The organism is Mesoflavibacter zeaxanthinifaciens DSM 18436 (assembly GCF_000422365.1).
Lineage (GTDB): Bacteria > Bacteroidota > Bacteroidia > Flavobacteriales > Flavobacteriaceae > Mesoflavibacter > Mesoflavibacter zeaxanthinifaciens.
Genome location: NZ_AULQ01000001.1, coordinates 115,344 through 173,014, shown reverse-complemented (window position 1 = coordinate 173,014; position 57,671 = coordinate 115,344). Strand labels below are relative to the sequence as shown.

General features: G+C 31.1%; 58 protein-coding genes and 1 tRNA gene (2 of these 59 cut by a window edge). 29 read left to right on the top strand and 30 right to left on the bottom strand.

The features are described from left to right. The 11 genes from H574_RS0100825 to H574_RS0100775 form a co-directional block, all read left to right on the top strand. On the top strand, positions 1 to 306 hold the final stretch of the coding sequence (locus tag H574_RS0100825) for a cryptochrome/deoxyribodipyrimidine photo-lyase family protein (protein WP_027878714.1). The gene continues 1,179 nt to the left of window position 1, outside the view; only the last 306 of its 1,485 coding nucleotides appear in the window; its start codon lies off the left edge, out of view; the stop codon is at positions 304 to 306. Between the two features lie 106 nt (positions 307 to 412). After that, complete coding sequence (locus H574_RS0100820; protein WP_027878713.1) at positions 413 to 847, top strand: hypothetical protein; 435 nt, start codon at positions 413 to 415, stop codon at positions 845 to 847. After that, positions 840 to 1,118: a TIGR03643 family protein gene (locus H574_RS0100815; RefSeq protein ID WP_027878712.1), complete on the top strand. Its 279-nt coding sequence runs from the start codon at positions 840 to 842 to the stop codon at positions 1,116 to 1,118. The genes H574_RS0100820 and H574_RS0100815 overlap by 8 nt, the downstream gene beginning before the upstream one ends. 58 nt (positions 1,119 to 1,176) lie before the next feature. Continuing rightward, complete coding sequence (gene folE / locus H574_RS0100810) at positions 1,177 to 1,872, top strand: GTP cyclohydrolase I FolE (protein ID WP_027878711.1); 696 nt, start codon at positions 1,177 to 1,179, stop codon at positions 1,870 to 1,872. Between the two features lie 3 nt (positions 1,873 to 1,875). Next, entirely contained in the window at positions 1,876 to 2,097 is a 222-nt protein-coding gene (locus H574_RS0100805) for a hypothetical protein (RefSeq protein WP_027878710.1), read from the top strand. Between the two features lie 2 nt (positions 2,098 to 2,099). Continuing rightward, the gene (locus tag H574_RS0100800) at positions 2,100 to 2,783 is read left to right on the top strand and encodes an SDR family NAD(P)-dependent oxidoreductase (RefSeq protein WP_027878709.1); all 684 of its coding nucleotides are present in this window, start codon (positions 2,100 to 2,102) and stop codon (positions 2,781 to 2,783) included. A gap of 5 nt (positions 2,784 to 2,788) precedes the next feature. Continuing rightward, a complete protein-coding gene (locus tag H574_RS0100795) occupies positions 2,789 to 3,328 on the top strand; it encodes a glutathione peroxidase (protein ID WP_027878708.1) in 540 nt (179 codons plus the stop codon). Between the two features lie 4 nt (positions 3,329 to 3,332). Then, a complete protein-coding gene (locus tag H574_RS14615; protein ID WP_036226876.1) occupies positions 3,333 to 3,503 on the top strand; it encodes a Lacal_2735 family protein in 171 nt (56 codons plus the stop codon). After that, the gene (locus tag H574_RS0100785) at positions 3,496 to 3,957 is read left to right on the top strand and encodes a TspO/MBR family protein (RefSeq protein ID WP_027878707.1); all 462 of its coding nucleotides are present in this window, start codon (positions 3,496 to 3,498) and stop codon (positions 3,955 to 3,957) included. The genes H574_RS14615 and H574_RS0100785 overlap by 8 nt, the downstream gene beginning before the upstream one ends. A 31-nt stretch (positions 3,958 to 3,988) precedes the next feature. Next, positions 3,989 to 4,450: an SRPBCC family protein gene (locus H574_RS0100780; protein ID WP_027878706.1), complete on the top strand. Its 462-nt coding sequence runs from the start codon at positions 3,989 to 3,991 to the stop codon at positions 4,448 to 4,450. A 71-nt stretch (positions 4,451 to 4,521) separates the two neighbouring features. Then, on the top strand, positions 4,522 to 5,826 hold the full coding sequence (locus H574_RS0100775) for a cryptochrome/photolyase family protein (protein ID WP_027878705.1): 1,305 nt from the start codon (positions 4,522 to 4,524) through the stop codon (positions 5,824 to 5,826). Positions 5,827 to 5,897: 71 nt separating this feature from the next. Here H574_RS0100775 and murA read toward each other — a convergent pair whose 3' ends face one another. From murA to H574_RS0100760, 3 genes are all read right to left on the bottom strand, one after another. Continuing rightward, positions 5,898 to 7,214 (bottom strand): UDP-N-acetylglucosamine 1-carboxyvinyltransferase, encoded by a 1,317-nt coding sequence (gene murA / locus H574_RS0100770; RefSeq protein WP_027878704.1) that lies wholly within the window; start codon positions 7,212 to 7,214, stop codon positions 5,898 to 5,900. 8 nt (positions 7,215 to 7,222) lie between these two features. Next, positions 7,223 to 7,864 carry a DUF4290 domain-containing protein gene (locus H574_RS0100765; protein WP_027878703.1) on the bottom strand — a complete coding sequence of 214 codons (642 nt, stop codon included), beginning with the start codon at positions 7,862 to 7,864 and terminating at the stop codon, positions 7,223 to 7,225. Between the two features lie 74 nt (positions 7,865 to 7,938). Then, positions 7,939 to 8,232 (bottom strand): DUF493 family protein, encoded by a 294-nt coding sequence (locus H574_RS0100760; protein ID WP_027878702.1) that lies wholly within the window; start codon positions 8,230 to 8,232, stop codon positions 7,939 to 7,941. 89 nt (positions 8,233 to 8,321) lie between these two features. On the opposite strand from H574_RS0100760, the gene H574_RS0100755 reads away from it, so the two are divergent. The 5 genes from H574_RS0100755 to H574_RS0100735 all read left to right on the top strand — a co-directional run bounded on the left by H574_RS0100755 (position 8,322) and on the right by H574_RS0100735 (position 12,867). Continuing rightward, entirely contained in the window at positions 8,322 to 8,864 is a 543-nt protein-coding gene (locus tag H574_RS0100755) for an AAA family ATPase (protein WP_027878701.1), read from the top strand. Beyond that, positions 8,864 to 10,768, top strand: a complete 1,905-nt coding sequence (locus H574_RS0100750) for a RecQ family ATP-dependent DNA helicase (RefSeq protein ID WP_027878700.1) — start codon at positions 8,864 to 8,866, stop codon at positions 10,766 to 10,768. Before H574_RS0100755 ends, H574_RS0100750 begins: the two co-directional genes overlap by 1 nt. 1 nt (position 10,769) lies before the next feature. Beyond that, entirely contained in the window at positions 10,770 to 11,717 is a 948-nt protein-coding gene (gene fmt, locus H574_RS0100745; RefSeq protein WP_027878699.1) for a methionyl-tRNA formyltransferase, read from the top strand. A gap of 194 nt (positions 11,718 to 11,911) precedes the next feature. Continuing rightward, positions 11,912 to 12,184 (top strand): HU family DNA-binding protein, encoded by a 273-nt coding sequence (locus tag H574_RS0100740; protein WP_027878698.1) that lies wholly within the window; start codon positions 11,912 to 11,914, stop codon positions 12,182 to 12,184. A 122-nt stretch (positions 12,185 to 12,306) separates the two neighbouring features. Continuing rightward, positions 12,307 to 12,867 carry a YqgE/AlgH family protein gene (locus tag H574_RS0100735; protein WP_027878697.1) on the top strand — a complete coding sequence of 187 codons (561 nt, stop codon included), beginning with the start codon at positions 12,307 to 12,309 and terminating at the stop codon, positions 12,865 to 12,867. Here H574_RS0100735 and H574_RS0100730 read toward each other — a convergent pair. Then, positions 12,864 to 13,706 carry an aminotransferase class IV gene (locus tag H574_RS0100730; protein WP_027878696.1) on the bottom strand — a complete coding sequence of 281 codons (843 nt, stop codon included), beginning with the start codon at positions 13,704 to 13,706 and terminating at the stop codon, positions 12,864 to 12,866. The two genes, H574_RS0100735 and H574_RS0100730, sit on opposite strands and share 4 nt — an antisense overlap. Positions 13,707 to 13,758: 52 nt before the next feature. Beyond that, complete coding sequence (locus H574_RS0100725) at positions 13,759 to 14,145, bottom strand: START-like domain-containing protein (protein WP_027878695.1); 387 nt, start codon at positions 14,143 to 14,145, stop codon at positions 13,759 to 13,761. A 137-nt stretch (positions 14,146 to 14,282) separates the two neighbouring features. Between H574_RS0100725 and H574_RS0100720 the strand changes: the two genes are divergently transcribed. From H574_RS0100720 to H574_RS13835, 3 genes are all read left to right on the top strand, one after another. After that, positions 14,283 to 14,356: transfer RNA gene (locus tag H574_RS0100720), tRNA-Met, on the top strand. A 448-nt stretch (positions 14,357 to 14,804) separates the two neighbouring features. Further along, positions 14,805 to 18,308 (top strand): M14 family zinc carboxypeptidase, encoded by a 3,504-nt coding sequence (locus H574_RS0100715; RefSeq protein WP_027878694.1) that lies wholly within the window; start codon positions 14,805 to 14,807, stop codon positions 18,306 to 18,308. A gap of 81 nt (positions 18,309 to 18,389) precedes the next feature. After that, positions 18,390 to 23,828 (top strand): DUF8202 domain-containing protein, encoded by a 5,439-nt coding sequence (locus tag H574_RS13835; RefSeq protein ID WP_051169801.1) that lies wholly within the window; start codon positions 18,390 to 18,392, stop codon positions 23,826 to 23,828. Between the two features lie 53 nt (positions 23,829 to 23,881). On the opposite strand, the gene H574_RS0100705 is transcribed toward H574_RS13835, so the two are convergent. From H574_RS0100705 to rpsF, 8 genes are all read right to left on the bottom strand, one after another. Next, a complete protein-coding gene (locus tag H574_RS0100705; RefSeq protein WP_027878693.1) occupies positions 23,882 to 26,200 on the bottom strand; it encodes a T9SS type B sorting domain-containing protein in 2,319 nt (772 codons plus the stop codon). A 30-nt stretch (positions 26,201 to 26,230) separates the two neighbouring features. Continuing rightward, positions 26,231 to 27,598 carry a histidine--tRNA ligase gene (gene hisS, locus H574_RS0100700; protein WP_027878692.1) on the bottom strand — a complete coding sequence of 456 codons (1,368 nt, stop codon included), beginning with the start codon at positions 27,596 to 27,598 and terminating at the stop codon, positions 26,231 to 26,233. Between the two features lie 178 nt (positions 27,599 to 27,776). Continuing rightward, entirely contained in the window at positions 27,777 to 28,247 is a 471-nt protein-coding gene (locus tag H574_RS0100695) for a DUF6495 family protein (RefSeq protein WP_027878691.1), read from the bottom strand. Between the two features lie 6 nt (positions 28,248 to 28,253). Beyond that, a complete protein-coding gene (locus H574_RS0100690; RefSeq protein WP_027878690.1) occupies positions 28,254 to 29,162 on the bottom strand; it encodes a glycerophosphodiester phosphodiesterase family protein in 909 nt (302 codons plus the stop codon). Positions 29,163 to 29,229: 67 nt separating this feature from the next. After that, complete coding sequence (locus tag H574_RS0100685) at positions 29,230 to 32,346, bottom strand: TonB-dependent receptor (protein ID WP_027878689.1); 3,117 nt, start codon at positions 32,344 to 32,346, stop codon at positions 29,230 to 29,232. A gap of 140 nt (positions 32,347 to 32,486) precedes the next feature. Next, positions 32,487 to 32,948 (bottom strand): 50S ribosomal protein L9, encoded by a 462-nt coding sequence (gene rplI / locus H574_RS0100680; protein ID WP_027878688.1) that lies wholly within the window; start codon positions 32,946 to 32,948, stop codon positions 32,487 to 32,489. Positions 32,949 to 32,963: 15 nt separating this feature from the next. After that, positions 32,964 to 33,260 (bottom strand): 30S ribosomal protein S18, encoded by a 297-nt coding sequence (rpsR, locus tag H574_RS0100675; protein WP_027878687.1) that lies wholly within the window; start codon positions 33,258 to 33,260, stop codon positions 32,964 to 32,966. Between the two features lie 5 nt (positions 33,261 to 33,265). Further along, positions 33,266 to 33,604 carry a 30S ribosomal protein S6 gene (gene rpsF / locus H574_RS0100670; protein WP_027878686.1) on the bottom strand — a complete coding sequence of 113 codons (339 nt, stop codon included), beginning with the start codon at positions 33,602 to 33,604 and terminating at the stop codon, positions 33,266 to 33,268. 214 nt (positions 33,605 to 33,818) lie between these two features. On the opposite strand from rpsF, the gene H574_RS0100665 reads away from it, so the two are divergent. Then, the gene (locus tag H574_RS0100665) at positions 33,819 to 34,514 is read left to right on the top strand and encodes a LytR/AlgR family response regulator transcription factor (protein ID WP_027878685.1); all 696 of its coding nucleotides are present in this window, start codon (positions 33,819 to 33,821) and stop codon (positions 34,512 to 34,514) included. A gap of 68 nt (positions 34,515 to 34,582) precedes the next feature. On the opposite strand, the gene priA is transcribed toward H574_RS0100665, so the two are convergent. Genes priA through nadC form a run of 4 tightly spaced genes read right to left on the bottom strand, consistent with a single transcriptional unit; the run spans position 34,583 to position 39,279 of the window. Further along, positions 34,583 to 37,036: a replication restart helicase PriA gene (priA, locus tag H574_RS0100660; protein ID WP_036226874.1), complete on the bottom strand. Its 2,454-nt coding sequence runs from the start codon at positions 37,034 to 37,036 to the stop codon at positions 34,583 to 34,585. Positions 37,037 to 37,055: 19 nt separating this feature from the next. After that, on the bottom strand, positions 37,056 to 37,469 hold the full coding sequence (locus tag H574_RS0100655) for a DUF2147 domain-containing protein (RefSeq protein WP_036226872.1): 414 nt from the start codon (positions 37,467 to 37,469) through the stop codon (positions 37,056 to 37,058). Further along, positions 37,466 to 38,389 (bottom strand): YihY/virulence factor BrkB family protein, encoded by a 924-nt coding sequence (locus tag H574_RS0100650; RefSeq protein WP_027878682.1) that lies wholly within the window; start codon positions 38,387 to 38,389, stop codon positions 37,466 to 37,468. The genes H574_RS0100655 and H574_RS0100650 overlap by 4 nt, the downstream gene beginning before the upstream one ends. Positions 38,390 to 38,418: 29 nt before the next feature. Then, entirely contained in the window at positions 38,419 to 39,279 is an 861-nt protein-coding gene (gene nadC, locus H574_RS0100645) for a carboxylating nicotinate-nucleotide diphosphorylase (RefSeq protein ID WP_027878681.1), read from the bottom strand. Between the two features lie 113 nt (positions 39,280 to 39,392). Here nadC and rlmH point away from each other — a divergent pair, with 113 nt between their 5' ends. After that, complete coding sequence (rlmH, locus tag H574_RS0100640; RefSeq protein ID WP_027878680.1) at positions 39,393 to 39,866, top strand: 23S rRNA (pseudouridine(1915)-N(3))-methyltransferase RlmH; 474 nt, start codon at positions 39,393 to 39,395, stop codon at positions 39,864 to 39,866. On the opposite strand, the gene H574_RS0100635 is transcribed toward rlmH, so the two are convergent. Both H574_RS0100635 and hpf read right to left on the bottom strand, forming a co-directional pair. Continuing rightward, positions 39,867 to 40,049: a hypothetical protein gene (locus H574_RS0100635; protein ID WP_027878679.1), complete on the bottom strand. Its 183-nt coding sequence runs from the start codon at positions 40,047 to 40,049 to the stop codon at positions 39,867 to 39,869. It lies immediately after the preceding gene. A 93-nt stretch (positions 40,050 to 40,142) separates the two neighbouring features. Next, complete coding sequence (hpf, locus tag H574_RS0100630; protein ID WP_027878678.1) at positions 40,143 to 40,442, bottom strand: ribosome hibernation-promoting factor, HPF/YfiA family; 300 nt, start codon at positions 40,440 to 40,442, stop codon at positions 40,143 to 40,145. 131 nt (positions 40,443 to 40,573) lie between these two features. Between hpf and H574_RS0100625 the strand changes: the two genes are divergently transcribed. The 4 genes from H574_RS0100625 to H574_RS0100610 all read left to right on the top strand — a co-directional run bounded on the left by H574_RS0100625 (position 40,574) and on the right by H574_RS0100610 (position 44,361). Then, positions 40,574 to 41,149 (top strand): non-canonical purine NTP diphosphatase, encoded by a 576-nt coding sequence (locus tag H574_RS0100625; protein WP_027878677.1) that lies wholly within the window; start codon positions 40,574 to 40,576, stop codon positions 41,147 to 41,149. A gap of 204 nt (positions 41,150 to 41,353) precedes the next feature. Further along, positions 41,354 to 43,153 carry a DEAD/DEAH box helicase gene (locus tag H574_RS0100620; RefSeq protein ID WP_027878676.1) on the top strand — a complete coding sequence of 600 codons (1,800 nt, stop codon included), beginning with the start codon at positions 41,354 to 41,356 and terminating at the stop codon, positions 43,151 to 43,153. An 87-nt stretch (positions 43,154 to 43,240) separates the two neighbouring features. Further along, positions 43,241 to 44,086 carry a carboxypeptidase-like regulatory domain-containing protein gene (locus H574_RS0100615; protein WP_027878675.1) on the top strand — a complete coding sequence of 282 codons (846 nt, stop codon included), beginning with the start codon at positions 43,241 to 43,243 and terminating at the stop codon, positions 44,084 to 44,086. A gap of 23 nt (positions 44,087 to 44,109) precedes the next feature. Continuing rightward, positions 44,110 to 44,361, top strand: coding sequence for a hypothetical protein (locus H574_RS0100610; protein WP_027878674.1), 252 nt, complete (start codon positions 44,110 to 44,112; stop codon positions 44,359 to 44,361). A 9-nt stretch (positions 44,362 to 44,370) separates the two neighbouring features. On the opposite strand, the gene H574_RS0100605 is transcribed toward H574_RS0100610, so the two are convergent. Beyond that, the gene (locus tag H574_RS0100605; RefSeq protein WP_027878673.1) at positions 44,371 to 45,021 is read right to left on the bottom strand and encodes a TrmH family RNA methyltransferase; all 651 of its coding nucleotides are present in this window, start codon (positions 45,019 to 45,021) and stop codon (positions 44,371 to 44,373) included. A gap of 67 nt (positions 45,022 to 45,088) precedes the next feature. Further along, the gene (locus H574_RS0100600) at positions 45,089 to 45,910 is read right to left on the bottom strand and encodes a hypothetical protein (protein ID WP_027878672.1); all 822 of its coding nucleotides are present in this window, start codon (positions 45,908 to 45,910) and stop codon (positions 45,089 to 45,091) included. A gap of 94 nt (positions 45,911 to 46,004) precedes the next feature. Between H574_RS0100600 and H574_RS0100595 the strand changes: the two genes are divergently transcribed. Beyond that, positions 46,005 to 46,679 (top strand): SIR2 family NAD-dependent protein deacylase, encoded by a 675-nt coding sequence (locus tag H574_RS0100595; RefSeq protein WP_027878671.1) that lies wholly within the window; start codon positions 46,005 to 46,007, stop codon positions 46,677 to 46,679. Between the two features lie 3 nt (positions 46,680 to 46,682). Here H574_RS0100595 and H574_RS0100590 read toward each other — a convergent pair whose 3' ends face one another. The 3 genes from H574_RS0100590 to H574_RS0100580 all read right to left on the bottom strand — a co-directional run bounded on the left by H574_RS0100590 (position 46,683) and on the right by H574_RS0100580 (position 50,098). Next, complete coding sequence (locus tag H574_RS0100590) at positions 46,683 to 48,320, bottom strand: ABC-F family ATP-binding cassette domain-containing protein (RefSeq protein ID WP_027878670.1); 1,638 nt, start codon at positions 48,318 to 48,320, stop codon at positions 46,683 to 46,685. Between the two features lie 62 nt (positions 48,321 to 48,382). After that, positions 48,383 to 49,618, bottom strand: coding sequence for a glycosyltransferase (locus H574_RS0100585; protein WP_027878669.1), 1,236 nt, complete (start codon positions 49,616 to 49,618; stop codon positions 48,383 to 48,385). Positions 49,619 to 49,621: 3 nt separating this feature from the next. Continuing rightward, on the bottom strand, positions 49,622 to 50,098 hold the full coding sequence (locus H574_RS0100580; RefSeq protein ID WP_027878668.1) for a heme-binding domain-containing protein: 477 nt from the start codon (positions 50,096 to 50,098) through the stop codon (positions 49,622 to 49,624). A 34-nt stretch (positions 50,099 to 50,132) separates the two neighbouring features. Between H574_RS0100580 and H574_RS0100575 the strand changes: the two genes are divergently transcribed. Further along, the gene (locus tag H574_RS0100575) at positions 50,133 to 50,696 is read left to right on the top strand and encodes a hypothetical protein (RefSeq protein ID WP_027878667.1); all 564 of its coding nucleotides are present in this window, start codon (positions 50,133 to 50,135) and stop codon (positions 50,694 to 50,696) included. Positions 50,697 to 50,781: 85 nt separating this feature from the next. Continuing rightward, positions 50,782 to 52,125 (top strand): adenylosuccinate lyase, encoded by a 1,344-nt coding sequence (gene purB, locus H574_RS0100570; protein ID WP_027878666.1) that lies wholly within the window; start codon positions 50,782 to 50,784, stop codon positions 52,123 to 52,125. Between the two features lie 240 nt (positions 52,126 to 52,365). Here the strand turns inward: purB and H574_RS0100560 are convergent, their stop codons facing one another. Genes H574_RS0100560 through H574_RS0100545 form a run of 4 tightly spaced genes read right to left on the bottom strand, consistent with a single transcriptional unit; the run spans position 52,366 to position 54,463 of the window. Then, complete coding sequence (locus H574_RS0100560) at positions 52,366 to 52,908, bottom strand: DUF4252 domain-containing protein (protein WP_027878665.1); 543 nt, start codon at positions 52,906 to 52,908, stop codon at positions 52,366 to 52,368. Positions 52,909 to 52,913: 5 nt separating this feature from the next. Beyond that, entirely contained in the window at positions 52,914 to 53,480 is a 567-nt protein-coding gene (locus tag H574_RS0100555; RefSeq protein WP_027878664.1) for a DUF4252 domain-containing protein, read from the bottom strand. Positions 53,481 to 53,511: 31 nt separating this feature from the next. Further along, a complete protein-coding gene (locus H574_RS0100550; RefSeq protein WP_027878663.1) occupies positions 53,512 to 53,967 on the bottom strand; it encodes a hypothetical protein in 456 nt (151 codons plus the stop codon). After that, positions 53,954 to 54,463 (bottom strand): RNA polymerase sigma factor, encoded by a 510-nt coding sequence (locus H574_RS0100545; RefSeq protein WP_027878662.1) that lies wholly within the window; start codon positions 54,461 to 54,463, stop codon positions 53,954 to 53,956. Before H574_RS0100545 ends, H574_RS0100550 begins: the two co-directional genes overlap by 14 nt. A 110-nt stretch (positions 54,464 to 54,573) precedes the next feature. On the opposite strand from H574_RS0100545, the gene H574_RS0100540 reads away from it, so the two are divergent. After that, positions 54,574 to 56,022, top strand: a complete 1,449-nt coding sequence (locus H574_RS0100540; protein WP_027878661.1) for a S41 family peptidase — start codon at positions 54,574 to 54,576, stop codon at positions 56,020 to 56,022. A gap of 61 nt (positions 56,023 to 56,083) precedes the next feature. Here H574_RS0100540 and H574_RS0100535 read toward each other — a convergent pair whose 3' ends face one another. Continuing rightward, positions 56,084 to 57,127 carry a YncE family protein gene (locus tag H574_RS0100535; RefSeq protein ID WP_027878660.1) on the bottom strand — a complete coding sequence of 348 codons (1,044 nt, stop codon included), beginning with the start codon at positions 57,125 to 57,127 and terminating at the stop codon, positions 56,084 to 56,086. A 9-nt stretch (positions 57,128 to 57,136) separates the two neighbouring features. Continuing rightward, a protein-coding gene (locus tag H574_RS0100530) for a TonB-dependent receptor plug domain-containing protein (protein WP_027878659.1) crosses the window boundary here: on the bottom strand, positions 57,137 to 57,671 show its end. The gene runs 1,316 nt beyond the window's last position; the window shows 535 of its 1,851 coding nt (coding positions 1,317-1,851); its start codon lies beyond the right edge, outside the window; the stop codon is at positions 57,137 to 57,139.

Here is a 57,671-nt window from a genome sequence, read left to right as displayed (position 1 = left end):
TTAAAAAATAGTTTAGAACACGATCCTGAAGGTAAATTTATAAAACAATGGGTTCCTGAATTGGCAAATTTAGAAACTCCGTTTATACATAATCCCAGTGAAATAACCTATTTTGATCAACAACTAACAGGCTTCATTTTAGGCAAACACTATCCTTTTCCTATAGTAAATGAAAAAGAAACACGAAAAAAAGCTAGTGATATATTATGGGGACTTAAAGATGATTTTTTAGTGAAACAAGAAAGCTATCGCATTTTAAAACGACATACTTTAAATGACCGTACAAAAATGCTTAATAACCCATAGATTTTAATTATTATGCATCAAAAAATAATATGTTAAATATTGTTTAACTTATTTTTTAAAAGATTAAACATTTTGTAAATTTGATTAGAATCTTAAAGTTTAACTATTGCTTTTTAACACTTCTTATACCGATAAAGAAATTACTAAACAAATTAATAATTTGGTGGGTAAGCCTTTTTCCTTTATTAAAGCTATAAAATTAAAAGGTATCGGTTCTAAACGTATGATAATTGACGAGGTTAGTCCTAACCTACATACCATAGTTAATTTAGTTAACGATATAAATTACGGTAGTATTGAATTAAGACCAAAAGGAATTTTGATTCATATTGGTAAAGGATTACAACGCTTTGCTTGGGTTATTCCATATTATAAACTAGTAATTTATAAAACAAATGGCGCAAGTATACATGCAGATGGAAAATTTATTCATTTTAGAAAAAATAAAACCTTTAAAGAAAATAAGCAATTTTTTAAAAAGCTATTAGATCAAAAAATAAATTTTGACAGTCAATTTTCAACAATACCATATAATGAATAAGAATTTTACGATAAGAGAAATTGATAGAATTATTGAAATGGCTTGGGAAGATCGAACTACCTTTGATGCTATTGCCTTTCAGTTTGGATTAAAAGAACAAGAAGTCATAAACCTTATGCGTAGAGAGATGAAACCTAGTAGTTTTAGACTTTGGCGCAAACGTGTACAAGGAAGAGCTACTAAACATCAAAAACTTAGATCTTTTGAAAGTGGAAGATTTAAATGCAGTAGACAAAAACAAATTACACACAATAAAATATCTAAACGTTAGATATTACAACCAATCTGCTTTGTTTCAATTATTGAAAACAGCAATTAAAAAAGATGCTATGAATAAAGAAAAATTAGTAACTCCAACCAACAGACACAAATTAAATGGATTTTCTATTGAAGACATCGGTGATGATCATTTATTTACCAGTCTAGAAACACCAATGAGAAATGATGCATTTAAAATTTCTGATGAAGAAAAAAAAGAACGTATCTCTATTCTTTTTGAAGAAATTATGGATGTTCTTGGTTTAGACCTAACCGACGATTCATTAAAAGGCACACCAAAACGTGTAGCAAAAATGTATGTTGAAGAAATCTTTTCTGGACTTAATCCTGCCAATAAGCCCAAAATAGCTTTGTTTGATAATAAATATCAGTATAACCAAATGCTAGTAGAAAAAGATATAACCTTTTATTCTAACTGCGAGCATCACTTTGTCCCAATTATAGGTAAAGCCCACGTAGCTTACATATCTTCAGGAAAAGTAATTGGTCTTTCTAAACTTAACAGAATTGTACAATATTATGCAAAAAGACCTCAAGTACAAGAACGTTTAACTAATCAAATTGGCGAAGATTTAAAACAAATTTTAAATACAGAAGACGTAGCAGTGATCATAGATGCTAAACATCTTTGTGTATCATCAAGAGGCGTAAAGGATGATACTTCTGCTACGGTTACAACTTTTTATAGTGGACAATTTACCAATCCACAAAAAATCTCAGAATTACAAAACTATTTAAAACAATAAGCTATGAGTACAATTGAAAAAGCATTAGAGTTTGAGCAAACTAGTTTAAGATCTTTATCTACTAGTGATCGTGTAAAATTATCAAGACAGGCAAAGTCATTAATCTTAGAATTAAATCAAATTTATAAGAAAAAGAAAGACGAAAAAATAATGGATTTAATGAAACGTTTAACCGCTATAAAACGTAAAGTAGAAAAACGTTTACCAACAACAGTAACTATATAACCATGGACCATTTAGTTATTATTGGCGGAAGTAAAGGTATAGGAAAAGCTATTACTAAAAGTTTTTTAGACACTCATAAAGTCACTAACATTAGCAGGAATAAGCCTGACTTTTCTCATGAAAATTTAACACACCATTCTTGTGATGTTTTAACTGATGATTTACCTGATATAGAAAACTTAGACCATCTAATTTATTGTCTTGGAAGTATCAATTTAAAACCTATCGGACGCTTAAAATTAGACGATTTTAGAGCCGATTTTGAAATCAACGTCATTGGTGCCGTAAAAGCGTTACAAAAATACACAGATTCTTTAAAGAAAGGGAATAACCCTTCTGTTGTATTATTTAGTACTGTTGCCACAAAGTTAGGTATGCCTTTTCACGCAAGCGTTGCTGCATCAAAAAGTGCTGTTGAAGGTTTAGTAAAATCTGTTGGTGCCGAATTGGCGCCAACTGTTAGAATAAACGCAGTTGCTCCAACTGTGACTAACACAGATTTAGCATCAAAACTTTTGCGTAACGAGAAGCAAGAAGAAAATATGCGAGAGCGTCATCCGTTAAAAAAATACCTACAACCAGAAGATGTTGCAAATATGGCTACATTTTTATGTTCTGATAAAGCGTCTTCTATCTCTGGACAAGTGTTTGATTTAGATTGTGGTATTGTAAGCTTTAAAATTTAGAACATATGAATGTTTTAAAAGCCTTTTTGTTAACATTATGTACTGTTTCAACCAAATCAGATTTGCAAAGCCAAACTTCTATTTACGACATAAACATTAATAGCTTACAGGGACAACCAATAGACTTTAAAGCATTTAAAGGCAAACACATTTTGTTTGTAAATGTTGCATCTAAATGTGGATTTACACCTCAATATGAAGACTTACAAAATCTTCATGATACTTATGGTGATAAAATTATAATAATAGGTGTTCCTTGTAACCAATTTGGAAACCAAGAACCAGGAAATAAAGACCAAATTATGTCTTTTTGCCAAGCTAATTACGGAGTTTCGTTTTTAATGACAGAAAAAATTGAAGTAAAAGGTACAAATAAGCATCCTTTGTATGCTTGGTTAACCCAGAAAGAAAAAAATGGAATAAAGAATTCTAAAGTAAAATGGAATTTCCAAAAATATTTAGTGGGTCCAGACGGACAGTTAATAGATTATTTTCTTTCGGTAACATCCCCAAAAAGCAATAAAATTTTAAAATATTTAAAGTAAAAAAATGTTTGGACTTTTTAAATCAAAATCTGAAGTAGAAAAACTACAAGTAAAATACGAAAAACTAATGCAAAAGTGGCATAAACTTTCAACTACCAATAGATCTAAAAGTGATGAAGTGTATGCAGAAGCTGAAGCTATTATGAATAAAATTGAATCCTTAAAAAATGAATAATCTTAAAAGATTTTTATTCTTCCTTTTTATAAATCTTGGTAGTTTAGGCTTAGGTAGTTTATTGATGAATAACGGACCAACATCAGAATGGTATTTAAATTTAAATAAAGCTCCATGGACGCCACCAGGTTGGCTATTTGGTGTAGCTTGGACGACTATTATGGTGTGTTTTTCTATCTATTTAACATACTTATTTTCTAAATTAAGCTCTAAAAACATTAAAATAGCCTTTAGTATTCAAGTCTTTTTAAACATTATTTGGAATTTCATTTTCTTCAACCAACATTTAATTTTATTAGGGTTAATTACGATAATACTACTAACTATTGTTGTTTTTTACATCTTTTTCAGCTTTAAAAACATAATGAAAACCAAAAGTTTACTCCTATTCCCTTATATGATTTGGTTACTAATTGCTACATCTTTAAATGCTTACATTCTAATAAATAATTAAAAGATTTCACTTTCGTGGAAAAACTTAAGCTATGAAAATATACAGATTACATCAAAAACAAAATTTACCAATCACAAAACAAGAAGCTTGGGATTTTTTGTCAGACCCTAAAAACTTAAAAGTCATCACGCCAGATTATATGGGATTTCATATACTTTCTGGAGCAGATAGACCAATGTTTGCAGGTCAAATCATTCAATATATTGTCACACCAGTTTTAGGGATTAAAACAAAATGGGTAACGGAAATTACTCATGTTATTGATGGTGAATATTTTGTAGATGAACAACGTTTTGGACCATATTCATTGTGGCATCATAAGCATTTTATTAAAGAAATTGATGGTGGCGTAGAAATGGAAGACATTATAGATTACAAAATCCCAATGGGCATATTAGGACAATTAGTGCATCCTATTTTAGTTAAACCAAAGCTTAAAGAAATCTTTGATTATCGTACAAAAAAACTAGAAGAATTATTTGGTAAATTTTAATCAGACAGACAAAAACACTAACTTTAAATACTTACAACTCTAGACACTTTAACTACTTTAAGTACTAACAAATGAAACAACCTTTAAATATATTCTGGTTTAGACGTGACCTAAGATTAGACGATAACGTAGGCTTTTACAATGCTCTAAAAGCAGACAAACCTGTGTTACCAATCTTTATCTTTGATAAAGAAATTTTAAACGAACTACCAGAAGATGACGCAAGAGTAACTTTCATTTTTAATACGTTGCAAAGCATGCGAAATACACTTCAAGATGAACGTGACAGTAGTATTGCAATATATTACAGTACTCCAAAAGAAGTTTTTAAACAGTTAGTTGAAGATTACGAAATAGATACGGTTTACACCAATCACGATTATGAGCCTTACGCCAAGACACGTGATACAGAAATTGAAACCATCTTATCTGAAAATGACATCAATTTTAAAACCTTTAAAGACCAAGTTATCTTTGAAAAAGACGAAGTTGTTAAGCAAGATGGCGATCCATACGTTGTTTACACGCCATATATGCGTACCTGGAAAGAAAAATTTAAAAACCACGACCTCAACATCTATTACACTAACGAGTATTTAGACAATTTGGTAAAAAATACAAGATTGCCAAACTTAACGCTTTCTGATATGGGATTTAAAACGTCTTCACAAAAAATTGCAGATTACACAGTAACACCAACGTTAATCCAAGAATACGAAGACAAAAGAAATTTTCCTGCCAAAGATGCGACTTCAAAACTTGGTCCGCATCTACGATTTGGTACGGTTAGCGTGCGTAAAATGGTTAAAAAAGCAATTGCAGAAAAAAACGAAATCTTTTGGCAAGAGTTAATTTGGCGCGAGTTTTTTATGCAAATTTTATGGCATTATCCAAAAACGCAAACCAATGCGTTTAAATCTAAATACGATAACATAAAATGGCGTAATAATAAAGAAGAATTTGAAGCTTGGAAAACAGGAAATACAGGTTACCCATTAGTAGATGCTGGTATGCGCGAACTAAACGAAACTGGTTTTATGCACAACCGTGTACGTATGTTGGTTGGTAGCTTTTTATGTAAACATTTATTAATAGATTGGCGTTGGGGCGAAGCCTATTTTGCCGAAAAATTACACGATTACGAAATGGCAAGTAACGTTGGCAACTGGCAATGGGTTGCAGGTTCTGGTGTAGATGCAGCGCCTTACTTTAGAATTTTTAATCCAACCACACAAATTGATAAGTTTGATAAAGAACATAAGTATATAAAAAAATGGGTTCCAGAATATCAAGACCAAAAATATACTAAGCCAATTGTAGATCATAAAGAAGCTAGGGAGCGCTGTTTAAAAGTTTACAAAGAAGCGGTATCCTAGAAAAATTATTAAATAAAAAAGCATCTAAATTAAAATTAGATGCTTTTTATTTTTTTAGGAATTAATTAAAATTAATTTCCTTCTAAACGTTCAATTTTTGCTCCAATAGCTTTAAGACGTTCTACTATTTTTTGATAACCTCTATCAATTTGTTCAATATTATGAATTGTACTTGTTCCTTTTGCAGAAAGTGCAGCAATTAACAAACTAATTCCAGCTCTAATATCTGGAGAAACCATGGTTGTTGCTTTTAATTGTGATTTAAAATCATGACCAATAACTGTAGCACGATGCGGATCGCAAAGGATAATTTTTGCACCCATATCTATTAATTTATCTACGAAGAATAAACGACTTTCAAACATCTTTTGGTGTACTAGTACTTCTCCTCTAGCCTGTGTAGCTACAACCAAAACAATACTTAATAAATCTGGAGTAAAACCTGGCCAAGGGGCATCTGCTATAGTTAGAATAGAACCATCTATGTAGTTTTGTATTTCGTAACCATCTGTATGTGCAGGAATATGTATATCGTCTCCTTGTTTTTCAACAGTAATTCCTAGTTTTCTAAATACATTTGGTATTTGTCCTAAATCATCCCAACTTACATTTTTTATAGTAAGCTCAGACTTTGTCATTGCTGCCAAACCAATCCAGCTACCAATTTCAATCATATCTGGTAACATGGTATGCTCTGTCCCACCAAGACTGTCTACACCTTCAATAGTTAATAAATTAGAACCAACGCCAGAGATTTTTGCGCCCATTCTATTAAGCATTTTACATAATTGCTGCAAATAAGGCTCGCAAGCTGCGTTATATATTGTCGTAGTACCTTTTGCTAATACAGCAGCCATTACAATGTTTGCTGTACCTGTTACAGATGCTTCGTCTAAAAGCATATCGGTTCCTACTAATTGATCTGCTTCTACGCCGTAAAAATAATCTTCACGGTTGTATCTAAATTTAGCTCCAAGATTTATAAATCCCTCAAAGTGAGTATCTAAACGACGACGACCAATTTTATCTCCACCTGGTTTTGGGATATATCCTTTACCAAAACGTGCTAATAATGGTCCAACAATCATTATTGAGCCACGTAACCCACGACCTTCTTCTTTAAAAGCTGCAGACTCTAAATATTTTAAATCTACTTGATCGGCTTGAAAACTATAAGTACCTTCAGAAAGTTTTTCTACTTTAACGCCTAAGTTTCCTAATAAAGTAATTAGTTTATTGACGTCTATTATATCGGGTATGTTATTTATGGTGACTTTTTCTGGAGTTAATAATACTGCACATAAGATTTGTAATGCTTCGTTTTTTGCTCCTTGAGGTTGAATGCTTCCTTTTAGTTGGTGTCCACCTTCAATTTTAAATGTTCCCATAAATAAGTTTAGTATCTTTTTCGGTTTCTGTTATTTTTTTTGTGTCCTTTTTTGTTGTTGGAATATTTCTTTCCGCTAGATGCTTTCATTAGACTACTAGAGTCTGTTAAATCTTCTTCTGAATTTTTGATATTTAATTCGCCATTAGATAATTCAAATAAATGATCATAAATTACATCGTCTTCAACTGTATCTTTATTCCAGTTTAAGAAACATTTTTTCATATGGTTTGCAATAGTATACACTAATGCTTCTTTCATTTCGCCTTCTTCCCATGTTCTAGCAACGTCAATCATCGTTTTAATATTGTTTCCATAAAAACGATATTTTGGAAAGTTTTGCGGATATTTTAATGGTACAGGACGTTCTGATAATTCTTCTTTAGAAGGTTTTTCAAATGGTGAATCTACATCCAACTCAAAATTAGACATAATAAATAGTTGATCCCAAAGTTTGTGCTGAAAATCTGGAACATCGCGTAAATGTGGTTGTAAATTACCCATTACTGCAATTATAGATTTGGCTACTTTATTACGTTCTTCTTTTGTTTCGCGTGATTTTGCATAGTTAATCATTTTTTGAATATGTCTACCATACTCTGGAATAATCAAGTGTTCACGCTCTGTGTTATACTCTAAATTGTCTATCAAAATTAAATAAGTGTAGTATTTATATATTTTGCATTTTGAAGTTTCTAAATGCAGTTGCAAAATACAAAAAAAAATTAAAGGCTTATTACGCCTTCAATTTTTTCTCCGACCTCTTTATACTTTTCTATAACGTGGTCTGGATTTTTCATTTTTACGCTAACCGAAACGCTGGTATATTTACCATTGCTAGATTCTTTTGTATTAATTACTGCGCCCATATTATCAAAAATAACCTCTACGTGTTCTATTTTTGATTTTTCGGTTTGCACAATAAATTTATATAAATACTCTGTAGGCCACATTGCAGTATCCTGCAATTGGCTTTTTAACTTAGCGTAAAATTCGTCCTTATTTGGTATATTATCCATAGCGTTATTATAAGTCGCAAATATACCAATTTGTTTACATTTTTTTTTAAAGAATTTAATTCCGATTTTTACACTTTAATTTACAGACTTTGATTACAAAAAAAATAGTTATTACTGGCGGACCAGGAACAGGAAAATCTTCAATTATTAACGAGCTTACAAAACGTGGTTATACCTGCTACGAAGAAATCTCTAGACAAGTTACTCTAGACGCAAGAAAAGATGGTATTGAGCAATTATTTTTAACCAAACCTTTATTGTTTAGCGAGTTATTATTAAAAGGAAGAGAACAACAATATGTAGAAGCAGAAAACAGTAATAATGAGTTTGTATTCTTAGATCGAGGTATACCTGATGTTGTTGCATATATGGATTATGCTAACGAAAGTTATCCTGAAAACTTCATTACATCATGTCAAGAAAACACTTATGATTATGTCTTTATTTTAGCACCTTGGCAAGAAATTTTTAGAAGTGATAACGAACGTTATGAAAACTTTGAACAAGCAAAACAAATACACGAAAGCCTTTTAGAAACCTACAAAAAGTACGATTATCACTTGCAAGACGTACCTTTTGGAAGTATCGAAGAAAGAGCTAACCATATTTTAAACGTTGTAAAAGCCTTGTAATGCAACATCCAATAAATATATTAGAACGTTATTGGAAATTTACATCGTTTAGACCTTTACAAGAAGATATTATAAACGCAGTTTTAAATGGCGAAGACACTTTTGCGTTACTACCAACTGGTGGTGGAAAAAGTATTTGTTTTCAAGTTCCGGCTTTGGCTAAAGAAGGTATTTGCATAGTTATTTCGCCTTTAGCGGCTTTAATGAAAGACCAAGTTAGAGCTTTACAAAATAAAGGTATCAAAGCAATTGCATTAACTAGCGGAATTAAACCTTCTGAAATTGATACTCTTTTAGACAATTGTATCTACGGAAATTACAAATTTTTATACTTATCGCCAGAGCGTTTACAACAAGAACTAGTACAAGATCGTATTAGACAAATGAATGTTAATTTAATTGCTGTAGACGAAGCACATTGTATAAGTCAATGGGGAAACGACTTTAGACCTGCCTATAAAAACATAACCTTATTAAGAGAATTACAACCAAGCGTTAATGTTATTGCGCTAACAGCTAGTGCAACACCTAATGTTATTGACGATATTGTAACCGAGCTTGATTTTTTAGATCCAAAAATCTTTAAGCAATCTTTTTACAGAAAAAATATCGCTTATATGGTTTTTGAAGAAGAAGATAAATTTTTTCGTTTAGAAGCTATTTTAAATAAAAATAAACAATCGTCTATTATTTACGTTAGAAACAGAAGACTGACCATTGAAATCTCTAACTTTTTAGAACAAAAAAACATCAGTAGTACTTTTTATCATGGCGGTTTAAATAATACAGAAAAAGACCAACATCTTAACCAGTGGATAACTAATCAAAAACAAGTTATGGTGGCGACTAATGCATTTGGAATGGGCATAGACAAACCAGATGTAAAAACAGTTATACATTTAAACTTACCAGATAGTATAGAAAACTACTTTCAAGAAGCAGGTCGTGCAGGAAGAGATAATACTAAAGCATACGCAGTTATCTTAAAAAATAAAAATGACGATGCACTTTTGCACAAACAATTTATAAGTGTATTACCTACAGTAGATTTTGTTAAAACTGTATATAGAAAATTAAGTAACTATTTTCAAGTGTCTTATGGTGAAGGCGCTTACCAAACTTTTGAATTTAATTTTAATCACTTTTGTAAAACCTATAGCTTTAACTCAACAAGCGCTTACAATACATTACAAATTTTAGATAGAAATAGCGTAATAACTTTAAGCAAACAATTTAATAACCGTACAGAAGTACAATTTATTATACCTAACAAAGCATTGTTTTCTTATTTAGAAACCAATAAACAACTTGCTACCATCGTCAAATCTATTTTAAGAACCTATGGTGGTATTTTTGAACATCAAACAAAAATAAATAACAATTTAGTTGCTAATAAAGCAAATGTAAGTGAGCAACAACTTTTTATGGCGCTAAAGCATTTAGAAAAAGATGAAGTTATTACACTTAACATTCATAAAACAGATGCTCAAATCACCTTTATAGAACCAAGAGAAGATGATAAAACAATTAACCGTATTGCTAAAACAATAAAACAACAAAACGACTTAAAGCAAAAGCAAGTTAAAGCTGTTTTAGATTATGTAAATAATAATGACGTTTGTAAAAGCATTCAGCTACTATCCTATTTTGGAGAAAAAGAATTAGAGGAATGTGGAATTTGCTCAGTCTGTATTAAAAAGAAAAATGCTCCTGCTAAAACAACTTCAGCAGATGTCAATAAAGAAATCATAAAACAATTAGAATTTGGTCATTTAAGCTCTAAAGACTTATTTAAAGCATTACCTTTTTCTGAAGAACAAATAAACAATACATTAAAACAAATGTTAGAGCGTAACATAATAGAAGTTACAGCAACAAACACTTATAAATTAAAACATTTATAAAATGAAAGATTTACGAATAGTATTTATGGGGACGCCAGATTTTGCTGTGCAAACCTTAAAAACCATATTAGAGCATAATTATAATGTAGTTGGTGTTATTACAGCACCAGATAGACCAGCCGGTCGTGGAAGGAAATTAAACGAAAGCGCTGTAAAAACCTTTGCAAAAGAAAAAGGATTACACATTTTACAACCAACAAACCTTAAAAACGAAGATTTTTTAGACGAATTAAAAGCGCTAAACGCCAATCTACAAATTATAGTAGCATTTAGGATGTTACCAAAAGTAGTTTGGGATATGCCAAAACATGGTACATTTAATCTTCATGCTTCATTATTACCAAACTATCGCGGTGCAGCACCAATAAATTGGGCAATAATAAATGGCGAAACTAAAACAGGCGTATCTACATTTTTTATAGATGAAAAAATTGATACAGGAGAAATGATCCTTCAAAAAGAAATAGAAATTGATCCAACAGAAAATGCCGGTAGTTTACATGACAAATTAATGCATATTGGTAGCGATCTGGTTATAGATACCATAAAACTTATAGAAAAAGGGAATGTAAACACTACGCCTCAACCAGAAGATGCTATTAGTAAAACAGCTTATAAATTAAATAGAGATAATTGTAAAATTAATTGGGAAGCAGATTTAGATCAAATATTTAACCAAATTAGAGGACTTAGTCCATATCCTGCTGCATGGTCTATTTTAAAAAATGAAGATGAAGAATTAGACGTAAAAATCTATAAAGCTGAAAAAGAATCCGAAAATCATAATTTAATAACAGGAACTGTTATTTTTGATAAATCCTCAATTAAGGTAGCAGTAAAAGGTGGTTTTATATCAATACTAGAAATTAAGCTTCCAGGAAAGAGAAATATGGATGTAAAATCACTTTTAAACGGATTTTCTTTAAGTGAAAATGCAAAAATGCTGTAAAGCCTTATTATCACTGATTTCATTAAAAAAGCAAAAAAAACAAGCTTCTTTATTAACAAAAGGGGCAACTTATTAACAAAACACTCTATTTCCCTTACTATTACTTGCATAGTAGCATAATCCGTATAAATTTGTAAGAGGATTTAACAAAAATATGTTTAATCAACTATTTATTAATAATTAAAATTAAAATTATGAACAAAACAGATTTAATCGACGCTATGGCGGAGCACGCAGGAATTACTAAAGCAGCAGCAAAAAAAGCTTTAGAGTGTGCATTAATCGAAATTGAAGGAGCTTTACAAAAAGGAAACAGAGTTTCTTTAGTTGGTTTTGGATCTTGGTCAGTTACTAGAAGAGCTGCAAGAGAAGGAAGAAACCCTCAAACAGGAAAGACTATCAAAATCAAAGCTAAAAACGTTGTTAAGTTTAAAGCTGGATCTGATTTAGCAAACGCTGTAAACTAGTATTTGCTTAAAATAATTACCAAAAAGCCTTCTATTTTAGAAGGCTTTTTTTGTTAATAGAGTATTATAATTGGTATTTAAACAAATTAATGTTACATTTAATGTAATAATCCTTTTAAATTATGACTACAACCAAACCAAAAAAGGGTGATTTATTAATTGCAGAACCTTCTATTATAGGAGATGTTTCTTTTAACAGATCTATAGTATTACTTACAGACCATAATAAAGAAGGTTCTATTGGATTTATACTTAACAAGCCCTTAAACTACACTATTAAAGATTTAATACCAGAACTTGATGCCTCTTTTAGAGTTTACAATGGTGGACCTGTAGAGCAAGACAATCTATATTTTATACATAAAAGACCAGATTTGATCCCAGATAGCATAGAAATTTCTTTAGGAATTTTTTGGGGAGGAGATTTTAATGTAGTTGCTAATCTTATTGCCGAAAAGAAAATTGATCAAAAAGATATAAAATTCTTTTTAGGGTATTCTGGTTGGGAAATAAATCAACTAGAAGACGAATTAAAATCTAATGCATGGGTTGTTACAAAAAACACTTATGAAAAAGATATCATAGAAAAAGATTACGAGACCTTCTGGAAAGAAAAGATGTTAGAATTAGGTGGTGATTATTCTATTTGGTCTAATGCTCCAGAAAACCCAAGTTATAACTAGCTTAGTCTAACTTTTACATTTAACTTTTGCAACAATGCTTTTGCTACATTTGTCGCAAACTGCTTTTTTCTATATTTTGATACTGGTTGTATACCTGTTATTACATTGGTAATAAACATTTCGTCGGCTTTTTGTATTTCAAAAGGAGAAATAGAAGCTTCTTCTAAAGTATATTCTTCCATTAAATTAATAATTTCTATTAATTGTTTTCTAATTATTCCTTTTAAACATCCATCTGATAATGGTGGTGTTTTAATAGTATTCCCTTTAACTAAAAATACATTTCCGTTTAAAGCCTCAACTACACTTTTATTTGTATTAATTAACAAACAGTTGTCAAGGTTATTTTCTTTTGCATAAATACTACCAACAACATTTAAGGCTTTATTATTGGATTTTAATGTTGAAATTAAACTAGGAGACACATAAAAGTCTTTAAATAAATCAACTTCATAATCGCCTTCATTTAATAAATAGAAGTCTTGATCTAAAGCTTTTACAGAAACAATAAACTCTACATCATTACTTTCTGGTTTATATAATCCACCTTCTACTCTATGCACTTGCAATTTTACTCTACAAGTAGCTGTATCTAATTGATTAGCTTTTATGGTTTTTAAAATTTCATCTTGAAGAAACTCTAAAGTAAAACTCATAGGTATCTCCATACGCATAATACGCATAGATGCCATTAATCTAAAGTAATGGTCTTCAAAAAAAAGAAGTTTACCGTGTACTGCTTTTATGGTTTCAAAAAGCCCATCACCATAGGCATATGCACGATTATTGTTTGTAATTACTGTATTATTTTCTTGAAGATTTCCGTTAAAATTTATCATAAAAAAAGTCCCAAATTTCTTTGGGACAAATATACTCTAATTGTTGCGATTTTTAAGCAGAACCTAAGACTTGTTTTAAGTCAGAGATTTGATTAGTCCATAACATTTTTGCTTCTTCTACCTCGTCTTCTTCAGCATAGTCTGTAATCATTAAAGATACATCTTTGGTAATTTCGTCTACTTGAATTCTAATTTCAAAGTAATAAGGATCATCTTCATCATCTAACCATCTAAATTTTACACGTTCTCCAGACTTTTTTGTTAGTAACTTAGCTTGTTCTTCTGCTCCATCCCAGATAAATTTAAATAATTCTCCTCTAGAGTTAACATTATCTGCAAACCATTCTGACAATCCAGAAGGTGTTGATATATACTGGTATATTAATGACGGTGATGCATGGATAGGAAACTCTAACTCATACTTAATTTTTTCTTCCATTTATTTTTACTTGAAAATTATTACTGCCAATATATACATTAATTAACAAGTTTAGAAATCATTTTAAAAAATATTTAATTTTAAAAATAATGTTTGCTTGATATAATAATGTTATTATATTTGCACCTCCAAAATATGGCGAGGTAGCTCAGTTGGTTAGAGCGTTGGATTCATAACCCAGAGGTCACGAGTTCAAATCTCGTCCTCGCTACAAGAAAAAAGCTAAGATGTATGTCTTAGCTTTTTTATTTTTCAATAAAATAGTTTTTTCTTCTACTATTCCCGTACTTATTATTAATTAAGATTACCTTTTTATTAAGATTTAACCTGTTAAAAAACAGATAATTAACATAAAAACGTATGTTTTTTCATAAAATGAATAGTCAATTTGTGAAAAAATTGATATTACAAGTGTACGTATTTTCGCAGCTTCTGATAAAAAAACATGCATTTCATCGAAAAATTATGCGTTTTACAGATGATTTAACTAAAGTAAGTTACATTTGTAGGCAAATACTCATACCTTTTGTCGGATAAATTTGCGTTTAAAAGAAAACTAATGATTCCAATAATTGAAATAGTATTTACGGATTAGGATATTTTAATATTGCTTAACCCAAATTATTAATTAATTAAACCCTTATTTGAATTAAAAAATCATGAAAAAAACTAACCTACTAGTCACTCTTATTTTATTATTGCTATCACAATTAATTATAGCTCAGGATTCTCATAAAAGAATTAGTATAACTAACCCTTCTAAATCAACATTACTAAAAATAGCTACTTCTGGTATAGATTTAAATTGCGGAGCTAACCACTCTCATGATAATCTTGTTTTAGATTTATCAAAAGAAGAAGTTAATGCATTAGTTAATAAAAATGTTTCTTTTAATGTTATTATCGATGATTTAGAAGAATTTTACAGAAAAAGAGCAGTAAAAACTAAAGCTAAAGCAATAGCGCAGTTAAATGCTGAAAAATCTTTATCAGCTACTAACACTAATACAACACAACGCGCATCTATTTCTAATACAGTACAAGACAATATTATACAATACATAAACTGTGATGAAATTAATTGGGTAACACCACAAAACTTTCATCTTGGTTCTATGGGTGGATGTTTAACTGTAGATGAAATGAAAACTGAACTTGATGAAATGAGAAGTTTCTCTATTACTAATGGTTTAGATATAGTTTCTCAAAAATTAGATGCTTCACCTACAGGACAAACCACTTGGGGAAATCCTTCTAATACAATTTTTAATAATGGATTAACTTATAGTGGTATAGGTAACAGTAGATGGAACCCAGAAACTATATATTATGTAAGAATTACTGGTAACGAATCTTCAACTCCAGAAAACACAAAACCACAAATTCTTTTCACTTCAATGATTCACTCAAGAGAAGTAAGCGCCTTAATGAACAATATATTCTTCATGTGGTATTTAATTGAAAACTACAATACCAATGACGCTATTAAAGAATTAGTAGATAATAATGAATTATACTTTGTACCTATAGTTAATCCTGACGGACTAAGATGGAATGAGCATTTAAGTCCAAATGGAGGTGGAATGCAACGTAAAAACACGAGACCTAATACAGGTAGCAATTCAAGTTCGACTTCTATTAGAGGTGTAGACTTAAACAGAAACTTTGATTATTATTGGGGTTACAATAATGTTGGTTCTTCTGGTAGTCAAACAAGTAATACTTACAGAGGTCCATCTCCTTCTTCTGAGCCTGAAACTCAGATTATGGAAGATTTTATTTTAAGTAAAAACTTTCAAACTGCTGTTTGGAATCACTCTTACGCTAATTCTGTACCTCATCCTTATGGAGGTGTACCTTCTTTAAACTCAGGAAGAGAAGATGAGTTTTATAGTTGGCACGAAGAAATGACTCGCTACAACAGATACCTTTATGGTGCTACGATCTTTTATGAGTCTAATGGTATTCCTGACGATTGGATGTTAGGAGGAGCTCCTGATAATAATGGATCTACTGGTTCTGGTCAAGCTATATTAGGTACTACACCAGAGCACGGAAGTGAAGGTTTTTGGCCTCCACAAACATCTATTATTCCTATTGCAAAAAGATCGATGAGAATTTCTTTTGGTACTGCCTATTATGGTGGTAAATACGCAAAACTTCATGACTTAACGCAAAGCAACATAGATGATACAACTGCTAACTTAGATTTTGGAATTGAAAGAATTGGTCAAACTGCAAGTAATTTCACCTTAACTATCACTCCTATTTCATCTAATATAATTAGTATTAATGCTCCTGCCACACAAACTGGTATGAATGTCTTAGAGCAAAGAAATGTATCTGCTCAAATACAACTAGATCCAAGTATTGTTGCTAACGAAAAAATAGAATATAATGTAAAATTATCTAACGATAATGGTGTTATATATGATGTTAACTACGAAAAATATTACCAACCAACAGTACTTTTTGACCATGATCCTGATGTAGATGGCATTACTGGTTGGACACAATCTGGTGGATGGACATTATCTAGTGCAGACACCTATACAGGAACAAATACTTTAAGAACAAATGGTGTTGCTCCGTACTCTAATAATACAACAAGAACATTAACTACTACCAATAGTTATGACTTTTCTAATTCTACATCTGTTGTTGTACAATACTATTCTAAATGGGATATTGAAAGAAATTATGATTTTGTTGAAATCTTAGGTTCAACTGATGGTGGTAATAACTGGCAATCTCTTTGTGGTAAGTATACAAAACCAAATGCAACTAGTAATACTACAACCCATGATAATAAAGGAGGATCTTCTAACTTCCAAGCTAATAGTATGGGACAAGTTTATGATGGAGACAGAAGAGATAATTGGGTGATGGAAGAAATTGCTATAGATGCAGCAAACAATTCTTACTTATTAGGTGCTAATAATGTTAAATTCAGATTTAGATTTAGAACAGATGGTAGTAACGTATCAGAAAATTACACAACTACTTCTGATGGTTTTTTTATTGATGATTTTAAAATTATTAGTATTCAATTACCTTGTACTGAAACAACTCCGACTGGTTTAACTATAGATAATACAACGGTATTTTCAGCTGAAGTTTCATGGGATATAATTCCTTCTGCTACTTATGATATTAGATATAAAGCCTTATCAAGCTCTACTTGGACAGTTGTTAATAATATAAACACTAACTATTACACAATCTCAGGCTTAAATGCTTCTTCAGATTATGAAGTTCAAGTAGCAACTAGATGTAACACAACAACATCTCCTTATTCTTCCTCTGTTTATTTTACTACTAATAATATTGTACCTTGTACAGGAGATTCTATTGCAACATTTCCTTATATAGAAAGTTTTGAAGCAGATTTTGGATTCTGGACACAAGCTGCTAATGGAACTGAAGACGATATAGATTGGACAAGAAATTCAGGATCTACTACATCTACTGCAACAGGACCAAACTTTGCCTCAAACGGGTCTACGTATATTTACACAGAAGCTTCATCAAATGTTACTCCTGCTGGTAACCCAAATAAAGTTACATATCTAATTAGTCCTTGCTTTGACTTAACAAATTACATCAATACAGAACTTACTTTTGATTATCATATGTACGGATCCGATATAGGTACTTTAAAGCTGCAAGTTAGCTTAGATAATGGTGGTAGTTATTCTGATTTATTTAGTATTAGTGATCAACAACAATCTTCTAATGGAGCTAGTTGGAATACAGAAACAGTAGATTTATCTACATATGATGGACAAGTAATTAAATTAAGGTTATTTGGTTTAACTGGTACTAGTTTTAATGGAGATATCGCTGTTGACAACATTAATATTACTGCTCAAGAAAATGAACCTTTATCAACTCAAGATTTTACTAGTCAAAATATTAAAATCTATCCAAATCCATTTAATAACAGTTTTAATATAAGCTTATCCTCAAATTTTATAGGTCATAAAATAGAAGTGTCTGTCTATGATATGAGAGGTAGATTAATAATACAAGAAAATTCTGTTTTTGATCAAAAAGCAATAAGTGTTGATAATTTAAAATCAATCTCTAACGGTACTTATTTTATCAAAATAAAAGACTTAGAAAACCAACAATTAATAACTAAAAAACTTATAAAACAATAAAAAGGAAACACCCTTTTTTAAGTGTAAAAAGTAAATATTCAACAACAAGATTAGCCCCAAACTAATCTAAACCAAACTATTATGAAATCAAAAAACTTAAACAAGTCATGTCTTGCTATTGTCATTTTGTTTAATTTATTTTTAAGCAATTATGCCTTTTCTCAATGTGCATCAAATGGTAATAATACAAATGATGAATACATAGGTCGTGTTCAATTACAAGCAATTGATAACACCTCTGGTGTAGGTACAACAAGTACAGGGTACTCAGATTTTACAGCAATAAGTACAGATCTTACTCAAAATTCTAACTATACGATAACGGTAACACCTATATGGACAGGTCCTATTTATAGCGAAGGATATGCGGTTTGGATTGACTATAATCAAGATAACGATTTTACAGATCCAGGTGAGTTAGTTTTTTCTAACAGCCCAAGCACCGCTTCTCCTGTATCTGGAAGTTTTACTGTACCTGCTACAGCTTTAACTGGTAATACCACAATGAGAGTTAGTATGAAGTTTGGTGGTACACCTACTTCTTGTGAAGTTTTTTCTTACGGAGAAGTTGAAGATTATACAGTAAACATTGTTTCAGCTACCCCATACAATGAAGTTAGTGTTACAGGAAACGCTACAAATATAGATGATGGTGACACAACACCTTCAACTGTTGATGGTACAGATTTTGGTAATGCAGATATCGCAGGAGGAACTGTTAACCAAACCTTCTCTATCATAAATTCTGGAAATATTAATTTAAATCTAACAGGCGCTTCTCCTTACGTAACAATTACAGGTACAAATGCTGCAGATTTTACGTTAATAGCTAATCCTACTACTCCTATAACTCCAGGAGGAAACACTTCATTTACAATCCAATTTGATCCAAGTGCTACGGGAGTAAGAACAGCAACCGTATCGTTTGCTAATGATGATACAGATGAAAACCCTTTCAACTTTAATATACAAGGTACAGGTATAGTTCCACCTCCTTGTGGTACAACCGTATTGCATACTGCAGATTTCGAATCTGGAACTAATGGATGGGTTAAAGGTAATATACTTTCCGGTGATGCATATAGAGCAAATAATGCTGCTTGGTCATACTCTGGGAATAGTTCTTTAGTAGTAAGAGATAACTCAGGAACTAATTCTTCTTTTGACTCTCCTATATTTAATTTTACAGCTTATGACAAAGTAGACTTTAAATTTTTCTTTGCACCTAACAGTATGGATTCTTCATACAGTGGTAGCAATAAAACATACTCAGAAAACTTCTTAATAGAATATAGTAATAATGGCGGTCTATCTTGGACTACTGTAAAATCTTTTGAAAGTGGACAAGTAGCACAAAAAACTGCAGATTTTGAATCAACAAACTCTCCTATTTTTTATGCAAGAACCGTTTCTATATTAGCTACAGATTATACATTTTCAGCTACATCTAGATTTAGAGTTAGATGTGATGCTAGTGATAATGATGATCAAGTATTTATTGATTTAGTAACAATTTCTGGTACTTCTTTTTGTACACCAACAGATGGTCCTGGCGGAGTTAGTGCTGATTTAGATTTATGGTTAAGAGGTGATAAAATTGATGGTTATGGTGTTACTACTGATGGTACTAACGTAACTACTTGGGTTGATAACGGTAAGGGTAATGACGCAACAACAACTGTATCTGGGCAAGAGCCTGTTTATAGAAATAATGAAACAGATAACATAAACTTCAACCCTGTAATTGATTTTGAAAACAATCATAATACTGCAAGTCCTGACATGACATATATTAACGGTAGAGATGAGTTAAGTGGCTCTTCAGGATTTAATAGTAATGACATGTTTTTAGTGGTTGTAGCAGATCCTACAGTAACAGGATCTATGAATCCATTAGACACCTTTACAAGTACTGACCCGCTAGCAGAAAGTTATGCCGAAGACGTAACAGGTGTTGGATTTGGTGGATATACACAAAGATTATCTGGTGAGCGTTTTACCTACTGCATTGGTACTAGTAGTGGTAACGGTCCGTATACTGGATATGGTCGTGGTGACACATCTGGTGCTAACAATTATAATAAATTCAACATTATAAACGTAAGACAAAATTCTACAAACACAGATATGGAAGTTTACCTAAACTCTAATTCTGTTTCTACTACATTAAACGATATTTCTCTTTACGCACCAATTAACAATAGAAAGTATTGGTTAGGTAGAAGTCAGTATTACGAAGGAAGTTTTGATGGTAAAATAGCAGAAGTTATTACTTTTAATTCAAGAAAACTAGACGGTGCTTCAGAAAGAAGAAGAATTGAAAGCTATTTAGCATTAAAATACGGTATCACACTTGGTGTTAACGGTACTGCAATGGATTATATAGATTCAAACGGAAATATCGTTTGGGATGCATCTGCTAATTCTGGATTTAATCATGATATTGCAGGAATATTTAGAGACGACGCTTCTAACCACCAACAAAAACAATCTAAAAGTATTAATACATCTAGCGTTATTACAATTGGACATGGGGACATAGTTACAACAAACTCTAACAACACTAACAATTTTGATAACGATAGAGATTATTTAGTTTGGGGACACAACAATGGAGCATTATCTGGGTCTACTGTTCTATCTGTAAACTTAGGCGCATCTTCAACTTCTGTAACAACTTTATTTGATAGACGTTGGAAAATTGTTGAAAATGGAAATGATGTTAGAGACGTTAAAATATCAATTCCTTCATCTGTGCTACCTTCTAAAGCTGCTGATCAAGAATATGCTTTAGTAGTTTCTAACTCTTCTTCTTTTGGATCTAATGATATTGTTGACGTTATTCCTATGAATGTTAATGGATCAACTTTTGATACTTGGTATGATTTTGAAAATACTAAATACTTCACTTTTGGTATTGCTTCAAGAGTTGAAGGAAAATATAATGTAGAATTTTCTGCTGGTGATTTTTTAGTAGGTGAAAACTTTGTAAACCTTAATAATTCTTTTACAGTATCTGCATGGGTTAGAAATCTAGGAAACGGAGGTGATTATGTCTCTAAAGGAAATGCTTATAATTTCGAAATTATGAGTAACGGAAGAGTTAGAGCCAATATTAATGGTACAAATTATGCACAATCTTCTACTTCAATAACCGATACTAATTGGCATCATATAGCATATACCTATTCTGGTGGTAATTTAAGGCTATATATAGATGGTGTAGAAGACGGTAATAGTCCTATTGGTGGAGTAGCAATTCCTATTGCCACTACAGATTATTTTGCTATTGGTGTAAACTATATAGATAAAAACACTATTAGTAATTCTTTTAATGGAGATATAGATGAAGTAAGAATTTGGGATAGAGTATTAACTCAAAACCAAATCAAATATTTAATGAATCAAGAACTAGAAAACCTTAGTGGTACTGTTAATGGTGCTTACCTTCCACAAACTATCACGCTTAATGAAGCAACAAGTTTACCGTGGAATGAGATGCAAGCTTACCATAACATAAATGAATTTTATGGTACAACAGTTGTTGATGGTTCTGGACACAAAAACTGGGTTAGAATAAAGTACCTAGTAACAGGTAAAAATATTATGGATAATCAAGCTGCTCCATTACCATATACAACAACAAGTAATGGTCTTTGGACTAACAACTCTTCTTGGACTAATGGTACTGAGCAATACATACCTGGTTCTGCTTCTATTGTTGACCCTACCATTACTGTAGATTGGAATATTGTAGAAACGTCTCATAATATTACTATGGACAATGCTAGTTTACCTACTGCTAACAATCTAAACCGTTCTGTTCTTGGTTTATTTGTTACTGCTAACGAACTTGAACTTTCTGGTGATACTGCTACTAATGCGGGTAATGGATTAACTGTAACTCACTACCTTAAAATTGATGGTAAAATTGATTTAGAAGGAGAATCGCAATTAATACAAACAACAGATAGTGATTTAGATCCTACTAGCTCTGGTAGTTTAGAACGTGATCAACAAGGTACGCGCGATTTATATACTTATAATTATTGGGCATCTCCTGTTGGTATGATTAATTCTACTACTAATAACAATAGTTATACTTTACCTAATGTCTTTAGAGATGGTACTAATCCGGCTGCACCTACTAACATTAACTTTATTACTAATGGATATAATGGTTCTTCGGGCTCACCTATTGGTATTGCAGATTATTGGATTTGGAAATACGCTAATCAATCTGGTGCTTATGCAGATTGGCAACACGTACGTAGTACCGGTTCTTTACTTCCTGGGGAAGGATTTACTATGAAAGGTGTGGCTAACACAGCTGGCAATGTTACTTTAGAACAAAATTATACCTATCAAGGTAAACCTAATAATGGCGATATTACTTTACCTATTACTGCTAATAATGAATATTTAGTTGGTAACCCTTATGCTTCTGCTATTGATGCTCACCAATTTATAATGGATAATGCACCTACTATTGATGCGGCTGGTGCGACTACTGGTACGTTATACTTCTGGGAACATTGGGGCGGAGGATCTCATATACTAGCAGAATACCAAGGTGGTTACGCTACCTATAATTTATCTGGTGTTACTCCTGCTGCTTCTTACGGAACCAATGACCCTATGGTTGCTACTGGTGGTACGCCTTCTAAATTACCTGGTCGTTACATTCCGGTTGGACAAGGATTCTTTGTTAAAAGTGAAGCTACTGGTACTATCAGATTTACTAATGCGCAACGTGTTTTTGAAAAAGAAGGTAGCTCTTCTTCTACTTTTGTTAGAACTGCTAATATTAACGAGAGTGCTTCTGCATACAATATTGATAACCGTTTAAAAATTAGACTTGGTATCAATACTGTAAACGGTATACATAGACAACTTTTAGTTACTCAAGATTCTCATGCTACTCCTTCTCATGATTGGGGATATGATGGAGAAATCAAACAACACCAAGTAGATGATATGTATTGGATGATTGAAGGTAAGAAATTTATTATTCAAGGGACTGATGTTATCGATGTTAATACCGTATTACCTATTGGTATACATACTGATGATAGTGGTAACAATACTTTTACTATTGATGCTTTAGAAAATGTTCCTGATAATTTAGAGATTTACATCTTTGATAATGCAACAAGTACATATCATGATATTAGAGCTAACGATTTTACTATTAACTTACCTGCTGGCGAATATCTAGATCGTTTCTCTATGGTATTTAGTACTTCTTCTACTCTTAGTATCGAAGATAATGTAATTGTTCAAGACATTAATACATATTACAACAATAGTCAATCAAGTATTATTATTAATAATCCTAAGTTACACAACATAACATCTGTTAAGTTATATAACATTTTATCTCAAGAAATCTTTAACGAAACAGATGTTGATACTTTAGGTTATATTGCTTTAAAAACAGGTAAATTAATTACTGGCACTTACATTATTAAAATGAAAACTGATGTTGGTGAAATTTCTAAAAAAGTCCTGATTGAATAAATAAAACCAAAGCCTTACAATTAAAAAGCCGAAACGTATGTTTCGGCTTTTTTTTATCTTTTTAATGCAAAATGACCTGAATAAGTCCTTCCGTCATACCGTGTTAGTATAAACCAATAATCATCAGATCTAAGATTTAAGCCATTAAAAGTTCCATCCCAAGAATTATCATCTGGATTTAATTGTTTAATAAATTTACCGTACCTATCAAAAATATCTATAGTATAACTACTTTCAGAAGCTATACTTTTAATCTTCCAAGCATCATTTATTCCATCATTATTAGGTGTAAAAAAACTAGGATAATAAATTAAAAAAACATCTTCACTTACTACTCCACAGTTGTTTTTATCTCTAACATATACGGTATAATCTCCATACTTAACATCGTTAAATACGTTACTGTCCTGAAAAAATATTCCATCTATAGAATATTCATAATTACCAATTCCTTCTACTTCAACTATTATTGAATTTTTATTGCTTGTCCAGTCGTCTACAGTAATATTAGTGATTTCTGCAACATCAGAATTTGAAACATTAAAATACTTAATCTCTGTACAAGTTATATCATTATAATAATTAGATACTTCTACCCAATATTCACCAGTTTCATTTAGAGTTATCGTGTTAGACACTTCTCCCGTAGACCACAATACATTATCAAAACCATAGGGAACAGAAACTGTTACCTCTTCGTTTTTACACAAATACCAGTTTTCATTAAATTCAAAATCAGGTGTTTCTAGATAAATAATTTGAAATTGTGAAACAGTAAAACAATCCGGATTATTTTTATTAAAAACTCGCACATAAATTGTTGTTTCTATATTTTCACTTTGAAAAGGTAACTCTATAGGGTTTAAATTTTGTTCTGCTTCTACAAAACTATAATGATAAGACGTCATAAATTGCCCATTTGACTCAATATTTAATATGGATTGGTTTTGAAAGTTAAAATCTAAAGGATCATCAAAGCTATCTGAACATAAAATAATATCTGACGACGAAGTAATAACTGGCACATCATAAATAGTAATAGTTTGGTTTTGCTCAATTACGTTAAAGCCATCTATCAAAGTAATTGCTACTTGATATTCTCCTGGTGCATCATATAAATGATTTACAGTTTCTTGATTAGAAAACGTACCGTCTCCAAAATCCCATAAAACAGAGTCAAAAATTTCGTTACCACTAACCTCAAATTCAGTAAATTCTCCAAAACAATTTCCTTCAAATTTTATATAAGAATCAAAAAAAGATTGAATAAATGGTGGTAATCCTGCTTTAGATACACCAGTTGTCAAGTAAACGCCATCATACTGATAATCTGCTTGATCACCATATGCATTAGGATTATTAATAACGCCTAAATAATCATACTCAAAATGTGCTACATAAATTTTCTTGTCTGGACCTAATTGTAAGGCACTATGAGGAAAATCTCCAAAAGACTCTCCGTTTGTTGTTAAATCGTATCTTGAGTTTATAATATCATTATAATTAAAATTTGATGTATCAAATTGTATAATTCCGTCTTGGGTTTCTGACACGTAAAGATATTTACTGTTAGAAGAAAATTCTACACCATAAATATAACTAAGAGGCAAACCTTGATCAAAATCTGTTATTTGAATATTATTACTTGGTTTACCTGTTGTAGCGTTAAACTCAAATAAATCTAAAACCTCAGAAGAGTAAGCTACAGCTAATTTTGTACCATCTGGAGATATCTTCATTGCTCCAACATTATCATAAATATCAATTGGCGTATGACCGATTTGCGTCTCTACAGGATTTAATAGTATTCCATTATTAGTTATTAAATAACTAACAAATTTATTTGAATCACTTGCATGAGATACAACCCAAATATCATTTTCATTAGTATGTTTTATTGCAGAAATCTTCTCTGAAGTTGATTCATATAAAAGAACATTTTTTTCTGAAGTGACAACATCTCCTAACCCAGAATCTAATGACATATCTACCAAACTATATCTTAACCCATTTTCTCCTCCTGTTTCTGGCAAGGAAAACACATAGTATAAATTAATATTTCCTGGATGAGGTATGATAATACCTGATTGAGTACTAGAAATTGAACCTAACAAACCTGTTCCGTTTGGCATTAGTTGGTGATTTTTATTCCATACATCAATACCGTCAGTATAAAACAATAGATCTCCATTACTGTCCGAAATTGTAGAACAACCTTCGGGCGTATTCAAGACTCCATCATCAAGAGCTACAGGTATACCGTTACTAAAATTAATACCAGCATTTTGACCAAAATACCAATTGTTTGCTTGATTTTGACCAAATAATACTATTGTAAAAAGTAAATTTAGTAGAAAAAGCAGATTTTTCATTTAAATAGCAAAAACCTAAAGATAAGGTTTTTAGCTAAATTTTTTAACAACTTGCTCTAAATTAACATTTTGTTGCTCTCCGGTAATCATGTTTTTTAAAGCAAAAAGGTTGTTTTCTACTTCTTGTTCTCCTACAATTATTACAAAAGGAATATTTCTTTTGTTAGCATAATTCATTTGCTTTTTCATTTTTGCATTATCAGGATAAAGCTCTGCATTTATACCGTTTTCGCGTAAGGTTTTTATTGCTTTTAGAGAATATAATGCTTCTTTTTCTCCAAAATTAATAAACAATACTTCTGTAGATTTTGTTATAGTTTCAGGAAACAATTCTAGCTCTTCTAATACTAAATAAATACGATCTAGCCCAAAACTAATACCAACACCACTCATATTTTTCATCCCGAAGATACCTGTTAAATCATCGTATCTTCCGCCTCCGCCAATAGATCCCATTGCTACGTTTGGAGCTGAAACTTCAAAAATTGCTCCTGTATAATAGTTTAAGCCTCTTGCTAAGGTAACATCAAGTTGAAGGATAGCAGATTTTAAACCAAGTTCTGATATTGCTGTATTTATAAATTGAAGTTCTTCAATGCCTTTTTTTCCTTCTTCAGAAGTACTTAAAATAGAGTTTAAACTTTCTACTTGTGTTCCAAAATCTCCTGATAAGGTAAATAAAGGTTGAAGTTTTTCTATACCGTCAGGACTTATTCCTTTACTAAGCATTTCTTCTTTTACCTTCTCCTCTCCTATTTTATCAAGTTTATCTAATGCTACTGTAAAATCTATTAATTTATCACTTGCACCTATAACTTCTGCAATACCTGATAAAATTTTTCGATTATTAATTTTTATAGTTGCGCCTTCTAGTTTAAGTGCTGTAAACACTTCGTCGTATAATTGCACTAGTTCTACTTCTTGCCACAAACTATTACTACCTACCACATCTGCATCGCACTGATAAAACTCTCTAAAACGACCTTTTTGGGGTCTATCTGCACGCCAAACTGGTTGCATTTGGTAACGTTTAAACGGAAATTCTATTTCGTTTTGGTGTTGTACCACATATCTTGCAAATGGAACGGTTAAGTCGTAACGAAGGGCTTTTTCTGATATACTTGACGTTAATTTATTAGAGTCCTTATCGTCGTAAGCTTTTTGATCTGCTTTAGAAAGGTAATCTCCGCTATTTAATATTTTAAAAATCAAGCGATCACCTTCTTCTCCATATTTACCCATTAAAGTGTCTGAGTTTTCAAAACTTGGTGTTTCTATAGGCATAAATCCAAAACGTTCAAACTTTGATTTTATAGTATTAAAAATATAGTTACGTTTTGCGACTTCTTCTGGATTAAAATCTCTGGTTCCTTTTGGTATGCTTGGTTTTTGTGCCATATTAACTTCCTGCGATTGCAGAAATTTATTTAAATGATTATTCTTTTATTTCACTTTAAAAAAACTTAGTGTTCTATTTCTTTAAAGTAATTGTAATTGCTAAAAGCAAAAATAGTAGTTTAGTTACAAATAACGAAAGTTAATTATTGAGATTACTATCTATGCAGAAGTGACTATTTTAATTGATTAAATTGTTCATATACTCATACAACTCACCTTTTGTAATATTGCTTCCTTGTTGGATAAGTGCAAACTTATCTAGGTTTTTGTCATCAGAATATTCTTTTTTTGCTTGCGCAAACTCTACACTTTCGTCCATTAAATTGTTACGTAACCAATTAAAGCCTTCTTGTGTAGTTACATCTACATCATCTTTTTCAATTTTTATCCCTATTAAATGCATATGATCGTCGTTTAATGCAAAAAGATGTATGTTTTTAGGCGAAATATGTTCTAAGTATTTGGCTGCTGTTAATACGCCTTCCCAAACCAAATCACTAAATACATCTAGCTCTTGTTCGGCTACTTCTGGTTTTTCTGTTTTAATGGTTTGCCACTCTTCTGCTGTGATAGATTGTGTGGCTAAAAAGTTGATAAATTCTTGGTGCAGTTCTTCAAATTGTTCTTTTGTAAGTCTTGCGTATTTCATGTGTTTTTATTTTGAAATTTGTAAAGCATTAGCGGCTTCAAATGGTCTATCTGTTGCAAAAACATCTATACCTTTTTGCATCCAATGTCTATATAATGTATCAGATTTTGTTTTTGCTTGTTTGTCTAAGTTTCCTAAAGTACCTAAAATGGTTTTGATACCTAATTTATGTATGGCTTTATACAAACTATCTGACGATAATGTTGTACCCGTAAATGCTAACATATTTTGGGTTGGTATTTTTGAGTGTAAAAGCCAATCTAATTCTTTTGTATTTCTTGCTGAAACAGAAAGTAATAAATGAGGTTCAATTGTATAAGCTTCTGTAGCTTGTTGTATATCGTAAGTGATTAAAACAACTTGATCTTGTGCTTGTAATTGATTGACTAAATTTACGATAGATTTATAATCTACACTTCGTTTTTTATCTAGTGTTAATACAATATTGTTCTGTTTTGCAAATAGAAGTACATCTTTAAGTGTAGGTATCTTAAAATTTGTTTCTGTACCAAAATCATCCACCAAATTAAACTGCTGAAGTTGCTTATAAGTATAGTTAGTTAATTTGCCAGTACCCGTTGTTGTGCGATCCAAACTATTATCGTGCATTAAAACTAATACACTATCTTTAGTTTGTGCTACATCAATCTCATAAATAGCAGATATACTATCATTAATATATTTTAAGGTTTCTAGGCAGTTTTCTGGATAATTGCTTAATCCTTTTCCGCCACGATGTACGCTAATTATTGGTTTATCATCACTACGATACTTAAACTTTTTAAGTAAAATAGATGTGGTTTGATTTGATTTTGATTGCGGTTTTACATCTTGTTTGTTTTTATTGTTACAAGACAATGTAACCAATAATAATATTGGTAAAATATAGGTATATATTGTTTTTAAGTTTTTCATTATAATCAAAAAAAATGCGTTCCTAAAAATAGGAACGCAAATTTAAGAATTTAATGTTAGCTAATTGTTAGAAAATGTATCTAACACCAAACTGAGCTTGCCATCTAGAATTTAAACTAGTATCGTAAGAAAAAGTTTTTTCTACTCCTGTAAACGTGTAAGTTGGCACACCATTACCATCTACAGATACTCCTAATGGTTGTACTGACGTAGGCTGCTGTACTAATCCCCAATCGCTATTTATTAAATTTCCTACATTTAAAATGTCTAAACTTAATTGAATTGTATTAGTTTTATTATTACCGACATTAAACTTGTAGTCTTGTAGGATTTTAATATCCCATCTTCCTCTCCATGGTGCTAAAGCGCCATAACGCTCTACATAATCACCTCGTCTTTCGCTTAAATAATCATCTTGTTGAATAAATGCTTCAAAAGCTTCTGCTTGTCCTGCGCCAGAAAATTGCATTTGTTGCAGTTCATCTGCTGTGGGAACATATAATAAATCGTTAAGAACAGATCCATCTCCATTAATATCTCCGCCGTACGTATAGTTGAATCTTCCGCCTTGAGCGTATTCAAAAAATGATGAAACTGTAGTAGCCCATTTATCATTACCGTAATTAAATTTCTTACTAAACACACCAATAAATCTGTGTGTATCTCCATATTTAGAATAAGATAATACATCATTATTTGCATTACCAACTACTGGGTTAAATGCAAATGCATCTCCTGTAATTTCTGCTTCAATAGAGTTTACATCTTTAGAGTTTAAATAATTATATGCTAAGCTGGCATAAATACCATTACTAAATGTTTTTTGAGCTTTTGCTGTAAAATTCCAAATACGACCTTTATCAGAATTTGTAAATACATAAGCATTATTTATAATATCATCTGATGTGTAAATTGGTCTTGTATCTCCAGGAGAATTTAAGTTACCTGAAGGATTACGAAGTCCCCAATTTTGCACATGTGCACCATTAATATCTTTAGTATAAGAGATATCTGTTGTAGCTATTATACCATTATTAAATCTGTAATCACCTCCGATATTAGTCCTCCAAACTTGAGGAAATTTAAAGTCTGGATCTACCATTTGGTAAAAGAAAACTTCTGGATTTGCAATTTGGTTTCCTAACCATACAAAAGGTAATCTACCTGTAAAAACACCAGATCCACCACGTAATTGAAAGCTATTATCTCCTTTTACATCATAATTAAAACCTACTCTTGGAGACACTAAAATATCGTTAGTTGGCATTTTTGTGTTATCTAAAAATACAGACTCGCCGTTATTTGGATTTACATATTGAATGTCTGGAGAATAACAACAAGCTCTATCAATAACTTCTTGTGCTTTTGTAGATGTATCAAAATATAATGGTTTATCAAACCTTACACCGTAAGTTAATTTAAATTTATCGGTAATGTTCCATTCATCCTGTAAATAAAAAGCTAACTGACCAACATTAGTTTCGGCTAAAGCCCAACCACCAGCTACACCTTCTCCGTTTGCCTCTAAGCTATTATGTGCAGACTGTGCTGCATTAAATAAATCTTCTAACTGTCCTGAATCTACGAAGTTTTGGAAATCGTCCATAGTTGTTGTTGGAAAAAACACACCTTGTGCCCCATAAGCTCCTAAATTAAACGAGTTATCAAACTGAAATTTTTCAAATGAAAAACCAACTGTATATGTATGATCTCCTTTTAAGAAGTTTAAATTGTTTGACAGCTGAAATACTTTTTGATCTAATCTATTATTGATAGAAAAAGGTTCATGTCCTGCTATAATATAGTTAGATCCACCTTGAGTAATAGTTATTGTTGGTGCAGGTGTAGATAATGCATCTCTAAAATCGTCAAAATGAGTATATCCCATTTGTAATTTGTTTGTTACATTACCAGGTAGATTAGAGTTTAACTCTAACTGAAAAGACTTGATATTATTATTAATTTCGTACCCTGTATTTTCAAATTGAAGTGTGTTTGTATTTGGTCCTCTAAAACCTAAAGCAGATGGATGTGCTGGCTTTTCTTTAGATGCATTTAAAAAGTTATAAATAACAGCTAATCTATTGTTATCATTTATATTCCAGTCTAACTTAAAAATTCCTTTAGTTGAATTTGATTCATAATTAAATCCTGTATAACGTCCTGGATTATAACCTAAATCTAATAATGCGTTTTGCACCAATAACAAATCAGATTCTAAAACACGAGTCTCGTTAATAGCTCCTGTACCAGAGTTAGGAACAAATCCTGCAGATCCTAAATCTGAACGCTCATCTTTTTCAAAATTAGCAAAGAAAAACAGCTTATTTTTCACAATTGGTCCACCAATACTAAGACCGTATTGTTGTTGCTCTAAATCTGCTTGAATCACATCTTCTCCCTTAATTTTTCCACCAGTCATGTCTTCATTTCTAGTAAAACCATAAACAGTACCATGAAACTCATTTGTACCACTTTTTGTTACTGCATTTACAGCTGCTCCAGTAAAACCACTAAGCGTTACATCGTATGGCGCTAATGAAACTTGGATTTGCTCAATCGCATCTAATGATATTGGCTGAGAATCTGTTTGTCCTCCAGGTGTCGCAGCATCTAAACCAAATGGATTATTAAATACAGCTCCATCTAAAGTAAAGTTGTTAAATTGATCATTTCTTCCTCCAAAAGAGTTTCCACTTGCAGATGGTTCTAGTCTTGTAAAGTCTGTTGCAGATCTTGAAATAGTTGGTAATCTAGTTAATTCTCTCCTACCAACACTAGTTTCGGCACCAGTACGATCGCTACCAAAAGTACCAGAAGATGATCCTGTAATCACTACTTCTTCTAAAGCTTCTTCATTAGAAGTCATTTTTGCATCAAGGTTTGTTGTTTTACCTAATGTAAGATAGACATCTGTAAATGCTTGTTCTGTAAAACCTACATAAGAGATTGTTACTGTGTAAGGTCCACCAATTCTTAAATTTAATAAATTGTAACGACCATCAAGGTTTGTAACAGCTCCATATTTGGTCCCTGTTGGGTTGTGTACTGCGACAACATTAGCTCCTAATAAAGGAACATCTGTATCATCTACAACCAATCCTTTTATGTTTGATGTTGTTGTTTGAGCGAACCCAGTTAAAACAAAAAACATAAATAATAAAGTAAATGTAATTTTTTTCATTGTGTTGGTAATTAGTTAATTAACTTTCATTTTATTATGCATGCATAATAAACACATCGCAAAATTAACACAAAAAAAGCCACCTTAAAAAGGTGGCTTTAAATTTTATTTAAAATTTATTAACTTTTTGTTAACACATTTTAAGATTGTGCTACTACTTCAAATTCGATATCTGTAGATGCTTCACGGTGTAAACGTACAGTAGCCGTATATAGACCTAAACGTTTAATATTACCTCCAACGATAGAAACATACTTCTTATCTACAGTATGTCCTTCTTTTTCAAATGCTTCTACTAAATCTAATTTAGTTACAGAACCAAATAATTTATCTCCTGCAGATGCTCCTTCTGTAGCTTTTGCAGCTATTTTTATATCTAATTGTTTTAAAGCTTCTAACGTTTTGTTAGCTTCTTCAATTACTTTTTTGTCTTTAAATGCACGTTGCTTTAAAGTTTCCTCTAATGCCTTTTTAGCAGATTTTGTTGCTAAAATTGCTTGTCCTGTTGGGATTAAGAAGTTTCTACCATAACCGTTCTTTACCGTTACAACATCGTCTTTAAATCCTACGTTTTCAACGTCTTGTTTTAATATAAGTTCCATTGTGTTATGATAATTTTATTTTAATAAATCTGTTACGTATGGTAACAAAGCTAAGTGACGAGCTCTTTTTACAGCTACAGATACTTTTCTTTGGTATTTTAAAGAAGTACCTGTTAAACGTCTTGGTAAAATTTTACCTTGCTCGTTTACAAAGTTTAATAACCAGTCTGCATCTTTGTAATCTACATACTTAATACCAGACTTTTTAAAACGACAATACTTTTTAGTCTTGTTAGTTTCTATATTTAAAGGAGTTAAATATCTAATTTCTCCTTCTTTTTTTCCTTTTGCTTGTTGTTCGATACTTGCCATGATGATTACGCTTTTTGTTTAAGTTTTTCTCTTCTACGTTCTGCCCATGCAACAGCGTGCTTATCCATTGCTACAGTTAAATAACGCATAAAACGCTCGTCACGTCTAAATTCTAACTCTAAAGGCTCTATTACTTCTCCTTCTACTTGGTACTCAAATAAGTGATAAAAACCACTTTTTTTGTTTTGAATAGGGTAAGCTAATTTTTTTAGTCCCCAATCTTCTTTCGATACCATCTTAGCTCCTCTAGAAACAAGAAAATCTTCGTATTTCTTTACTGTCTCCTTTATCTGTGTTTCAGATAAAACGGGATTTAAGATGAAAACAGTTTCATAATGATTCATAAAAATCTATTTTATTGTGTTAAAAATGAGTGCAAAAGTAATTCTTTTTATTTAATAACACAATACCCTTGTAAATATTTCTGTTAAACGACTTTTTAAATGTATATTCGAATGATTTTATTTTTATGTTAAAAAAATCATTTTACCGATGTTTTTTGGTTTTAATCCGTATTTTTTGTACTATTGTCGATAACTTAACCTTAACACTTACGCTATGATACTAAATTGTGTAGTTGTAGATGACTCGGCAATACAAAGATTGTCTATTGTAAAACTTATTGAAGGCAACAACAACCTTAATCTAATTGCTGAATACAGCAGCGCTTTAGAAACCAAAAATGGATTAAACACCCATAAGGTAGATCTTATCTTTTTAGATATAGAAATGCCTGTTCTTAATGGTTTTGAGCTTCTGGACGTTTTAAATAATAAGCCTCAAATTATTTTTGTTACAGGAAAAACCGAGTATGCTTTTAAAGCTTTTAATTACGATGCTACAGATTACTTACAAAAGCCAATCTCTAGAGATCGTTTTAATCAAGCTGTAGAAAAAGCTGTAGAGCAACACAAACTTAAACAAGACTTTAGTCAAGAAGAAGGCGAACATATTTTTGTAAAAAGTAATCTAAAAAAACGTAAGGTTTATATTAAGGACATTAAATGGATTGAAGCCTTAGGTGACTATGTTAAATTAGTTACAGAAGATACTAGCCTTGTTGTCCTATCTACTATGAAAGCTTTTGAAAAAGAACTACCTGAAGGTAAGTTTTTAAGAATACACAAATCTTATATTGTCAACCTTGATAAAATAGACAGATTTAATAGTAAAAATGTTGAAGTTGGAGCTTACGAAATACCGTTAAGTAGAAATAAAAAAACACAACTAGTTGAAGCTTTAAATAGCATATAAACTACTACTCTACTATAAAAATTAAAATCCTGTTTCTTTTTTGAAATGGGATTTTTTTTGGATTACACTTAATAATTATCCACATTCATTATTAAACGTACAGATTTAAAATCTCCTATTGCATTAAAAGTAGTTTCTACACGTTTTATAGCTTCTTTTGTTTTACCTAGATGTTGACCTTGAGGTATTTTAATTAAAATGTTTTTATGATACTGATTACGAATTCTTGATACTGGCGGAAACTCTGGTCCCAAAACATTATTTTTAAACAATTGTACCAATGCTTTAGCTAACCAATCTGCAGCCAAATTAACTTTATTATAATCACGATGTTTTAAAGTAATTTTTATTAACCTATAAAATGGTGGATATTTATAATTATATCGCTCTTCTAACTGCTCTTTAAACATACCTACATAATCATTTGTAGATACTTGCTGTAAAATTTTATGATACGGATTGTATGTTTGTATCAAAACTTTACCCCTTTTATCGGTACGTCCTGCACGACCTGATACTTGTAGCATTAATTGAAAACTTCTCTCATGCGCTCTAAAGTCAGGAAAATTTAACATGTTATCGGCATTCATTATACCTACTAGTTTGACATTTCTAAAATCTAAACCCTTGGTAAGCATTTGTGTACCAACCAAAATATCTATTTCTTGTTGTTCTAAAGCGGTAATAATCTTCTCGTAACCAAATTTTCCTCGTGTGGTATCTAAGTCCATTCTTGCTACTTTAAAATCTGGAAATAGTTCTTTTACCTCAGCTTCTATTTGCTCGGTACCAAATCCTACAGTATCTAAATCTGATGTGCCACAAGCCATACATTTTTGCTGCATAGCAATACCGTAACCACAATAATGACAACGTAGTTGTTTACGATATTGATGATAAGTTAAACTAACATCGCAATTTGGACATTGTGGCGAGTGACCACAAGTTGTACACTCTACAATTGGAGAATAACCTCGTCTATTTTGAAACAAAATAACTTGATACCCTTCTTTTAAAGTTTCTGTAATTTCTTCAATCAAGCGGTCAGAAAAATGACCTTTCATACGCTTTTTTTTGTACTTATCTTTTAGATCTACCAATTCTATATCTGGCATTTGTACATTATTATAACGTCTATTTATTTGTACTAATCCATATTTTTTTTCTTGTGCATTATGATAACTTTCTAAGCTTGGCGTAGCGCTTCCTAATAAAATTTTTGCCTTGAAAAATGATGCTAACACAACTGCAGAATCACGTGCGTGATAACGTGGTGCTGGATCAAATTGTTTAAAAGATTGCTCATGCTCTTCATCTACTATGATTAGCCCTAAATTATCAAATGGTAAAAATATGGATGATCGTGCTCCTAAAATTATTTTCGCTTTCGCGGAATTATGTAGCACATTATTATAAACCTCAACACGTTCATGCGCTGAATATTTACTATGAAAAACAGCTACTTGCTCTCCAAAATAATCTTGTAAACGACTAACCAATTGTGTAGTTAATGCAATTTCAGGAAGTAAATACAAGGCTTGTTTTCCTTCAGCTATTATATCTTCAATTAGCTTTACATAAACTTCTGTTTTCCCTGAAGATGTTACACCATGTAACAACACAACGTTTTGGTTTTCAAACTGATTTTTTATTTGCTGTAAAGCTTCTGTCTGATATTGATTTAACTGTTTACTTTCTGAGTTTTCTTCACCATTATATTGTACACGATCGGTTTGAATATGATATTCTTCTAAAATATTTTTATCTACCAACGTTTTAATGGTTGAAGATGTAGTCTTACTAACTTCTATCAACTCTGAAACTTTAACCGGTTTTTTTGTTCTTGCAGATATAGTAAAGAGATTTAAAATAACCTCTTTTTGTTTGGTTGCATTTTTGTTTAAATTGTCTAAAAGCGAATTTAACTCAGCTTCAGAAGCATACTTGCTACTTAACTTTACGTATCTAACGTATTTTGGCTTATACTTTTCGTAAATTTCTTCATTGAGGATTACTGCTTCTTTTTCAACCAAACGTTTAACTACAGGAAGCACATTTTTTTTATCTAAAATGTTAGATATATCTTGAATTTTTAACGACGATTGATGTTGCAAAGCTTCGTAAATTAAAAACTCGTCATCTTTTAAATCTTCTTCATTAATTACAGATGTTTTATTTGGGCTTATTATAGTTTCACTTTCTAACAAAAAAGCGTTTGGTAAGGCTGCACGCATGACTTCGCCTTCTGTACACATATAATATTTAGCTATCCATTGCCATAACCTAAGTTGTTGTTGGGTAACGATTGGAGCTTCATCTAAAATTTGATGAATATCTTTAGCGTCATAAACTAAAGGTGCAGTTTGGTGGATATTTGCAACAATACCTGTGTAGATTTTAGTTTTACCAAAAGGGATTGACACACGCATTCCTACTTGCAAAAATTCACTTTCTGCTCTTGTTATATTGTAAGTAAAGCGTTTTTCTAACGGAATTGGTAAAATGACGTCTATAAAATACAATTTGATTTAGTTTTAAAAGTTATTTTACTTTTTCCCAATATTGTGTAGAATATATAAATCCTAAATAACCTCTTACTTGAAGTTGACCTTTATCGTTTATTGCTAATCTTAGTTTATAGGTATTTCCGTTTTGAGGATCTAAAATAGTTCCGCCTTTATAATATTTACCGTCTTTAACTGCATCTTTTATGATGATTAAACCTAAAATAGGTTTATTATTATCATCACCTTCACATTTTGTACACAAAGCATTTACTTTAGACTGGTCATTAATTTGTATTATTTTTCCGTAAACAACTCCATTTTCTTCATAAATCTTTACTGTAGACTTTTTTTCACCTTTATCATTTATTGTTTGCCAATTACCAAAAATATCTTGAGCAGACATTGATAGACTGAAAAACAATAGTAATAATGTGATGTGTTTTATCATTTAAAACTTTTTCTTAATTGTTTAAGTGAAATATTTAACTCAAAACCTAGCAATAAAATATTGGCATTTAACCAAAGATAAAAAAGCAATATTAGTAATGCACCGATTGAGCCATAAAGTTCATTATACTTTGCAAAATTTTCTATATAAATACCAAATAAATATGAGGTTAACATAATTAAAATGGTAGTAAATAATGCTCCTACCGAAAAAAACTTGGAGGTTTTACCTTCTGCAGTACCAAAGTAATATAATACTGCAGTTGCCAAATACACCATTAAAACAAAGAAAATATACTGTGCAAAATTAGCCCAAAAATCTGTATTTCTAGAACCTATATATCCCTCAAAAGTAGACATGACGTATATTTGAAAATACCCTAATACTACTACAGTTACAATTAGTAAAAAACTTAATATTAAAGCTATTCCCAATGCATATAAATATTGTTTAACAACGTTTCTAGATAGTTGTTCATGATAAGAATTTTCAAAACCTGAAAATAAGGCATTAACGCCATTTGCCATTAAAAAAATAGATAATACAAACACAGATGAAATTAATCCTTCCTTATTTCCTTCTATGTTATTAAAGATATTTTCATAAAAAAAATCTGTAGTTGTTGCTGGTAAAAAGGACTCTAAGAAAACTAAAAAATCGGTTTGAAAATCGTCTATTGGAACAAAAGGAATTACTATTAAAATAAATAATAAAAAAGGAAACAACGCCATAAAAAAGCTATAAGCTATAGCACTTGCTCTTGCTGTTAATGCGCCTTTTGCTATACCAATAATGTACAATTCTAATAAATCATAAAGCGATAAACCTTCTAATCCTGGTAGTTTAATTTTACCTAATAATCTAACAATTATGTTAACTACAGGAATTTTATTTAGCTTATCCTCTATCGCTTTTGACATAAAATAATTTAGTCTTTATTTTTAATTTACTACTCAACTGCTTTTAAACTTAAATCTTTATTGTAAACTGAATGCGTTAATGCTCCAGAAGAGATATAATCTACACCGCAAAGTGCATATTCTCTAATCGTATTTTCGTTAATTCCTCCAGAGCTTTCGGTTAAGCATTTATCGCCTATAAGCTTTACAGCTTCTCTAGTATCTTCGTAATTAAAGTTATCAATTAAAATACGATATACACCATCAGATTTTAAAATTTCTTTAATTTCATTTAAATCTCTAGCTTCAACAATAATTTTTAAATCGCGATTAGTCTCTTTTAAATACTGCTTGGTTTTATCTATTGCTTTTGTGATACCTCCAGCAAAATCTATATGGTTATCCTTAAGCATAATCATATCGTATAACGCAAAACGATGGTTCTCTCCTCCTCCAATTTTTACAGCCCATTTTTCTAAAGCTCTAATACCTGGCGTAGTTTTACGTGTGTCTAAAACTTTAGTTCCTGTACCTTCTAAAAGATCTACAAATTCTCTTGTTTTTGTAGCAATAGCACTCATACGTTGCATTGCGTTTAACACTAAACGTTCTGCTTTTAAAATAGATTGCGATGCGCCTGTTACGTAAAACACTATATCTCCATATTTAACATGACTTCCGTCTTCAATCAAGGTTTCTATTTTCATGTTTGGATCAACATAATGGAATACTTTTTTAGCAAACTCTATACCTGCAATTATACCTTCATCTTTTACTAAAAGTTTAGCTTTTCCTTCTGCAGAAGCAGGTATACATGCTAAACTACTATGGTCGCCATCTCCTACATCTTCTCTAATAGCATTAGCTATAATTAACTCTATTTCTTTATCAAATTGTGCTTGACTGATCATGTTTGTAATGTTTTGTGTAAAAATAATAAATTGAATGACGTTTTACGATTATAGGTTTATGATTTTTTTAGATGAAATTAAAACATCATAACTCATAAAGTGTAAATTTGCGTATGACTATAAAACTACTTGCTATAGGAAAAACAGACAATAAGCAGCTGCAACAGCTTATTGACGATTATACAAAACGTTTAGGATTTTACATAAAATTTGAATTAGAAATAATTCCTGATTTAAAAAAGGTAAAAAACCTAAGTGAAGACCAACAAAAGCAAAAAGAAGGCGATCTTATTTTATCAAAAATAACACCTACAGATATTTTAATTTTGTTAGATGAAAACGGTAAACAATACGATAGCGTACAATTTGCTAATTACTTACAAAAGCACATGAATTCTGGAATCAAGCAACTGGTTTTTGTCATTGGCGGACCATATGGTTTTAGTCCAGAAGTATATAGTAAAGCAAGAGGAAAAGTTTCTTTATCTAAAATGACATTTTCTCATCAAATGGTACGCTTATTTATGATAGAACAGCTGTATAGAGGTTTTACCATTTTAAAAAATGAGCCTTACCACCATAGATAATTACTTAATCTTACACTGTTTTTGTTTACAAAACTGTCTATTTAATAAACCATTTGTAATGGTTGATAACGATATGATTAAAATAAAAAAGACATCCCAATTATCGCTATCCTTAAACAAAATTGCAGATACTAAAATTACTGTTGCCCAAATAATAGCATTTATTATAATTAATTTTTTCATACTAGTTTGACGCCATAATTTTAAAATTGTTACACAAAAAGCAAAAAGCTTATAAAAAAAGTTTTATAAGCTTTTAAACTGTATAATTAAATATTAGTGATTAACAAATGTATACTTGCGCTTTTTAAGCTGTTTTTCTAAATCTTTAATGGTGTGTTTTACAGCTTTTTCGTAATTATCTTCATTAGAAGTAGCAAAGATTCTTGGACCAGGTACGCTTAATTCTATTTTACAAATTTTACCTTTTATTGGATCATGTTGCTCTTTTTCAAAATGAACTTCAGCTTTAATAATCCAATCAAATTTTTCAGTTAAATTATTTAGTTTTTCAGTTACGTAAGTGTTCATAGCTTCGCTAGTAGACATATGAACGTATTGAATATTTATCGTCATTGTTTTAGGGTTTTGTATTAAACTATACTCAAATATAATATAGATAATCCGTGATAAAAATGACATAAATCATGTAATAGAAATCTATAAATACACATATTTAAATTACATTTGTGGTAAACCTTTTTAAGATGAAATTAGTCTTCGCTACCAACAATTTAAACAAGCTAAAAGAAGTACAAAGTTTAATACCAAAACATATTACTTTATTAAGTTTAAAAGATATACAGTGTTTTGAAGATATCCCAGAAACCCAAAACACCATTGAAGGTAACGCCATCCAAAAAGCAGAGTACATTAAAAATAATTATGGATACGACTGTTTTGCAGACGATACCGGACTAGAAGTTGAAGCATTAAATAACGAACCTGGAGTGTTTAGTGCACGCTACGCTGGACCACAACGTGATGCTAACGATAATATGGATTTATTGCTTAATAATCTAAAAGATAAACAGAACAGAAATGCGCAGTTTAAAACAGTTGTTGCACTACATTTAAACAATACATTAGAAACGTTTACCGGAATTTGCAAAGGTGAAATCACAACTGAAAGACATGGAGAAAAAGGTTTTGGTTACGATCCTATTTTTAAACCAAAAGGTTATCAAGACACTTTTGCCGAAATGGATTTAGAATTAAAAAACAAAATCGGGCATCGTGGTAAGGCTGTAAAATTGTTAGTTGATTTTTTAAATAAAATTTAGAATATATTAAAGCTTTACTAAATATTTTACCAAAACATTTAAATCTCAAATAAAAGACTATCTTTGCACGCTGAAACTCAAATTATTTTGAGATAAAAATTCCTCAGAGAGAGGATGTGTTACTAGAAGTTTTAGGTTTAAGTTTGTTCAATTCGCTTCTATATGTAACACCAACATAATGCAATTGAATACTTATATTTTAGAATGAGCACATTCCAACAACTTGGTCTTGACGCTAATTTGCTTCAAGCCATTACTGACTTAGGTTTTGAAACACCTAGTGAAGTTCAACAAAAAGCAATCCCAACACTTTTAGAAAGCGAACGCGATCTTGTAGCACTTGCACAAACAGGTACTGGTAAAACAGCAGCTTTTGGTTTCCCTATGTTACAAAAAATTGACGTTAACAGTCGTACAACACAAGGGTTAATACTATCTCCAACACGCGAGCTTTGTTTACAAATCACCAACGAAATGAAACTTTACGGTAAGTACCTTAATGGTCTTAACGTAACTGCAATATACGGTGGATCTAGTATTACAGAACAAGCAAGACAAGTTAAACGTGGCGCACAAATTATTGTAGCTACACCTGGCCGTATGAAAGATATGATTAGCCGTAACTTGGTCGACATCACTAAAATTCAATATGCTGTTTTAGATGAAGCTGATGAAATGTTAAACATGGGATTTTATGATGACATTAATGACATCTTAAAAGATACACCAGTAGACAAAAGCACATGGTTATTTAGTGCAACAATGCCTAAAGAAGTAGCAAGAATTGCTAAAGACTTTATGAGTAATCCTTTAGAGGTTACTGTTGGTAATAAAAATGAAAGTACATCTAACGTATCACACGAGTATTATTTAGTAAACTCTCGTGACCGTTATTTAGCTTTAAAACGATTAGCAGATGCTAATCCAGATATATTTTCTGTAATATTTTGTCGTACCAAAAGAGATACACAAAAAGTTGCAGAAAAACTTATTGAAGATGGTTACAATGCTGGCGCTTTACACGGCGATTTAAGTCAAAATCAACGTGATTTGGTTATGAAAGCGTTTAGAAACAATCAAATACAAATGCTTGTTGCAACAGATGTTGCTGCTCGTGGTATTGATGTAGACGATGTAACACACGTAATCAATTACCAATTACCTGACGAAATTGAAACCTATACACACCGTTCTGGTCGTACTGGACGTGCTGGTAAAACTGGTGTTTCTATGGTCATAGTTTCTAAAAGTGAGGTAAGAAAAATTAAGAGCATTGAACGTATTATAAAACGCGAATTTGATAAAAAAGAATTACCTGATGGTATGGAAATTTGCGAAGTACAATTAATGTCTTTAGCAAACAAAGTCCATAACACAGAAATGAATCACGAAATTGATGCTTACTTACCAAGCATTAACGAAATTTTTGAAGATACATCTAAAGAAGAATTAATTAAAAAATTCTTTTCTGTAGAGTTTTCGCGTTTCTTTAATTATTATAAAAACTCTAAAAACTTAAATGTAGAAGCATCTTCTCAAGACAGTGGTAGATCTTCTAGCGGAGATAGCACAAGATTCTTTATAAACGTTGGTAGAAAAGACGGTTATGATTGGATGAAACTTAAAGACTATTTAAGAGATACCTTAGAGCTTGGTCGTGATGATGTTTTTAAAGTTGATGTAAAAGATAGTTTCTCTTTCTTTAACACAGAAAAAGAACACCAAGAAAAAGTATTAGCTTTCTTTACAGATTTTAAAGAAAACGGACGTTTTATAAACGTAGAAATCACAGAAGATCGTGGTGGACGTGACAGAAAACGTGGCGGAGGAAGACGTCGTGATGGCGGAAACGACCGTAGACGAAGAAGCGACAAACCAAAAGGAGAAAGACGCAGCAGAAGAAGTGAAGACTCTAACAGCTCTAACAAAAAAAGTAAACGTAGCAACAGAGATAAATCTGAATTTAAATCTACACACGGTAGACCAAGACGCTCTAGACGTTAAACCTTTTTGTTAATATTTAGTCAAATATATAAGAAGACGCTATCAATTAGCGTTTTCTTTATTATTTTTAGAGCATTAAATAATTACATGAAGTCATTTTTTACCCTTTTAATTTTAGTATTTAGCATTCAGATTGGTCTTGCTCAAGACAACAAACAAAAAGATAATAAAAATACTACCCAAACAAGAACAGTAGATTCTACTCAAATAAAAAAAGATTCTACCGTTAAAGGGATAATTATTGATGCTACCACAAAAAAACCATTAGAAAACGTAAACATCGTTAACCTTAATCAAGTTATTGGTACGGCAACTAATAATAAAGGAGAATTTGAATTACGCGCAGTAGCTAACGATACATTACACTTATCTTACCTTGGTTTTAAATCTGTAAAAGTAAAAGTAACTAACGACTGGGTTAATAAAATTGAAAAATCTACCATTACATTAACCGAGCTGGCGTTAGCTTTAGAAGAAGTTGTTGTAAGCGAACTTAAATTAACAGGTTATTTAGAAGTAGATATCAAACAAGTAAATGTAAACAACAACTACAGATATAGTATTAGTGGGTTAAGTACAGGTTACGAAGCAGGAAAAAAACAACCTAATGCCATAAATAAAGTGTTAGGATCTATTTTTAATCCTCTTGACTTTTTATACAATACCTTTAGTAAAAAAGGAAGAGAGTTACATAAGCTTAAAAAGATGAAAGAGGACGATAACATCCGTAATACTTTAGTTAAGCGTTTTGACCGTGATATGCTTACAGCTTTACTTGGCGTTACAAAAGTAGATTTAGATGAAATTGTAAGTCAATGTAACTATTCTGCAGAGTTTATTAATACCGCTAACGATCTTCAAATATTAGATGCTATTAGTGAATGCTACGAAGAATATAAAGTATTAAGTAGAACACGAAAAAAACGTCTTTAGTCTTTTATTAAATTTCAATAAATATGAAAAAAGACAATTTTGATTTATTTGAAGTTTTTGAAAGTTTTGGGTTTATGATTTTTTTTGTTTTAATAGCATCAGTTGGAGGAATTATAAAATTTATCTTTCTCAACATCTTTAGCTTAATTACCTTTAACAAAATAATTAAATTAGAAAAGCTATGGAAAAAAGAAAATATTGAGAAGTATGCATTAAACCCTTGGAATTTTGCACTTACTTTATTTTCATGCTTTATACTTTTTAAATATATATAAAAGTATACTCTAAGAATAAAATCGTTCTACAATTTCGTCATAACTTTTAATTGTCTTTTTACACCAGTCTAAACGCTTTTCTAACTTCTCTGTTTCAGTTAATTGCCAATTTATATCTGTTTTTTTCAGTTTACTAGTTACGTGCTGTAAGATTATTGCTGCACTTACAGATATATTTAAACTTTCTGTAAAACCAACCATTGGTATTTTTAAATAAGCATCTGCTTGTTGTAAGACCTCATCAGATAATCCTTCGGTTTCTCTTCCAAAGAAAAAACACGACTTTTTTGTCACATCAAAGTCTGATAAATCACAGTCGTTTGTGTGTGGCGTTGTTGCTACAATTTGATACCCTTTAGCTTTTAAATCTTTAATACTGTCTTTTACTGTATGATAACGGTTTAAATCAACCCATTTTTGTGCGCCCATAGCAATTTCTCTATCTATGCGCTTTGTATTTTGCTCTTCTACAATATTTACTTCTTGTATACCAAAAACATCACAACTACGTATTACTGCACTAGTGTTATGTAATTGATACACATCTTCTGTTGCTACAGTAAAATGCTTTGTACGTTGGTCTAATACTTTATGAAAACGCTCTAAACGATTTTCTGTTAAATAACCTTCTAAATGTTCTAAAAGTTTAATATCTATCATGGGTTAAAAATAAAAAAACCTGACAGTTATTTGCTATCAGGTTTACTTTAATATTTAAATTTTGAGCCTAATTAGATCCTATATTTCCTTGTGCTAAATGATAGTTTGTAGTTGTTTCACTTAAAACAACATCTACATAGGCGTCAATAGTTAGTAGATCTTGATAAAGTAATGGATTTCCGTTTTCATCTTCTGCTATGTTAGAAAAGCTTTTTCCTGTTGTCCCATCTATATTATTAAAAGCATAAATAAGACTACCTGGTGCATTTGCTAAATCTCCAGAATATATATAAGCAGGATGAGATCCTCCAGATGGCAAATTAGAAAGGTTAAAAACAGCTAATGCTTCACCATTAATACGTTCTGTAAAAGTTATGTTTCCTGATACGCCATCTAAATCTACTTCTTGCAATGTATAACTTGTAGTATTTTGGGTTAACTCATTTTGACCTATATCTACATATGCTACTATTTGAGAGTTATTACTATCTACACGTACAGTCAAATAACCATCCATATTTAGTAATTGTTGATATGAAATTTGCGTACCGTCATCTTTAGTATTAAAAGTTGTAAAGCTTTCTCCTGATGCGCCGCTAGCAGGAACTAAACTAATGCTAATTGGACCAGTTTCAGCAGCTGTATTAGAGTGGATATAAGCTGGTAACATTGCGTTAGATGGTGTTCCTGTTAGATTTAACTCTACACTTATAGTTCCGTTAGAATTATTTATAAAACGTGCAGTCCCAGAAACACTATAACCATTTGCAGATTGTAATTGATATGTTTTTGAAGCTATTTCTACATTCTCTTCAACATCATCTTTTGTACAACTTGAGAAAACAATAAAAATTGAAAATAGTATTGAAATTTTTTTTAAGATTTCCATGGATTGAAATTATTGATTAGTTTTAATTAATTGTTTAAGATTTTAAGCGACATTATCTTAAACTGCATTTACTTGGCTAAAATAACACAAAAAAATGAAACACCTTGTAGTTTTAACTGGCGCTGGCATGAGTGCAGAAAGCGGATTAAAAACTTTTAGAGACGAAAATGGTTTGTGGGAAGGACATGACGTAATGAAAGTAGCTTCTCCACAAGGTTTTGCTAGTAATCCCAATTTAGTTTTAGAATTTTACAACCAACGTAGAAGACAATTAAAAACTGTACAACCAAATGCTGCTCACAAGGCTTTAGCCAAACTTGAAAACAGCTTTAAAGTATCTATAATTACTCAAAACGTAGACGATTTACATGAACGTGCAGGCAGCAGTAATGTAACTCACTTACATGGTGAACTATTTAAAGCAAGAAATATTGCTGATGAAACTTCTGTTGTGCATTGGGAAGATGATATTGTTTTAGGTACAACAGATAAAAACGGGATACAATTAAGACCACACATTGTTTGGTTTGGAGAAGATGTTCCGTTGTTTGAAAAAGCCATTAGCATCTGTCAAACTGCCGATATTTTATTAATTATTGGCACCTCTTTACAAGTCTATCCTGCTGCTAGTTTGATGCATTACACTGCGCAGAATACTCCTAAGTTTTATATAGATCCTAAACCTTCAATAGCATCAAAAGAGAATTTAACAGTAATAGGTAAAACTGCTACAGAAGGTATTAAAGATTTTGTAAATAAAATACGTTAGTGCTTATTTATTAAGATTTATATCTGCTATTCGCTCTATACGATTACGCTCTAAGAACGCATCTATAGTTTCAAAATGTTCTATAACGCGTTGATCTTTAAATTCGAATACTTTTTGAGATAACCCTTGCAAAAAGTCACGATCATGAGACACTAAAATCAATGTACCATCAAACTCTAAAAGTGCTTCTTTTAAAACGTCTTTAGATTTTAAATCTAGATGGTTTGTAGGCTCATCTAAAATCAACAAGTTAACTGGTTCTAAAAGCAATTTAACCATTGCTAATCTGGTTTTTTCTCCTCCAGACAATACACCAACTTTTTTATCAATATCATCACCAGCAAACATAAAACGACCTAAAATATTTTTTATTTGTGTTCTAATATCGCCTTGTGCAACTTCATCTACAGTTTGAAAAATAGTTAATTCTTCATCTAATAAAGAAGCTTGGTTTTGAGCAAAATAACCAACTTTAACATTGTGTCCTAATTGGCAAGTACCATCAACTTCAATTTCATTTAAAATGGCTTTTATCATTGTAGATTTTCCTTCACCATTTCTTCCAACAAAACAGACTTTTTCGCCTCTTGCTATAGACATATTTGCATCTTTAAAAACGACTTTATTATCGTATGCTTTTGAAACGTCTTTAACTGTAACAGGATAATCTCCAGATCTTGGTGCTGGCGGAAAACGTAATTTTAATGAAGAGTTATCTATTTCGTCAATTTCAATAATTTCTAACTTTTCAAGCATACGCTCGCGTGAAGCAACTTGATTAGTTTTAGAATAGGTGCCTTTAAAACGCTCTATAAACGCCATATTATCGGCAATAAACTTTTGTTGTTCTTGGTACGCTTTTAATTGATGGCTACGTCTATCTGCGCGTAATTGTAAATAGTGACTGTAATTGGCTTTATAGTCGTAAATACGTCCCATAGTTACTTCTATAGTACGATTGGTGATATTATCAATAAATGCTCTATCGTGAGAGATTACCATAACCGCATTGGCTTTGTTAACTAAAAAGTCTTCTAACCAAATTACAGACTCTATATCTATATGGTTTGTAGGCTCATCTAACAGGATTAAATCTGGTTTTTGTAATAATATTTTTGCTAACTCGATTCGCATACGCCAACCTCCAGAAAACTCGTTGGTTTGACGGGTAAAATCTTCTTGTTTAAAACCTAAACCTTTAAGTGCTTTTTCTACTTCGGCATCATAATTAACATCTTCTAATGCATAATATTTTTCACCTAAATCGGAAACTTTTTCTATGATAGACATATACTCGTCACTTTCGTAATCTGTACGTGTTTCTAATGCTTTGTTAAGCTTGTCCATTTCATCACGCATTTCAAAAACATGTTTAAATGCTTTTGCTGCTTCTTCAAAAACGGTACAATTATCTTCTGTCAATAAATGCTGTGGTAAGTAGGCAATTACAGCATCTTTTGGTGTACGCACGTGTCCTCTAGTTGCATTTTGTACACCTGCAACAATCTTCATCATTGTAGATTTTCCTGCACCGTTTTTTCCCATAAGGGCAATTTTATCGGTTGGGTTTATAACAAAAGACACGTCTTTAAATAGCGTTGTTCCGCTAAATTCTACTGCTAAATTATCTACTGAAATCATAAAAATAATCCTATAAGTTTAGGGTTGCGAAAGTAATAAAAAGAGTAATGTAATGTTCTATTTTATTTATTCTTCTCTTCTATCCACTTACTCATATACTTATTACTTTGTAGTGTATGATGTTGTAGTATTTGTCCTATGAAGTTTTTTTGACGACGAAGCGGTAATTCGGCTTCAATATGCTTTATAGTTTCAATAGTATCTTTTAAGTAGATATTTTTGTCAAAAAATGTATTAAGTATTCTAAACCCATTTTTTTGTTTACCACGCCAATAAATTTTGTTGGTATAAAGCTCTACCGCTTGTTTAGCAAAATTTTTGGCATCATCTTCTATAAAAGCATTAGTGTCTTTTAATGTACCATACATACCTTCTGCTCCAATAGTTGTTGTTACACAAGGTGTCCCTGTTTTCATGGCATCAATAATTTTTCCTTTTAAACCAGCACCAAAACGTAATGGTGCTAAAAGTACTTTGGCTTGTTTTACAACTTCTGAAACGTCTTCGGCAAATCCTTTAATTAAAAATCCATTTTTAGGATCATTTAATTGTAAATGTTTTTGTGATACATATGCGCCATATACATGCATTTCGGCTTTTGGCAATTCTTTTCTTATTAATGGCCAAATATCGGTTTTAAGGTAATTTACCGCATCTTCGTTAGGCTGATGTAAAAAATTACCAATGGTTACAAAGTGTTGACGTTGCTTAAAATTAGGAACTTGTTTTTGATCCTCAATAGACACTGGATCCAACATAAAAGGTAAATAATACAGTAAGTTTGGGCTTATATTAAACTGTGTTATTAAGATATCTTGTTCTACTTGAGAGATGATCAAACTTAAATCTGATCTTAAAATGCTTGCAATTTCGCGTTTTGCAAAATCATTTTGTAAATAAGAAATATTAAAAAGAGCTTGATCCTTTAAAGCTTGTTGTCTTCCTTTTCTTAAAAAATGTAAATCTTCTGTATCTAAAATTCTTAAAGCATCAGGACACTGCTCTGCAACACGCCAACCAAACTGTTCTTCGGTCATAAAACGATCAAAAAGGACAATATTTGGGTTTAGTTTTTTTATAAAAGTATCAAAACTAGAGTCGTTCAACTTAATGCTTTCAACTTTTATATTAATAGATTCAAGATCATAAGCGTTATCTGTTTTACTACAAGTTGTAGCAAAAGTAATATTGTAATCAGCTTGCTGAAACATTTCAATAAGCTGTAACATCCTACTACCTGCAGCCGAACTTTTAGGTTCTGGCCAAACAAACCCTATGATTAATAACTTTTTACTCATTTATTATTTTTGAGGAATAGATTGCAATGCATAACCCATGCGTACTTTTTTTGCCCAAGCAACAACAGCTTCAATTTGTTCTGGACTTAAATCTGCTTCTGTATGGGACCAAGTATAGCTAGGTAAAGGCATTTCTTTTTCTTCTACTTCTTCTATTAATTCTTCAAATTTATGATCTTTTCTTTTTACAGAATATTCTGACCATTTAGAAAAGTTTAGGTGTTTTTTTCCGTCTTCTACATGTTCTGCCATCCAATAATTTACTGGTGTAATTTTACTATACCATGGGTAAACTGTATTACTACTATGACAATCAAAACAAGTATTTTTTAAAATAGCTTTAACCTCTTCATTTGGATTTGTCTCTTCTAAAAAAGCAGTAAGATCTTTAGTGTCTCCTGTATTTTTATCTGGAGAAAAAAATTGAGCAATAACTAAAACCACAAGCAATGCTATTAGAATTTTCTTTACTATTTTCATTTTAATTAAATTTAAACGCTAAAAATAGTAAATCTTGACTACAGAAACACTTTATAAAGAATTAAATTACGTTAACCATTCTAGAGAAAAAAGAATGTATTATGCACAAATGGTTATTAATGACAGTAGTTTGATCCCAAAACTTATTGAGATTTTAATGCAAGTTGATGATAAAGTTTCTCCAAGAGCAGCATGGGTTTTAGAGTTTGTATGCAAGGATAATTTAAATGTTATCATTCCTTATTTAGATCTATTTACCACAAACATGCATCAGGTTAAAAAAGAACAAGCGGTTAGACCAGTTGCTAAAATTTGCGAATACTTAGCTAACGCCTACTTTTCTAAAACAGAAAATAAAATAAAAGACGCTTTAACACAAACGCATAAAGAACGTATTATTGAAGTCGCTTTTGAGTATATGATTGGAGATTATAAAGTAGCACCTAAAGCGTATTCTATGACTACTTTATACCTTTTTGGAAAAGAATTTAATTGGATCCATCCAGAATTAGCTATTATATTAGAGCGTGATTTTTATAATGAAAGTGCCGCTTTTAAAGCTAGAGCAAGACACATTTTAAAAAAAATCAAAGCTTAACTTTTTTGAAAAAATTATAGACTGATTAATTTTTGTCTTCCTCTTAAAAAACTATCTTTATGCCTTTCAAAAAAACAAGCAAAATATGTCTTTAAGCCAATTAAATGCCATCTCTCCTATTGATGGTAGATACAGAAATAAAGTAGAAAAGTTACAAGATTTTTTCTCTGAAGAAGCATTAATCAAATATCGTGTTTTAGTTGAAATTGAATATTTTATTGCGCTTTGTGAAGTGCCATTACCTCAACTAGAGAATGTTAATACATCTGTATTTGAAGACCTTAGAAAAATTTACAAAGAATTTTCTTCTGAAGACGCGCAAGCCATCAAAGACATAGAAAAAGTAACCAACCACGATGTAAAAGCAGTTGAATACTTTATTAAAGAAAAGTTTGATACACTTGGACTAAGTGATCATAAAGAATTTATTCACTTTGGTTTAACCTCTCAAGATATTAATAATACAGCAATACCATTAAGTATTAAGGAAGCAATGAATGATGCTTACGTACCAGAATACCTTAATGTTTTAAAAGAATTAAAACGTCTTGCTGAAGAGTGGAAAGATGTACCAATGCTTGCCAGAACACACGGTCAACCAGCATCTCCTACACGATTAGGAAAAGAGATTATGGTTTTTGTTGTGAGACTTGAAGAGCAATTTAACTTACTTAACGATATACCAAGCGCTGCAAAATTTGGTGGTGCAACAGGTAATTACAACGCACACAAAGTTGCATATCCAAATATAGATTGGAAAGCTTTTGGGACTAGTTTTGTTCAAGAAAAATTAGGTTTACAACATTCTTTCCCAACAACACAAATAGAGCATTATGACCACATGGCTGCTTTATTTGACTGCTTAAAACGCATCAACACCATTATAATTGACCTTGACAGAGATATTTGGACGTATGTGTCTATGGACTATTTTAAGCAAAAAATTAAAAAAGGAGAAGTTGGTAGTAGCGCAATGCCACATAAAGTAAATCCTATAGATTTTGAAAACTCTGAAGGAAACTTAGGTATTGCAAATGCTATTTTCGAGCATCTTTCTGCAAAATTACCGATATCTAGATTACAACGCGACCTTACAGATAGTACAGTTTTACGTAATGTTGGTGTACCATTTGGACATACTTTAATTGGCTTTGCTTCAACTTTAAAAGGTTTAGGTAAATTACTTTTAAACGAAGTTAAGTTTGCTGATGACTTAGAAAACAATTGGGCTGTAGTTGCAGAAGCCATTCAAACCATTTTAAGACGTGAAGGTTATCCTAACCCTTACGAAGCTTTAAAAGGTTTAACAAGAACTAATGAAACTATAAACCAAAATTCTATTTCAAATTTTATTGATACATTAGACGTAAATGATTCGATAAAAAATGAATTAAAAGCTATAACACCTAGTAACTATACAGGAATTTAAAATGTTTAAAGACAAGACTTCTATATTATTTGCAACCATAACCCTTCTAGTATTTTTTTTAGGAGGTTTATTTGATGTGTTATACAATCCTATTGTTATTGGTGCTTTACTTATTTCTTTTTGTCTTGTTATTGTTAATTTAATTTTAATTAAAAAAGAACCAGACGATGACGTTTGATAAAAAATAAAAAAAGGCTTATCTAAACAGATAAGCCTTTTTAATTAACATTTAAACCTTAATTATTTAAAATAATTAAATAATTGATTTAGTTGGTTATTATCAACATCTGCGTGTTGAAGTTCGGTTATTAATTTTACTAATTGTTCTGGTTTCATCTCATCACCTATTACTCTGACAAATGTAAAACCCATTTCTTTTGAGTTTGCAAGTACTAAAAACTCGTCTACTGTGTTTTCATTACCTATCGTACTTATTTTAAAACTTATACCATTATCTTTAAACTCCATCAACTCTTCGTACTTATCATTATTTAGTACTTTTTTTGCTTTTTGAAGTTCTTGTTCATAAGCTACGATATCTCCATCATTAACACGGTAAGCTAACACATCTAATTTTTTAACTGAGTTATAGGCTTCTTTCTGTTCTGGTGACAAATCTGCTTTAGACAGATCTATCATCTTTGCAGATAAATCTAATGATAAAAACTCTGCTTGCTCTTTATGATCTACAAAATAGGTTTGTATAGAGTTTTCATCTTTACAACTTACAAAAAACAGTGCTAAAGTAAGTATGGTTAGTATTGATCTTAGTTGGCTTTTCATGATGTTTATTTTTTATTTTTTTTCTCTAATTCATCGCCACCAGGTAAATTCATTTTGTTAGCAAGTTTAGATATTTGATTTAAATCTATATCTCCAGTTATACTAATTACTACGGTTTCTATACTTCGCTTTTTCCCGTTAATTTCAATATTACTGTTTTTTGTAACAGCTTCTAAACCATTAACAAACATTAATAATTCGCTTACATGATCTTCGTCTTTACCTTCTTTAATATAAAACGTCATATTTACACCATCGTCTTTAATCATCATAAGTTCTTCTAAAGATGCGCTTCTTGATTTTACCCATTTTACGATATCTGAAGAAATATCTTTATCGTCTGTTGCCATAGTTTTAAAACTGGTAATACTATTTACCATATTAATGTATTCTTGCGCTTCTGGATCGTCTGTATTTATATCCATTTTTGCTAACATTTGAAACATTTTTGGCTTTATTGAAACATAAGTTACGTTTTCGTTATCACTATATTTTTCAAAAACATTTTGAGCCATTCCTGATAAAGGAAGCATTAATAATGCTATTACTGCTATTAATATTGATTTTTTCATTGTATTTGTTTTAGTTGTTTTCATCTTGTTTTTATTTGTAAATTCTTTCTATTGGGTTGTTCATTTCTTTTAAATAGTTAACCTGTTTACCTGCTTGGTTTATTGCGGTTAAATACTCTACTTGTTTAGTCCCTTTATTAAGGGTTTGAGATACTAACTGTAAATATGATTTTGCTTTTTCATAATCTTGTTTGTCTTGTTCTGTAATAGTTTCATTTTGATTAAAATAAAACCCAACCATCAACGCAATTACTGCTGCAACACTTAACCACTTATAATTAAATTTCGTTTTAGTTTTTAATGGAAGTTGTTTAGTAAAGGTTTCTTGCTGGTTAAAAGAAAAGTAATTAAACATGGCTTTGTAATGCTGTAAATGAGGCGCTACAGTTTCTTGCGAAAAATAGTCTTTTAACTGTGCTTCTTCTTTAAGCGTTGTTTCTCCGTTTTCGTACTTTTCAATTAATTTTTCTATCTTATTTAACACCATAACTATGTGTTTTTGTTAGTTGTTCTCTTATTGTTTTTCTTGCTCTAGATAAGGCTACACGTATTGCTGTAGGTTTCATATCTAGCATTTTTGCTATTTCGTCAAAGTCATATTGTTCAATATCTCTAAGTTGTATGACCATTTTTTGTTGCTCTGGTAAATCTTCAATTATTTTTGCTATCCAGCTCATACTGTCGTTAAGCTCTACTTGTTTTTGCAAGGCTACTTTATGATCTTGATAGTTACTATGAACAATCTTTAAATTTTGTGCTTGTTTAGACTTTAATTTATCCAAGCAAAAGTTTTTTGTCATGGTCATAGAAAACGCTTCTACGTTTTTATAATCGCTTATTTTACCTTTATTTCTCCATAACTTTAATAACACTTCTTGAGTTGCATCTTCTGCTTCTTCTTTAGATACAAGTAATCGCTTTGCTAAACGAAATACTTTATCCTTAAAAGGCATTACTGTATTTAAAAACTCAGTCTGTGTCATTTTGGTTTTGGTGGTTTCTATTACGACGAGTAACTATTAATTTTGTTACAAAGTTTTTTTATTTGATTGTAAATTAAGTACTTTTAAGTAGAAAAATTGAAAAGAAAACTATGAAATTGAATTACAAATTTTCCGTTATCGGGCTACTTTTTCTTGCCCTAACAAGTTGTTTTAGTGATATTGATGATGATCCTATTTCTGATACCGAGATTAAAGATTTTGTATGGAAAGGTCTTAATCTATGGTACTTTTGGCAAGGTACCGATAGCGCTCCAGATTTGGCTGACAACAGATTTTCTAACGATACAGACTACATTAATTTTTTAAATAGCTTTGATTCGCCTAACCAATTATTTTATTCACTTTTAAGTGATGAAGATAGATTTAGCTGGATTGTTGACGATTATTTTGCTTTAAGTGGCTCTTTAAGTGGCGTATCCAAAAATAACGGTATGGCTTTTGGATTAGGGCTAATAGATAATGGTCCAAATGTTTTTGGTTATGTACAATACGTTTTACCAAACTCTAGTGCTTCTGAAAATAACGTTATACGTGGCGATATTTTTTTAACCGTAAACGGAACACAATTAACTGAAGATAATTACTTAAGTCTTATATCTAGCGACGTTTATACTATTGGTTTGGCAGAACTAGATAATAATGACAACTTGATTTTGACAGGTGAAGAAATTACGCTTACAAAACAAATCTATCAAGAAAATCCAATTTATATTTCTAACACTTTTGAAGTAAACGGTATAAAAGTAGGTTATTTAATGTACAACCGTTTTTTAAGTGACTACGACCAACAACTTAACCAAGTCTTTGCAAATTTTGTTGCTGAAGGTGTAGATGAATTAGTGCTTGACCTTAGGTATAATCCTGGTGGCAGTGTAAATAGTGCTATTAATTTAGGTAGTATGATTACAGGAAACACTACTAACGATGTATACTTAAAACAAATTTGGAATAACAAAATTCAATCTACTTTTACAGATGAAGATGTTACGCGATACTTTACTCAAACGCTTTCTAACGGAAATTCTATAAATAGTTTAAATCTTAATAAAGTATACATATTAGCTCAAAACTCTTCTGCTTCTGCTAGCGAATTAGTTATAAACACACTAGAACCTTACATTGATGTTATTCATATTGGAGATGTAACTAGAGGAAAAAATGAATTCTCAATAACACTTTACGACAATCCTGACTGTGCTTTTTTACCACCAAATACAGACTGTAACGGAAGTATAAATCCTAATCACACTTGGGCAATGCAACCTTTAGTTGGAAGAAGTGAAAATGCAGAGGGTTTTTCAGACTATATTAATGGTTTAACACCAGATATATCTTTAGATGAAAGTTTATCTAATTTAGGCGTTTTAGGACAACAAGACGAACCGCTTTTAGCTAGAGCCATACAACACCTAACAGGTAATGGAAGAACAGGAGAAACCTTTACTGAACACAAAATTAAAATATTTGATTACTCAAATAAACACACGCCAACTGGTACAAACATGTATTTAGAACCGGAAGATGTACCAATGCTTTAAACAAAAAAAGCCTCAAAATAAATTATTTTGAGGCTTTTATATTATAATTTAAACTTATCTTTTAGTTAAAGTATATTTTAGAAGCTCCAACACCTACGCTAAAGCTTTCAGATAAAGTTCCGCTAGAAATATCATAGACTTTTAATGTGCTCTGTGCAGAAAAACTTGCATCTGTTAAAAACAAATTACCATCTTTTACAAACATACCATAAGCATATCCTGCTTCCACACTAAATAAAGAAGAACTTGGTAAGTTTGTAGCCGTATCTGCTAATCCATAAACTTCATTGTTTAATATATAATAAGCCATTCCGTTAGAATACGACATTAAACTTGGGTGATTACCTGTAGCAAATTCGATTGTAGATATTACTGAATTATCATTAGTATTTATTCTTGTAATTGATGCTAAAGTTTCTCCAGTAGCTTGCCAAGACTGTCCACCTTCACTTAAAACTAATAAGTTTCCTTGAGAGTCTAAAACCATTTCGTCTGGAACATCGTTTACAGAAATAGTTGCTACTGTTGAGTTTGATGTTGTTATTACAGAAACCTCATTATTTGCACCATATCCACCTTTATGAGACACAAATACTTTATCATTATTAGCTAATACTTGTTCTGGTCCTTCACTTACTGGTATAGTAGATGTTACTGTATAAGAGTTTAAATCTACCACAGCAATATAATCGTCTGTAGTAGTAAATGGATCTGCCCAATCTGATACGTAAGCATTAGAGCCATTAAATCCTATATATCTTGGTGTTGTTAATCCTGTTGTTATTGTTGTAATTAACTCAAAAGTATAACGGTTTACTACTGTAATTGTACCAGAGTCTTGGATGATGTAGGCTTTATCCCCATTAAAACCAATAGACTGTAAATATACGCCTAGTGTTTCTCCATTTACGTTAAAATAAATGTCATTTTCTGAAGTAGAAAAATCGTTAGAGATATAAGACACAGAAGATGGTCCTCCTTCTGCACTAATAATAAATCCGTTTTCGTAATCGCCTAACGGTTCTTGAGGCATTGTTCCATCATCATCGTTAGAACAAGAAAATAAAAGGGATAATCCTAATACTGAATACAATAGTTTTTTCATGAGTTGTTATTAAAATTTATAGTGTAATTGAATGTTATAATTTCGGTTAGGCATAGGTCTAAAAATTACATTTTGATATGGTGTATCGTATAAATTATTAATGTCTAAACCTAATCTAAGATTATGATTTTTGTTTTGTATTAATTGATAAGAAATGCCGATATTTCCTAAATCATATTTAGGTAAGCTGTAAAGTGGACTTATAATATTATCTTCGGTAGTAAAAACCATGTCATTAAACATATGCTGATAGTAAAAAGACAATCTTTTAACATTGTAAGCTATACTAACATTAGCTTTATGTTTAGGTACATAGATTAACTGTTTATTAGTCTCTAAATCTTCCGAAATAGTATAAGAATAGTTTCCGTTTAAAGTAATAGTATGACTTCCAAATGTTTTGTTTAATTTCAAACCTAATTCTGCACCATAACTATGTGTTTGATCTATATTTATTGGTGACCAAAAACCAGAGTTACTAGGTTTCCATTGTATTAAATTTTCATTTTTAATATAATATGTATTAAGGTCTAATGTTACCCAT

Coding starts and splice junctions, on each gene's coding strand:
- H574_RS0100625 (WP_027878677.1), top strand. CDS start 40,574: ATGAAATTAGTCTTCGCTACCAACAATTTAAACAAGCTAAAAGAAGTA.
- H574_RS0100785 (WP_027878707.1), top strand. CDS start 3,496: ATGAATAATCTTAAAAGATTTTTATTCTTCCTTTTTATAAATCTTGGT.
- H574_RS0100655 (WP_036226872.1), bottom strand. CDS start 37,469: ATGATAAAACACATCACATTATTACTATTGTTTTTCAGTCTATCAATG.
- H574_RS0100730 (WP_027878696.1), bottom strand. CDS start 13,706: ATGATAAATTTTAACGGAAATCTTCAAGAAAATAATACAGTAATTACA.
- H574_RS0100580 (WP_027878668.1), bottom strand. CDS start 50,098: ATGAAAATAGTAAAGAAAATTCTAATAGCATTGCTTGTGGTTTTAGTT.
- rlmH (WP_027878680.1), top strand. CDS start 39,393: ATGACTATAAAACTACTTGCTATAGGAAAAACAGACAATAAGCAGCTG.
- nadC (WP_027878681.1), bottom strand. CDS start 39,279: ATGATCAGTCAAGCACAATTTGATAAAGAAATAGAGTTAATTATAGCT.
- rpsF (WP_027878686.1), bottom strand. CDS start 33,604: ATGAATCATTATGAAACTGTTTTCATCTTAAATCCCGTTTTATCTGAA.
- H574_RS0100585 (WP_027878669.1), bottom strand. CDS start 49,618: ATGAGTAAAAAGTTATTAATCATAGGGTTTGTTTGGCCAGAACCTAAA.
- H574_RS0100795 (WP_027878708.1), top strand. CDS start 2,789: ATGAATGTTTTAAAAGCCTTTTTGTTAACATTATGTACTGTTTCAACC.
- H574_RS0100775 (WP_027878705.1), top strand. CDS start 4,522: ATGAAACAACCTTTAAATATATTCTGGTTTAGACGTGACCTAAGATTA.
- H574_RS0100595 (WP_027878671.1), top strand. CDS start 46,005: ATGAAACACCTTGTAGTTTTAACTGGCGCTGGCATGAGTGCAGAAAGC.
- H574_RS0100815 (WP_027878712.1), top strand. CDS start 840: ATGAATAAGAATTTTACGATAAGAGAAATTGATAGAATTATTGAAATG.
- H574_RS0100605 (WP_027878673.1), bottom strand. CDS start 45,021: ATGATAGATATTAAACTTTTAGAACATTTAGAAGGTTATTTAACAGAA.
- H574_RS0100550 (WP_027878663.1), bottom strand. CDS start 53,967: ATGGTGTTAAATAAGATAGAAAAATTAATTGAAAAGTACGAAAACGGA.
- H574_RS0100715 (WP_027878694.1), top strand. CDS start 14,805: ATGAAAAAAACTAACCTACTAGTCACTCTTATTTTATTATTGCTATCA.
- H574_RS0100535 (WP_027878660.1), bottom strand. CDS start 57,127: ATGAAAAAACTATTGTATTCAGTATTAGGATTATCCCTTTTATTTTCT.
- purB (WP_027878666.1), top strand. CDS start 50,782: ATGTCTTTAAGCCAATTAAATGCCATCTCTCCTATTGATGGTAGATAC.
- H574_RS0100750 (WP_027878700.1), top strand. CDS start 8,864: ATGCAACATCCAATAAATATATTAGAACGTTATTGGAAATTTACATCG.
- rpsR (WP_027878687.1), bottom strand. CDS start 33,260: ATGGCAAGTATCGAACAACAAGCAAAAGGAAAAAAAGAAGGAGAAATT.
- H574_RS0100665 (WP_027878685.1), top strand. CDS start 33,819: ATGATACTAAATTGTGTAGTTGTAGATGACTCGGCAATACAAAGATTG.
- H574_RS0100760 (WP_027878702.1), bottom strand. CDS start 8,232: ATGGATAATATACCAAATAAGGACGAATTTTACGCTAAGTTAAAAAGC.
- H574_RS0100600 (WP_027878672.1), bottom strand. CDS start 45,910: ATGGAAATCTTAAAAAAAATTTCAATACTATTTTCAATTTTTATTGTT.
- H574_RS0100695 (WP_027878691.1), bottom strand. CDS start 28,247: ATGAAATACGCAAGACTTACAAAAGAACAATTTGAAGAACTGCACCAA.
- H574_RS0100740 (WP_027878698.1), top strand. CDS start 11,912: ATGAACAAAACAGATTTAATCGACGCTATGGCGGAGCACGCAGGAATT.
- H574_RS0100780 (WP_027878706.1), top strand. CDS start 3,989: ATGAAAATATACAGATTACATCAAAAACAAAATTTACCAATCACAAAA.
- H574_RS0100735 (WP_027878697.1), top strand. CDS start 12,307: ATGACTACAACCAAACCAAAAAAGGGTGATTTATTAATTGCAGAACCT.
- H574_RS0100800 (WP_027878709.1), top strand. CDS start 2,100: ATGGACCATTTAGTTATTATTGGCGGAAGTAAAGGTATAGGAAAAGCT.
- hpf (WP_027878678.1), bottom strand. CDS start 40,442: ATGACGATAAATATTCAATACGTTCATATGTCTACTAGCGAAGCTATG.
- folE (WP_027878711.1), top strand. CDS start 1,177: ATGAATAAAGAAAAATTAGTAACTCCAACCAACAGACACAAATTAAAT.
- H574_RS0100635 (WP_027878679.1), bottom strand. CDS start 40,049: ATGAAAAAATTAATTATAATAAATGCTATTATTTGGGCAACAGTAATT.
- H574_RS0100705 (WP_027878693.1), bottom strand. CDS start 26,200: ATGAAAAATCTGCTTTTTCTACTAAATTTACTTTTTACAATAGTATTA.
- H574_RS0100590 (WP_027878670.1), bottom strand. CDS start 48,320: ATGATTTCAGTAGATAATTTAGCAGTAGAATTTAGCGGAACAACGCTA.
- H574_RS0100725 (WP_027878695.1), bottom strand. CDS start 14,145: ATGGAAGAAAAAATTAAGTATGAGTTAGAGTTTCCTATCCATGCATCA.
- H574_RS0100690 (WP_027878690.1), bottom strand. CDS start 29,162: ATGAAAAACTTAAAAACAATATATACCTATATTTTACCAATATTATTA.
- H574_RS0100545 (WP_027878662.1), bottom strand. CDS start 54,463: ATGACACAGACTGAGTTTTTAAATACAGTAATGCCTTTTAAGGATAAA.
- H574_RS0100805 (WP_027878710.1), top strand. CDS start 1,876: ATGAGTACAATTGAAAAAGCATTAGAGTTTGAGCAAACTAGTTTAAGA.
- H574_RS0100610 (WP_027878674.1), top strand. CDS start 44,110: ATGAAAAAAGACAATTTTGATTTATTTGAAGTTTTTGAAAGTTTTGGG.
- H574_RS13835 (WP_051169801.1), top strand. CDS start 18,390: ATGAAATCAAAAAACTTAAACAAGTCATGTCTTGCTATTGTCATTTTG.
- H574_RS0100555 (WP_027878664.1), bottom strand. CDS start 53,480: ATGAAAAAATCAATATTAATAGCAGTAATAGCATTATTAATGCTTCCT.
- H574_RS0100540 (WP_027878661.1), top strand. CDS start 54,574: ATGAAATTGAATTACAAATTTTCCGTTATCGGGCTACTTTTTCTTGCC.
- H574_RS0100620 (WP_027878676.1), top strand. CDS start 41,354: ATGAGCACATTCCAACAACTTGGTCTTGACGCTAATTTGCTTCAAGCC.
- H574_RS0100685 (WP_027878689.1), bottom strand. CDS start 32,346: ATGAAAAAAATTACATTTACTTTATTATTTATGTTTTTTGTTTTAACT.
- murA (WP_027878704.1), bottom strand. CDS start 7,214: ATGGGAACATTTAAAATTGAAGGTGGACACCAACTAAAAGGAAGCATT.
- fmt (WP_027878699.1), top strand. CDS start 10,770: ATGAAAGATTTACGAATAGTATTTATGGGGACGCCAGATTTTGCTGTG.
- hisS (WP_027878692.1), bottom strand. CDS start 27,598: ATGGCACAAAAACCAAGCATACCAAAAGGAACCAGAGATTTTAATCCA.
- H574_RS0100650 (WP_027878682.1), bottom strand. CDS start 38,389: ATGTCAAAAGCGATAGAGGATAAGCTAAATAAAATTCCTGTAGTTAAC.
- rplI (WP_027878688.1), bottom strand. CDS start 32,948: ATGGAACTTATATTAAAACAAGACGTTGAAAACGTAGGATTTAAAGAC.
- H574_RS0100560 (WP_027878665.1), bottom strand. CDS start 52,908: ATGAAAAGCCAACTAAGATCAATACTAACCATACTTACTTTAGCACTG.
- H574_RS14615 (WP_036226876.1), top strand. CDS start 3,333: ATGTTTGGACTTTTTAAATCAAAATCTGAAGTAGAAAAACTACAAGTA.
- H574_RS0100615 (WP_027878675.1), top strand. CDS start 43,241: ATGAAGTCATTTTTTACCCTTTTAATTTTAGTATTTAGCATTCAGATT.